Source organism: Streptomyces sp. NPDC059957 (assembly GCF_042730015.1).
Classification (GTDB): domain Bacteria; phylum Actinomycetota; class Actinomycetes; order Streptomycetales; family Streptomycetaceae; genus Streptomyces.
Window position 1 is genome coordinate 88,729 of the sequence record NZ_JBHWMB010000013.1, and the last position, 52,837, is coordinate 141,565.

The 52,837-nt window shown below is 71.2% G+C and carries 68 protein-coding genes and 2 pseudogenes (1 of these 70 cut by a window edge); 32 read left to right on the forward strand and 38 right to left on the reverse strand.

Features of this window, described 5'->3' with window-relative positions; translation table 11 throughout:
* The 5 genes from ACFWBW_RS11630 to ACFWBW_RS11650 form a co-directional block, all read right to left on the reverse strand.
* Nucleotides 1-257, reverse strand: partial view of a hypothetical protein gene (locus ACFWBW_RS11630; protein WP_385370682.1) — the 5' end (the start) only. It extends 1,015 nt beyond the left edge of the window; only the first 257 of its 1,272 coding nucleotides appear in the window; its start codon is at nucleotides 255-257; its stop codon lies off the left edge, out of view.
* Nucleotides 258-369: 112 nt separating this feature from the next.
* Nucleotides 370-879 (reverse strand): SigE family RNA polymerase sigma factor, encoded by a 510-nt coding sequence (locus tag ACFWBW_RS11635; RefSeq protein WP_385370684.1) that lies wholly within the window; start codon nucleotides 877-879, stop codon nucleotides 370-372.
* 65 nt (nucleotides 880-944) lie between these two features.
* Nucleotides 945-1,490 (reverse strand): GNAT family N-acetyltransferase, encoded by a 546-nt coding sequence (locus tag ACFWBW_RS11640; RefSeq protein WP_385370686.1) that lies wholly within the window; start codon nucleotides 1,488-1,490, stop codon nucleotides 945-947.
* 189 nt (nucleotides 1,491-1,679) lie between these two features.
* Nucleotides 1,680-2,843 (reverse strand): serine hydrolase domain-containing protein, encoded by a 1,164-nt coding sequence (locus tag ACFWBW_RS11645; protein ID WP_385370814.1) that lies wholly within the window; start codon nucleotides 2,841-2,843, stop codon nucleotides 1,680-1,682.
* A 112-nt stretch (nucleotides 2,844-2,955) separates the two neighbouring features.
* A complete protein-coding gene (locus tag ACFWBW_RS11650) occupies nucleotides 2,956-3,609 on the reverse strand; it encodes a TetR/AcrR family transcriptional regulator (RefSeq protein WP_385370688.1) in 654 nt (217 codons plus the stop codon).
* A 114-nt stretch (nucleotides 3,610-3,723) separates the two neighbouring features.
* Between ACFWBW_RS11650 and ACFWBW_RS11655 the strand changes: the two genes are divergently transcribed.
* Together ACFWBW_RS11655 and ACFWBW_RS11660 are read left to right on the forward strand one after the other, a co-directional pair.
* Nucleotides 3,724-4,368, forward strand: a complete 645-nt coding sequence (locus ACFWBW_RS11655; protein WP_385370690.1) for an NADPH-dependent FMN reductase — start codon at nucleotides 3,724-3,726, stop codon at nucleotides 4,366-4,368.
* A gap of 14 nt (nucleotides 4,369-4,382) precedes the next feature.
* On the forward strand, nucleotides 4,383-5,894 hold the full coding sequence (locus tag ACFWBW_RS11660; protein ID WP_385370691.1) for a DHA2 family efflux MFS transporter permease subunit: 1,512 nt from the start codon (nucleotides 4,383-4,385) through the stop codon (nucleotides 5,892-5,894).
* Nucleotides 5,895-5,962: 68 nt separating this feature from the next.
* Here the strand turns inward: ACFWBW_RS11660 and ACFWBW_RS11665 are convergent, their stop codons facing one another.
* From ACFWBW_RS11665 to ACFWBW_RS11740, 16 genes are all read right to left on the reverse strand, one after another.
* Nucleotides 5,963-6,919, reverse strand: a complete 957-nt coding sequence (locus ACFWBW_RS11665; protein ID WP_385370693.1) for a sensor histidine kinase — start codon at nucleotides 6,917-6,919, stop codon at nucleotides 5,963-5,965.
* 152 nt (nucleotides 6,920-7,071) lie between these two features.
* A complete protein-coding gene (locus ACFWBW_RS11670) occupies nucleotides 7,072-7,755 on the reverse strand; it encodes a response regulator (protein WP_385370695.1) in 684 nt (227 codons plus the stop codon).
* A gap of 23 nt (nucleotides 7,756-7,778) precedes the next feature.
* Entirely contained in the window at nucleotides 7,779-10,466 is a 2,688-nt protein-coding gene (locus tag ACFWBW_RS11675) for a M16 family metallopeptidase (protein WP_385370697.1), read from the reverse strand.
* Entirely contained in the window at nucleotides 10,456-11,097 is a 642-nt protein-coding gene (locus ACFWBW_RS11680) for a GPP34 family phosphoprotein (RefSeq protein ID WP_385370699.1), read from the reverse strand. The genes ACFWBW_RS11675 and ACFWBW_RS11680 overlap by 11 nt, the downstream gene beginning before the upstream one ends.
* Complete coding sequence (locus tag ACFWBW_RS11685) at nucleotides 11,042-12,022, reverse strand: phosphotransferase family protein (protein ID WP_385370701.1); 981 nt, start codon at nucleotides 12,020-12,022, stop codon at nucleotides 11,042-11,044. The genes ACFWBW_RS11680 and ACFWBW_RS11685 overlap by 56 nt, the downstream gene beginning before the upstream one ends.
* On the reverse strand, nucleotides 12,019-12,681 hold the full coding sequence (locus ACFWBW_RS11690; RefSeq protein WP_385370703.1) for a flavoprotein: 663 nt from the start codon (nucleotides 12,679-12,681) through the stop codon (nucleotides 12,019-12,021). Before ACFWBW_RS11690 ends, ACFWBW_RS11685 begins: the two co-directional genes overlap by 4 nt.
* On the reverse strand, nucleotides 12,678-13,697 hold the full coding sequence (locus ACFWBW_RS11695; RefSeq protein ID WP_385370705.1) for an LLM class flavin-dependent oxidoreductase: 1,020 nt from the start codon (nucleotides 13,695-13,697) through the stop codon (nucleotides 12,678-12,680). The genes ACFWBW_RS11690 and ACFWBW_RS11695 overlap by 4 nt, the downstream gene beginning before the upstream one ends.
* The gene (locus tag ACFWBW_RS11700) at nucleotides 13,694-15,487 is read right to left on the reverse strand and encodes an ABC transporter ATP-binding protein (RefSeq protein WP_385370707.1); all 1,794 of its coding nucleotides are present in this window, start codon (nucleotides 15,485-15,487) and stop codon (nucleotides 13,694-13,696) included. Before ACFWBW_RS11700 ends, ACFWBW_RS11695 begins: the two co-directional genes overlap by 4 nt.
* Nucleotides 15,484-16,779 carry an ABC transporter permease gene (locus tag ACFWBW_RS11705; RefSeq protein ID WP_385370708.1) on the reverse strand — a complete coding sequence of 432 codons (1,296 nt, stop codon included), beginning with the start codon at nucleotides 16,777-16,779 and terminating at the stop codon, nucleotides 15,484-15,486. The genes ACFWBW_RS11700 and ACFWBW_RS11705 overlap by 4 nt, the downstream gene beginning before the upstream one ends.
* Nucleotides 16,776-17,675, reverse strand: coding sequence for an ABC transporter ATP-binding protein (locus ACFWBW_RS11710; protein WP_385370710.1), 900 nt, complete (start codon nucleotides 17,673-17,675; stop codon nucleotides 16,776-16,778). Before ACFWBW_RS11710 ends, ACFWBW_RS11705 begins: the two co-directional genes overlap by 4 nt.
* Entirely contained in the window at nucleotides 17,668-18,690 is a 1,023-nt protein-coding gene (locus ACFWBW_RS11715; RefSeq protein WP_385370712.1) for a methyltransferase, read from the reverse strand. The genes ACFWBW_RS11710 and ACFWBW_RS11715 overlap by 8 nt, the downstream gene beginning before the upstream one ends.
* A gap of 120 nt (nucleotides 18,691-18,810) precedes the next feature.
* On the reverse strand, nucleotides 18,811-18,978 hold the full coding sequence (locus tag ACFWBW_RS11720) for a hypothetical protein (RefSeq protein WP_327681803.1): 168 nt from the start codon (nucleotides 18,976-18,978) through the stop codon (nucleotides 18,811-18,813).
* Nucleotides 18,979-19,044: 66 nt separating this feature from the next.
* Entirely contained in the window at nucleotides 19,045-19,248 is a 204-nt protein-coding gene (locus ACFWBW_RS11725) for an LxmA leader domain family RiPP (protein ID WP_385370714.1), read from the reverse strand.
* A 73-nt stretch (nucleotides 19,249-19,321) separates the two neighbouring features.
* Nucleotides 19,322-20,362, reverse strand: coding sequence for a T3SS effector HopA1 family protein (locus tag ACFWBW_RS11730; RefSeq protein WP_385370716.1), 1,041 nt, complete (start codon nucleotides 20,360-20,362; stop codon nucleotides 19,322-19,324).
* On the reverse strand, nucleotides 20,359-21,498 hold the full coding sequence (lxmK, locus tag ACFWBW_RS11735) for a class V lanthionine synthetase subunit LxmK (RefSeq protein WP_385370717.1): 1,140 nt from the start codon (nucleotides 21,496-21,498) through the stop codon (nucleotides 20,359-20,361). Before lxmK ends, ACFWBW_RS11730 begins: the two co-directional genes overlap by 4 nt.
* A 105-nt stretch (nucleotides 21,499-21,603) precedes the next feature.
* A complete protein-coding gene (locus ACFWBW_RS11740; RefSeq protein WP_385370719.1) occupies nucleotides 21,604-22,239 on the reverse strand; it encodes a LuxR C-terminal-related transcriptional regulator in 636 nt (211 codons plus the stop codon).
* 363 nt (nucleotides 22,240-22,602) lie between these two features.
* Here ACFWBW_RS11740 and ACFWBW_RS11745 point away from each other — a divergent pair, with 363 nt between their 5' ends.
* The 6 genes from ACFWBW_RS11745 (at nucleotide 22,603) to ACFWBW_RS11770 (ending at nucleotide 26,213) form a co-directional block, all read left to right on the forward strand.
* Nucleotides 22,603-23,067, forward strand: a complete 465-nt coding sequence (locus ACFWBW_RS11745; protein ID WP_385370720.1) for a hypothetical protein — start codon at nucleotides 22,603-22,605, stop codon at nucleotides 23,065-23,067.
* 7 nt (nucleotides 23,068-23,074) lie between these two features.
* Nucleotides 23,075-23,311, forward strand: a complete 237-nt coding sequence (locus ACFWBW_RS11750; RefSeq protein ID WP_385370722.1) for a hypothetical protein — start codon at nucleotides 23,075-23,077, stop codon at nucleotides 23,309-23,311.
* Nucleotides 23,312-23,802: 491 nt separating this feature from the next.
* Nucleotides 23,803-24,072: a pentapeptide repeat-containing protein gene (locus ACFWBW_RS11755; protein ID WP_385370724.1), complete on the forward strand. Its 270-nt coding sequence runs from the start codon at nucleotides 23,803-23,805 to the stop codon at nucleotides 24,070-24,072.
* On the forward strand, nucleotides 24,072-24,398 hold the full coding sequence (locus tag ACFWBW_RS11760) for a hypothetical protein (protein ID WP_385370726.1): 327 nt from the start codon (nucleotides 24,072-24,074) through the stop codon (nucleotides 24,396-24,398). The genes ACFWBW_RS11755 and ACFWBW_RS11760 overlap by 1 nt, the downstream gene beginning before the upstream one ends.
* 10 nt (nucleotides 24,399-24,408) lie before the next feature.
* A complete protein-coding gene (locus tag ACFWBW_RS11765; protein ID WP_385370728.1) occupies nucleotides 24,409-25,299 on the forward strand; it encodes a hypothetical protein in 891 nt (296 codons plus the stop codon).
* Nucleotides 25,296-26,213, forward strand: coding sequence for a hypothetical protein (locus ACFWBW_RS11770; protein WP_385370730.1), 918 nt, complete (start codon nucleotides 25,296-25,298; stop codon nucleotides 26,211-26,213). Before ACFWBW_RS11765 ends, ACFWBW_RS11770 begins: the two co-directional genes overlap by 4 nt.
* A 233-nt stretch (nucleotides 26,214-26,446) precedes the next feature.
* On the opposite strand, the pseudogene ACFWBW_RS11775 reads toward ACFWBW_RS11770, so the two are convergent.
* Nucleotides 26,447-26,803: pseudogene (locus ACFWBW_RS11775) on the reverse strand (NUDIX domain-containing protein); the annotation flags it as partial.
* Between the two features lie 4 nt (nucleotides 26,804-26,807).
* On the opposite strand from ACFWBW_RS11775, the pseudogene ACFWBW_RS11780 reads away from it, so the two are divergent.
* The 7 genes and pseudogenes from ACFWBW_RS11780 to ACFWBW_RS11810 all read left to right on the forward strand — a co-directional run.
* Nucleotides 26,808-27,185 (forward strand): annotated as a pseudogene (locus ACFWBW_RS11780) (tyrosine-type recombinase/integrase); the annotation flags it as partial.
* A gap of 332 nt (nucleotides 27,186-27,517) precedes the next feature.
* Entirely contained in the window at nucleotides 27,518-27,793 is a 276-nt protein-coding gene (locus tag ACFWBW_RS11785) for a hypothetical protein (protein ID WP_385370732.1), read from the forward strand.
* 14 nt (nucleotides 27,794-27,807) lie between these two features.
* Nucleotides 27,808-28,155, forward strand: coding sequence for a DUF6907 domain-containing protein (locus ACFWBW_RS11790; protein WP_385370734.1), 348 nt, complete (start codon nucleotides 27,808-27,810; stop codon nucleotides 28,153-28,155).
* Nucleotides 28,152-28,427 carry a hypothetical protein gene (locus ACFWBW_RS11795; RefSeq protein WP_385370736.1) on the forward strand — a complete coding sequence of 92 codons (276 nt, stop codon included), beginning with the start codon at nucleotides 28,152-28,154 and terminating at the stop codon, nucleotides 28,425-28,427. The genes ACFWBW_RS11790 and ACFWBW_RS11795 overlap by 4 nt, the downstream gene beginning before the upstream one ends.
* A 2-nt stretch (nucleotides 28,428-28,429) precedes the next feature.
* Nucleotides 28,430-28,600, forward strand: a complete 171-nt coding sequence (locus ACFWBW_RS11800) for a hypothetical protein (protein WP_385370738.1) — start codon at nucleotides 28,430-28,432, stop codon at nucleotides 28,598-28,600.
* Entirely contained in the window at nucleotides 28,597-29,112 is a 516-nt protein-coding gene (locus ACFWBW_RS11805; RefSeq protein ID WP_385370740.1) for a hypothetical protein, read from the forward strand. The genes ACFWBW_RS11800 and ACFWBW_RS11805 overlap by 4 nt, the downstream gene beginning before the upstream one ends.
* Complete coding sequence (locus ACFWBW_RS11810; RefSeq protein WP_385370742.1) at nucleotides 29,109-29,486, forward strand: hypothetical protein; 378 nt, start codon at nucleotides 29,109-29,111, stop codon at nucleotides 29,484-29,486. The genes ACFWBW_RS11805 and ACFWBW_RS11810 overlap by 4 nt, the downstream gene beginning before the upstream one ends.
* 194 nt (nucleotides 29,487-29,680) lie before the next feature.
* Here the strand turns inward: ACFWBW_RS11810 and ACFWBW_RS11815 are convergent, their stop codons facing one another.
* The 14 genes from ACFWBW_RS11815 to ACFWBW_RS11880 all read right to left on the reverse strand — a co-directional run bounded on the left by ACFWBW_RS11815 (nucleotide 29,681) and on the right by ACFWBW_RS11880 (nucleotide 37,443).
* On the reverse strand, nucleotides 29,681-29,842 hold the full coding sequence (locus ACFWBW_RS11815) for a hypothetical protein (RefSeq protein ID WP_385370744.1): 162 nt from the start codon (nucleotides 29,840-29,842) through the stop codon (nucleotides 29,681-29,683).
* 498 nt (nucleotides 29,843-30,340) lie between these two features.
* Complete coding sequence (locus ACFWBW_RS11820) at nucleotides 30,341-31,183, reverse strand: helix-turn-helix domain-containing protein (protein ID WP_385370746.1); 843 nt, start codon at nucleotides 31,181-31,183, stop codon at nucleotides 30,341-30,343.
* Nucleotides 31,180-31,716, reverse strand: coding sequence for a DUF6879 family protein (locus ACFWBW_RS11825; RefSeq protein WP_385370748.1), 537 nt, complete (start codon nucleotides 31,714-31,716; stop codon nucleotides 31,180-31,182). The genes ACFWBW_RS11820 and ACFWBW_RS11825 overlap by 4 nt, the downstream gene beginning before the upstream one ends.
* 2 nt (nucleotides 31,717-31,718) lie before the next feature.
* Nucleotides 31,719-31,922 (reverse strand): hypothetical protein, encoded by a 204-nt coding sequence (locus ACFWBW_RS11830; RefSeq protein ID WP_385370750.1) that lies wholly within the window; start codon nucleotides 31,920-31,922, stop codon nucleotides 31,719-31,721.
* Between the two features lie 167 nt (nucleotides 31,923-32,089).
* Nucleotides 32,090-32,839, reverse strand: coding sequence for a hypothetical protein (locus tag ACFWBW_RS11835; RefSeq protein WP_385370752.1), 750 nt, complete (start codon nucleotides 32,837-32,839; stop codon nucleotides 32,090-32,092).
* The gene (locus tag ACFWBW_RS11840) at nucleotides 32,839-33,078 is read right to left on the reverse strand and encodes a hypothetical protein (RefSeq protein WP_385370754.1); all 240 of its coding nucleotides are present in this window, start codon (nucleotides 33,076-33,078) and stop codon (nucleotides 32,839-32,841) included. Before ACFWBW_RS11840 ends, ACFWBW_RS11835 begins: the two co-directional genes overlap by 1 nt.
* Entirely contained in the window at nucleotides 33,047-33,397 is a 351-nt protein-coding gene (locus ACFWBW_RS11845; RefSeq protein ID WP_385370816.1) for a helix-turn-helix domain-containing protein, read from the reverse strand. Before ACFWBW_RS11845 ends, ACFWBW_RS11840 begins: the two co-directional genes overlap by 32 nt.
* Before the next feature lie 73 nt (nucleotides 33,398-33,470).
* On the reverse strand, nucleotides 33,471-33,782 hold the full coding sequence (locus ACFWBW_RS11850) for a hypothetical protein (RefSeq protein WP_385370756.1): 312 nt from the start codon (nucleotides 33,780-33,782) through the stop codon (nucleotides 33,471-33,473).
* Nucleotides 33,783-33,904: 122 nt separating this feature from the next.
* Nucleotides 33,905-34,159: a hypothetical protein gene (locus tag ACFWBW_RS11855; protein WP_385370758.1), complete on the reverse strand. Its 255-nt coding sequence runs from the start codon at nucleotides 34,157-34,159 to the stop codon at nucleotides 33,905-33,907.
* A gap of 209 nt (nucleotides 34,160-34,368) precedes the next feature.
* Nucleotides 34,369-35,460 carry an AAA family ATPase gene (locus ACFWBW_RS11860; RefSeq protein WP_385370759.1) on the reverse strand — a complete coding sequence of 364 codons (1,092 nt, stop codon included), beginning with the start codon at nucleotides 35,458-35,460 and terminating at the stop codon, nucleotides 34,369-34,371.
* Nucleotides 35,457-36,305, reverse strand: a complete 849-nt coding sequence (locus ACFWBW_RS11865; RefSeq protein WP_385370761.1) for a toprim domain-containing protein — start codon at nucleotides 36,303-36,305, stop codon at nucleotides 35,457-35,459. Before ACFWBW_RS11865 ends, ACFWBW_RS11860 begins: the two co-directional genes overlap by 4 nt.
* Entirely contained in the window at nucleotides 36,302-36,580 is a 279-nt protein-coding gene (locus ACFWBW_RS11870) for a hypothetical protein (RefSeq protein WP_385370762.1), read from the reverse strand. Before ACFWBW_RS11870 ends, ACFWBW_RS11865 begins: the two co-directional genes overlap by 4 nt.
* Nucleotides 36,577-37,122, reverse strand: a complete 546-nt coding sequence (locus tag ACFWBW_RS11875; RefSeq protein ID WP_385370763.1) for a hypothetical protein — start codon at nucleotides 37,120-37,122, stop codon at nucleotides 36,577-36,579. Before ACFWBW_RS11875 ends, ACFWBW_RS11870 begins: the two co-directional genes overlap by 4 nt.
* 60 nt (nucleotides 37,123-37,182) lie before the next feature.
* Complete coding sequence (locus tag ACFWBW_RS11880) at nucleotides 37,183-37,443, reverse strand: helix-turn-helix domain-containing protein (RefSeq protein ID WP_385370765.1); 261 nt, start codon at nucleotides 37,441-37,443, stop codon at nucleotides 37,183-37,185.
* 168 nt (nucleotides 37,444-37,611) lie between these two features.
* On the opposite strand from ACFWBW_RS11880, the gene ACFWBW_RS11885 reads away from it, so the two are divergent.
* Nucleotides 37,612-38,262 (forward strand): hypothetical protein, encoded by a 651-nt coding sequence (locus ACFWBW_RS11885; protein WP_385370767.1) that lies wholly within the window; start codon nucleotides 37,612-37,614, stop codon nucleotides 38,260-38,262.
* Nucleotides 38,259-39,572, forward strand: coding sequence for a tyrosine-type recombinase/integrase (locus ACFWBW_RS11890; protein WP_385370769.1), 1,314 nt, complete (start codon nucleotides 38,259-38,261; stop codon nucleotides 39,570-39,572). Before ACFWBW_RS11885 ends, ACFWBW_RS11890 begins: the two co-directional genes overlap by 4 nt.
* A gap of 760 nt (nucleotides 39,573-40,332) precedes the next feature.
* Here the strand turns inward: ACFWBW_RS11890 and ACFWBW_RS11895 are convergent.
* Nucleotides 40,333-40,743, reverse strand: a complete 411-nt coding sequence (locus ACFWBW_RS11895) for a hypothetical protein (protein WP_385370771.1) — start codon at nucleotides 40,741-40,743, stop codon at nucleotides 40,333-40,335.
* A 233-nt stretch (nucleotides 40,744-40,976) separates the two neighbouring features.
* On the opposite strand from ACFWBW_RS11895, the gene ACFWBW_RS11900 reads away from it, so the two are divergent.
* From ACFWBW_RS11900 to ACFWBW_RS11960, 13 genes are all read left to right on the forward strand, one after another.
* Complete coding sequence (locus ACFWBW_RS11900) at nucleotides 40,977-41,246, forward strand: hypothetical protein (RefSeq protein ID WP_385370773.1); 270 nt, start codon at nucleotides 40,977-40,979, stop codon at nucleotides 41,244-41,246.
* Nucleotides 41,247-41,299: 53 nt separating this feature from the next.
* Nucleotides 41,300-42,319, forward strand: coding sequence for a DNA cytosine methyltransferase (locus ACFWBW_RS11905; RefSeq protein WP_385370775.1), 1,020 nt, complete (start codon nucleotides 41,300-41,302; stop codon nucleotides 42,317-42,319).
* A 156-nt stretch (nucleotides 42,320-42,475) separates the two neighbouring features.
* Nucleotides 42,476-43,288 carry a hypothetical protein gene (locus tag ACFWBW_RS11910; protein WP_385370777.1) on the forward strand — a complete coding sequence of 271 codons (813 nt, stop codon included), beginning with the start codon at nucleotides 42,476-42,478 and terminating at the stop codon, nucleotides 43,286-43,288.
* Nucleotides 43,285-44,106: a hypothetical protein gene (locus ACFWBW_RS11915; protein ID WP_385370779.1), complete on the forward strand. Its 822-nt coding sequence runs from the start codon at nucleotides 43,285-43,287 to the stop codon at nucleotides 44,104-44,106. The genes ACFWBW_RS11910 and ACFWBW_RS11915 overlap by 4 nt, the downstream gene beginning before the upstream one ends.
* Nucleotides 44,103-44,393, forward strand: coding sequence for a hypothetical protein (locus tag ACFWBW_RS11920; protein WP_385370781.1), 291 nt, complete (start codon nucleotides 44,103-44,105; stop codon nucleotides 44,391-44,393). The genes ACFWBW_RS11915 and ACFWBW_RS11920 overlap by 4 nt, the downstream gene beginning before the upstream one ends.
* Nucleotides 44,390-44,575: a hypothetical protein gene (locus ACFWBW_RS11925; protein WP_385370783.1), complete on the forward strand. Its 186-nt coding sequence runs from the start codon at nucleotides 44,390-44,392 to the stop codon at nucleotides 44,573-44,575. The genes ACFWBW_RS11920 and ACFWBW_RS11925 overlap by 4 nt, the downstream gene beginning before the upstream one ends.
* The gene (locus ACFWBW_RS11930; RefSeq protein WP_385370785.1) at nucleotides 44,572-44,907 is read left to right on the forward strand and encodes a hypothetical protein; all 336 of its coding nucleotides are present in this window, start codon (nucleotides 44,572-44,574) and stop codon (nucleotides 44,905-44,907) included. The genes ACFWBW_RS11925 and ACFWBW_RS11930 overlap by 4 nt, the downstream gene beginning before the upstream one ends.
* Nucleotides 44,904-45,680, forward strand: a complete 777-nt coding sequence (locus tag ACFWBW_RS11935) for a hypothetical protein (protein WP_385370787.1) — start codon at nucleotides 44,904-44,906, stop codon at nucleotides 45,678-45,680. Before ACFWBW_RS11930 ends, ACFWBW_RS11935 begins: the two co-directional genes overlap by 4 nt.
* Before the next feature lie 205 nt (nucleotides 45,681-45,885).
* Nucleotides 45,886-46,029, forward strand: a complete 144-nt coding sequence (locus tag ACFWBW_RS11940; protein WP_385370789.1) for a hypothetical protein — start codon at nucleotides 45,886-45,888, stop codon at nucleotides 46,027-46,029.
* Between the two features lie 166 nt (nucleotides 46,030-46,195).
* Nucleotides 46,196-46,639: a helix-turn-helix domain-containing protein gene (locus ACFWBW_RS11945; RefSeq protein WP_385370791.1), complete on the forward strand. Its 444-nt coding sequence runs from the start codon at nucleotides 46,196-46,198 to the stop codon at nucleotides 46,637-46,639.
* Nucleotides 46,639-47,868, forward strand: a complete 1,230-nt coding sequence (locus ACFWBW_RS11950) for a PBSX family phage terminase large subunit (RefSeq protein ID WP_385370818.1) — start codon at nucleotides 46,639-46,641, stop codon at nucleotides 47,866-47,868. The genes ACFWBW_RS11945 and ACFWBW_RS11950 overlap by 1 nt, the downstream gene beginning before the upstream one ends.
* A 64-nt stretch (nucleotides 47,869-47,932) precedes the next feature.
* On the forward strand, nucleotides 47,933-48,364 hold the full coding sequence (locus ACFWBW_RS11955; protein ID WP_385370792.1) for an HNH endonuclease signature motif containing protein: 432 nt from the start codon (nucleotides 47,933-47,935) through the stop codon (nucleotides 48,362-48,364).
* Entirely contained in the window at nucleotides 48,351-49,829 is a 1,479-nt protein-coding gene (locus tag ACFWBW_RS11960) for a phage capsid protein (RefSeq protein ID WP_385370794.1), read from the forward strand. Before ACFWBW_RS11955 ends, ACFWBW_RS11960 begins: the two co-directional genes overlap by 14 nt.
* Here ACFWBW_RS11960 and ACFWBW_RS11965 read toward each other — a convergent pair whose 3' ends face one another.
* On the reverse strand, nucleotides 49,830-49,976 hold the full coding sequence (locus tag ACFWBW_RS11965; protein WP_385370796.1) for a hypothetical protein: 147 nt from the start codon (nucleotides 49,974-49,976) through the stop codon (nucleotides 49,830-49,832).
* 223 nt (nucleotides 49,977-50,199) lie between these two features.
* Here ACFWBW_RS11965 and ACFWBW_RS11970 point away from each other — a divergent pair, with 223 nt between their 5' ends.
* Nucleotides 50,200-52,452 (forward strand): phage minor capsid protein, encoded by a 2,253-nt coding sequence (locus ACFWBW_RS11970; protein ID WP_385370798.1) that lies wholly within the window; start codon nucleotides 50,200-50,202, stop codon nucleotides 52,450-52,452.
* Between the two features lie 12 nt (nucleotides 52,453-52,464).
* Entirely contained in the window at nucleotides 52,465-52,620 is a 156-nt protein-coding gene (locus ACFWBW_RS11975; RefSeq protein ID WP_385370800.1) for an Rmf/CrpP family protein, read from the forward strand.
* Nucleotides 52,621-52,837 lie beyond the last annotated feature (217 nt).

Here is a 52,837-nt window from a genome sequence, read left to right on the forward strand (position 1 = left end):
GCGGGCGGCTCCGGCGAGTTCGCGACGACTTCGCCCCGGTCGCCTCCGCCGCCCGGGCCGAACAGCCCGTTCGCGTAGGCCCCGAAGGAGCCGATCAGGGCCAGGGCGAGCGCCGAGCCGCCGGCCACGGCGGCCCGGCGACGGGCCACCATCCGCCGCCCGCGCCGCTCCCCGGCGTCCACGAGGTCGCGGCCCTCGGCCGTGAAGCCTTCACCCGTACGCCGGAGGGCTTCGCCGAGCTCATCGTCAAAGGGCATGCGGAATCAAGCCTTCCGTTCACAGTGATCGTGGAATGAGGAGAAGCAGAGAGAAAGGAGAGAGAGGAGGGAGAGGAGAGAAGGAAGAGGGGCGTACACGCGGGCGAGGGGCTCAGCGCCCCGCGAACTCCGCCAGCGAGCCGCCCAGTTGCTCCCGCAGCCGGGTCAGTGCTCGCGAACTGCGGGTCCGTACCGCCGCCGAGCTGACGTTCATCGCGTCGGCGGTCTCCTCAACGCTGCGGTCCTCCCAGTACCGCAGCACCAGGACCGCCCGGTCCTTCGGTGCCAGCCGCCCCAGCGCCTCCAGCAGCGTGAGCCGCAGCGCGGGATCACCGCCGGCCGGCGCGCCCGTGTCGGGGAACTCCCCGACCGGACGCTCCCCCGCCGACCGGCGGCGCTGGTGCGTCAGGAAGGTGCGCACCAGCACGGTTTGCGCGTAGGCCGCCGGATTGTCTATCCGGGCGACGTGCCCCCAGAGCAGGTACATCCGCCCGAGGGTCTCCTGGACGAGATCCTCCGCGAGGTGGGTGTCACCGCTCGTCAGCAGACAGGCCGACCGGTACAAATGCGCCGATCTGCCCATCGCGAACTCACGGAACCCATCTCTGCGTCCGTACCCCATCCGCTCCCCCTCGCGTCCGTCTCACCCCAATGACGCGACGGAGGCCGGGAATGTTTCAGTCGATCTCAAACTGATGCGGACCCGGTCTCCGCCCCGCTCGCGGACCCGGTCTCGGAGAGGTCGTGGAAGTACATGTGGAACTCCTCCCGGACGAACCCCTCCGCCTCGTACAGCCCCTGCGCGACGAGGTTGTCGTACGCCGTCTCCAGCTGCACGCCCGAGACCCCGGCCTCCCGCGCCCTGCGCAGCACCTCGCGCAGCAGCGCGCGGCCCGCGCCCGTACGACGGCCGGCGGGGGCCACGTACAGGTCGTTCAGCAGCCACGCGGGCTTCATGGCCAGCGAGGAGATCATCGAGTAGACCTGGGTGAAGCCGACCGTGCCCTCGCCGGGGACCTCGGCGAGCAGGACGAAGGAATCCCCGGCTGCCAGCCGCTCCGCCAGGAAGGCGCGCGGACGCTCCGGGTCCACGATCTCCACCTCGTAGAACTCCAGGTAGCCGCGGAACAGCTCGGCGGCGGTGTCCAGATCCGCCTCGCCCGCCTCCCGCAGGACCACCTTGCCCGGCTCTCCCGCCCCCAGGACTTCGCCCTGCGTCGTCCGACCGTTCATACAGCTCTCCCTCGTCCACTCCCGCGCGCCGATGCCATTGTGCGCGGGGGCTCCCCGTCCACCTGCGTCGCCCTACGCTACGGCCGGCCCGGCAGGGGACCGGCCCCGGCTGCCGGCACGGGACGAGGCCGCCGGCCGACCGTGTGGTCAGCGGCCAGCGGTCAGTGGTCAGTGGTCAGTGGTCAGTGGTCAGTGGTCATCGTCCCCGGTGACGGGCTGGGCCGGCAGGGTGTAGACGTGCTGCGGGGTCACGACCTTGGTGATGGCCTCGCCGAACAGCGTGCTCGGCTCCTCCCCCTCGGCCGAGATGTCGGTGTTGAGCAGCACCACCAGGGTGGCCTTCGACTGCGCGTCGTAGACGGCGAGGGTCTGGTAGCCCGGGATGGAGCCGTTGTGCCCGATCCACCCCTGGACGTTGAAGATCCCCAGTCCGTAGCCGGTGCCCGGCAGGGCCGGTACGACATCGAGGCGCTCGGCCTGGGTGGCGGGGGTGAGCAGCTCGCCCGTGGCCAGCACCTTGGCCCATCTCCGCAGGTCCGGGAGGTCGGAGATCATCGCTCCGGCGGCCCAGCCCCAGGAGGGGTTCCAGTCGGCCGCGTCCTCGGTCTTCCCCGAGGCCGTCTGGTCCGTGTAGCCCTGGGCGTGCGGGGCCGGGAACTCGGCGCCGGTCGGGAAGAGGGTGTTCTTCAGCCCGGCGGGCTCGATGACCTCCTCGGTGATGTAGTCGGCGAGGGTCTGCCCGCTGATCTTCTCCACGACGAGCCCGATGAGGATCAGGTTGGTGTTGCAGTAGGAGAACTCGGCGTTCGGCTCGAAGAGGACCGGGTGCTTGAAGGAGTAGTCGAGCAGTTCCTGCGGGGTGAAGGGCCGCTGGGGATCGCTGGTCAGCGCCTTGAAGAAGTCCTCGTCGGCCGAGTAGTTGAACAGTCCGCTGCGCATGCCCGCCAGCTCGCGCAGCGTGATGCGGTCGCCGTTGGGGACGCCCTCGATGTACTTGCCGATGGGGTCGTCCAGCCCGATCTTGCCCTCGTCGACCAGCTTCAGCATCGCGGTCACGGTGAAGGTCTTGGTCTCGCTGCCGATCCGCATGTTGAGGCCGTCGGTCATGGACTCCCCGGTGGCCTTGTCCGCCACGCCGAAGGCCCGTACGTACTCGCCCTTGCCCGGCGCCGACAGGGCCACTTGGACCCCGGGCACCTTGGCCTCGTCCATCACCTTCCGGATGGCGTCGTCCAACTGCCGCGCCACGGCGGGGGTGAGCTGCGGAAAATCGTCGGTGACGGCCGGACTGCTCGCCGCCGTTGGTGTCGGTGCGTCCACCGCGTACCCGACACCGGCCCCCACGGGCACCATCAGGAGCCCCACTGCGGCCGCTCCCACAGCCGCCCTGCGCAACCGTGTCGTGCTCACCCGTCCAACGTAGCCCCGGGCTGGGGGCCGGGCGACCGGAAGGGCCGGTACGGGCTCAATGGGCCCGGTAGGCCCGCAGGAAGGCGCCCACACCGCCCGCGATCAGGCGGTCGGTCTGCTCCTCGGGCAGGGGCACGACCCCGTAGTGCGACAGCTGCCAGATGGTGTGCGAGGTCAGCGCCATGAAGTGGGCGCCGGCCAGCATCGCGTCGCCGCGCACGTCGATCAGCCCGGCGGCCTCGAGGCCCTCCAGCGCGTCCGCGAGCGCGCGGGACACCGGGCCGGGACCGGCGTTCACCCAGGCTTCCAGCACCTCGGACGGCACGTGGTCGGCCTCGGCGTGGATGTGGCGGACGAGCGCGAAGTGGTCGGCGTAGTCGGTGAGGAGCCCGATGACCCGGTGGGCGAAGTCGACGAGGTCCCGCTCCAGGTCCTCGGGGCGGGGCGGGCGTTCGGGGTTCAGGACGGCTTCGATCTGGGCGATCTGGGCGTCGCGCACCTGTCCCGCGGTCCAGGTGACGGTGGCGGCGAAGAGCGTCGCCTTGCCGCCCGGGAAGTGGTTGTAGAGCGTGCGGGTCGAGACGCCGGCCGCGGCGGCGAGCCCGTCGACCGTGGCCCGGGCGTAGCCCTCGCGGCCGAAGACCCCGCAGGACGCGCTCGCGATGGCGAGCTGCTTCTCCAGCTTCCTGGCGGTGGTTCCGGTGCTCACTTCGCCTCCACAGAGAAAGTACAACGATCGTTGCATTTCTTACAACGCTCGTTGTACTTTACCGGAGGAGCGGCCGTACCGAACGGCCGCCCCGCCAACGAGGGGGACCCTGCCATGCCCGACACCACTTCCGACACCACTTCCGACACCGCTTCCTCCACCGCTCACGAGGACGCACCGCTGCGCGTCGCCGTCATCCTCGGCAGCGTGCGCGAGGGCCGTCAGGGCCCCGCCGTCGCCGACTGGTTCCTCGGGGTCGCGAGCACCCTCGGCGGCCTCGACCTCGACCTCATCGACCTCGCCGACGTCGACCTGCCGCTGGTCATGCCCGGCTGGGGCGGCACCCCGGACGCGAGGGCGGCCGCCGCCCTCGCGGAGGTCAGCCCGCGGCTGGCCGCCGCCGAGGCCTTCGTCGTCGTGACCCCCGAGTACAACCACAGCTTCCCGGCCGTGCTGAAGAACCTCATCGACTGGCACCGCGAGGAATGGCACGCCAAGCCCGCCGGCTTCGTCTCCTACGGCGGTCTCGGCGGCGGCCTGCGCGCCGTCGAGCAGCTCCGGCTGGTCTTCGCCGAGCTGCACGCCGTGACCGTCCGCGACTCCGTCAGCCTGCACGGGCCCTGGTCCGGGCTCGGCCCGGACGGCGTCCCGCGCGACACCGCCGTGGCCGAGGGCGCGGTCAAGGGCATGGTCGGCCAGCTGGCCTGGTGGGGCCGCGCGCTGCGCGACGCCCGCGCGAGCCGCCCGTACCAGGGCTGAGGGGCGGCAGGAGGATGCGTACGGCTCAGGAATCCGGCGGACCCGACCGGCCCGCGGCACCCGCGGTACCCGCTGCACCCGCTGCACCCGCTGCACCCGCTGCACCCGCTGCACCCGCGACACTCGCGGACCTCCCGACCACCACCGACTCCCCCACCTCGGAATCCGCGCGCCGGCTCCGGCGCACCGCGGGGGTCGTCATCGTCGGCTCGGTCATGGCGGTGCTCGACATGACCATCGTCAACGTCGCCCTGCACCGACTCTCCGAAGCCTTCCACGCACCCCTGGCGACGATCCAGTGGGCCGCCAGCGCGTACACGCTCGCGCTCGCCGCCGTCATCCCGGCCTCGGCCTGGGCCATGGGCCGCTTCGGGGCCAAGCGGACCTACCTGGGCGCCCTCACCCTCTTCTCGCTCGGATCACTGCTCGCCGCGTGCTCCTGGAGCGCCGGCAGCCTGATCGCCTTCCGCGCGGTACAGGGTCTCGGCGGCGGGCTGCTCATGCCCGTCGGCATGGCCATGGTGATGCGCACGGCGGACCCGGCCCGGCTCGGGCGGGTGATGGCCCTGCTCGGGCTGCCCATCATCGTCGGGCCGGTGGCCGGCCCGGTGCTGGGCGGCTGGCTGGTCGACTCGGCCTCCTGGCAGTGGATCTTCCTGGTCAACCTGCCCGTCGGGGCGGTCGCCCTGTTCCTCGCCGCGAAACTGCTGCGCCCCGACGCGCCGAGCACCCCGGCCTCCCCGCCCCGGCTGGACGTACCCGGCCTGCTGATGCTGTCCCCGGGCCTCGCCCTGCTCCTCTACGGCCTGGCCCGCGGCGGGGAGGGCGGCACCTTCACCGCACCCGACGCCCTGCTCCCCACCCTGGCCGGGGCCGCGCTCGTCGCCGCCTTCGCCCGCCGGGCCCTGACCGCCCGCGAGCCGCTCCTCGACCTGAAGCTCCTCGGCGACCGCACCTTCCGGGCGGGCATCGCCACGCTCGCCCTCTTCACCTGCGGCTACTTCGGATCCATGCTGCTCTCACCGATGTACTGGCAGCAGGGCCGCGGCATGAGCGCGACGGCGGCCGGGCTCCTGGGCGCGCCGACCGGGCTCGCCGTCGGGCTGGTCATGCAGATCGCCTCCCGCCGCGTCGACAAGGTCTCCCCGCGCCGGCTGATCCGGGCCGGGATCGCGGTGGGCGCCCTGGGCATGGCCCTGACCGCCCTCCAGGCGGGCTCGCCGGATGCGGCGCCCTGGCGGTTCGTCACCGCTTCGGCCGTCATGGGCATAGGCGCCGGGATGGTCATGATGCCGACGATGACCACCGCGAGCCGGAACCTCCCCAGGGCCCGCCTGACCGCGGCGAGCACGATCCTCAGCATCAACTCCCAGATCGGCGCCTCGATCGGCACGGCCCTCCTCTCGGTCACCCTGAGCGGCGCGGGCACGACCCCGTCGGGCTTCCGCACCACCTACGCGATCGCGGCGGTCCTCCTCGCCCTGGCCCTCGTACCGGCCTCCCGACTGCCCACCCGCCACCCCTGACGGGCCGGCGCGGCGCCGCGTTCGCGGACCGGGTCAGCGCCGCGTTCGCGAGCCGGGGCGGCAGCCGTTCACGGCCCGGCGCCCGTCGGGAGGCAGGCGCTGACCAGGAATCCGCCGTCCTGCGTCGGGCGGGCCTCGAAGGCGCCGCCCAGGAGTTGGGCACGCTCGCGCAGGCCGACCAGGCCGTGTCCGCCGTGGGGGAGGTGCGGGGGCGCGGCCGTGGGGTCGGGTGGACCGCTGCGGACCTCCACGCGCAGCCCGCCGGCCTCCTGGCGGACGGCTATCCGCACCGAGGCGCCCGGCGCGTGCTTGCGTACGTTGGTCAGCGTCTCCTGCACCGTGCGGAACGCGGCACGCTCCACGGACTCCGGGAACCGGCCCATGAGCCCGTCGGTGACGTCCCACTCGACGCTGAGCCCGCTGTCCTCGATCAGCCGGGGAATGTCGGAGAGGCGGGGCTGCGGGCCGAGCTGTTCGCAGTTCCCGCCCGCCGCACGCAGTACGCCCACCATCTGGCGCAATTCGTTCAGGGTCCGGACGGACAGCTCGCGGATCGTCGCCGCGGCGTCCCGGGCCGCCGGGTCGCGGGCCACCACCGTGAGGCCGCCCGCCTGGAGACTGATCAGGGAGACCTGGTGGGCGACCACGTCGTGCATCTCGCGGGCCAGCCGGACCCGTTCCGTGGCCAGGACCCGCTCGGCCAGCAGCCGGTCCTCGCGGCCCCGGGTGCGGGTGAGCTCGGCCAGGCGGGCCGCGAGTTCCCGGCGGGTGGTGACGAAGAGGCCCAGGACGATGGGCCCCCCGGCGGTCACGAACGCGTCGATGATCTGCAGCGCGACCTCCCGGGACGGGGAGAGCACCGGGTTGCCGATGGGGTAGGGCAGGAAATGGGCGGCGGCGACCAGCACCGCGCACCCCGCCAGGAGCCGGCGGTCTCCGCGCCGGCAGGCGACGGTGTAGAGGGCGAAGAGCGAAGCGAAAACGGTGTAGCCGATGTACAGCCCCGGCAGCGTGGCCAACAGCACCGTCAGCGGGAAGCGGTGGCGCAGCAGCAGACCCGCGGCGGCGAACAGCGACAGCCCCAGCGCGGGACTGGGCGAGACCCCGTTGACCAGCAGCGCTTCGACGGCGGCCGCCGCGACCGGGCCGAACCTCTTCAGCCACGGCGCAAGGGTGCTCAGCTCGAGGCTCCGAGGCCGGGGTGCGGGCCGTCCACGAGCCCGGCACGGTCGGCGACCACGGCGGCCTGGACCCGGTTGATTCCGCCGAGCTTGGCGAGCACGACGCTGACGTGGTCCTTGATCGTGCTGCTCGCGAGTTCCAGACGCTCGGCCGTCTGCAGGTTCGACAGGCCCTCGCCGAGGAGCGCCAGCACCTCCCGTTCGCGCGCCGTGAGCGTCTGCACCGCCTTCACGGCCTGCTGATCCGAGTCCGTCGCGGGATCCGGGTAGTGGTCGATGACCGTACGGACGACACCGGGAGCCAGCACGCTGCTCCCGGTGGCCAGTACGCGTACGGACTGGACCAGCAGCTCCGGGTCCGTGTCCTTGAGCAGGAACCCTGTCGCACCGAGCCGCAGGGCGGGCCCGAGGTACTCCTGCGCGTCGAACGTGGTCAGCATCGCGACGGCGGGAAGCTGCCCGGCCAGGGCGGCCCGCAGCCCGCGCAGCACGCTCAGGCCGTCCACCTCCGGCATCCGGATGTCCAGCAGCACCACATCGGGCCGGTGCGCGACGACGGTGGCCACCGCCTGCCCTCCGCCGCAGTCGGCGACGACCTCGATGTCGCTCGCGGAGGACAGGATGAGACGCAGCACGGAGCGGACCAGCTGCTCGTCGTCCACCACGACAACGCGGATCACGGTCTCTCCTCCGTCAGGGCACTTCAGCGCCTCACTGTACGGAGTTCCGTTTCGTCCACCGGCCCCGGGCCCGTTCTCCCCACGAGCACTCCGGCCAGCGGTCGCGCCCCGAACAACTCGCCGCCGACGCGGGCGACGTCCGCCGTGCTCGCTTCGCGCATCAGACGCGGCAACCGGGCGGCCCAGGTGGGCGCCTGACCATAGGCGACCGTCCGGCACAGGACGTCCGCCACCCCTGCCTGCGAGTCGAAGACGGACAGCAGCTGCCCCGCGCAGAAGTCACGGGCCGCGGACACCTCGGCGGTTCCCGGCGGATCCGTGGCCATGGCCAGGGCCTCTGCCCGCAGTTCCCCGAGGGCCTCCGGTACCCATGCTTCCGGCAGCCATGCCCGTACGTACGCGCGCGGCCGGTCCCCGAGGACGTCACGCCCGGCGAGCGCCACGTAGGCCGACGTGCCGCGGCGGGCGAGGCGGGCGGCGAGACGGGACCCGAAGTACCCGCCGAAGACCGCCGTCGCGACATAGCGCGCCGCCTCGTCCGGACCGTCCATCGAGGCGGGCGCGTGGAGCGTGAGGTGGGCGCCCGGGTAGTGGTCCTGGCGCACCACGAGCAGGTCCGCGCCGTCGTGCGGCCGGGAACGTACCTCCGGGGCCTCCTCGGCACCGGCCGAGGTCCACCCGGCGAGCAGCTGTTCCGCGCGCGCCACCAGCCGGGCGCCGTCCAGCGCGCCGACGGCGATCAGGGTCGCGCCCGCTGGGTCCATGACCGAGCGGTGCAGCGCGGCCGGATCGTCGGGGGCGGCCGTGGGCCGGTCCGCCAGCCGACGGCGCAGGGCGTCGTCGGCCACGCGGTCCGCGGGGCGCGGGAGCGGCGGGCCGTGCGGCGCCGGCGGGGCGGCCGGTGTCCGCGGCCGCGCGCCCTCACGGGCCGCCGGCTGCGGGGCGGAGGCGAGATCGGCCAGGACGGACAGCCAGGTGTCCACGTCCGACGGCGCGACGTGACCGGTCGCCTCCAGCCACTGGCCGTCGGTGGACCACTGGATGTCGCCCCGTACGGATGCGGCTCGCCACGCCGTACGGGCCCGCTGGTTGAGCAGGCGCAGCAGCGCGTCCACCGCGTCGGGCCGGGTCCAGCCCAGCACACCGAGGGGTCTGCGCAGACGCAGCTCGACCACCGGGGTCCGGGTGTGGACGGCCACCAGCCGCAGGCCGTTGCCCAAAACGGCGTCCGCGCCGACCGCGAGGGCCGGGTCCTTGGCGGGGCGCGGCTCGGGCACGGGCACGCACCGCGGTCCGGCCGGGCTGCTGCCCAGCTGCACGGCGGTACGGTGCGGCCGGTCCGCCGTCGCGGGGGCCGCGGCGGGGGCCATCGCCTGGGACACGGCGGAAGCCGTCGCCGGGGACACGGCGGAGTCCGTCGCCGGGGACGCGCCGAAGGCCGCGGGCGCGGTGCGTACCGCGGGCGCCGGGCGGGTGCGTACCGGGCCGGGTTCGATCACCAGAACGGCCTTGTGCGCGCGCAGCAGCCCGCGCGCGGCCCCGGCCACCTGGGACGGGCCGATCTCCGCGAGCCGCAGCGGGATCTCGTCGAGGAGTTCGGCGCGACCGAAGAGCGTTTCCAGGCGGCCCAGCGCGCGCGTGCGGACCTGGAGGTCGTCGTGGTCGCGGTGGTGTTCCAGGACCAGTGCGCCGACGGCCCGTGCCACGGCGTCATCGCGGCCCTCGCCCTCGGCCCACGCGCCCCACTGCCCCTCGATGCGTGCCAGCAGGTCCTGCGGCGAACTCCCCTGCGCCAGACGGCCGGTGAGGACCAGAGTGTCGGGACTCCGAGCGTCCAGGGGGCCGAAGAAGCCGCAGCTGCTGTCGACGTCCACCTCGCCGGCCAGCAGCCTGGCCAGCACCCGGTGCGCGAGATGGCCGGGCAGGTCACGGCCCGGGTCGGGGAGGCGGTAGCCGACGGCGACGGCGGTCGCGGAGACCCCTGCCTCGGTGCACACGCTCCACCGGTCGGCCGCCGGCGCCGGCTCGTCCAGCTCCGGTCGGGGCGGCACCGGGCGGTCGGGGATGTCCGCGAAGTGGCGCTCGACGAGTTCGAGCCCGGCCCGGAGGTCGAAGCCGCCGCCCACGGTGAGCACCGCGTTGGACGGGGCGTAGTGGGTGTCGAAGAACTCGGCGCACTGGTCGGGTGTGGTGTGCCGCAGCTCGGCGATGTCCCCGTAGCCGTCGTGGGCGTTGGCGTGCGACGCGTAGAGCAGGCCGGGCAGCAGCGGCCAGGGGAATCCGCCGTAGGGCCGGGCCACGGTCGCCTGGTGGATCTCCTGGGCGACCCCGTCGAGCTGCTCGGCGAGGCTGTCCGGGGTGAACCGGGGTGCCCGCATCCGGTCCGCCTCGCTGAACAGTGCCTGCTCCAGCGCCTCGGCCGGTACGGCCTGGTAGTAGTCCGTGTAGTCCTGGTGGGTGGTGCCGTTGGCCTCACCGCCCGAGGTGTGCACGTGGTCGTAGAACGCGCCGTTCGGCAGGCTCTCGCTGCCCCGGAACATCAGGTGCTCGAAGAGGTGGGCGAAACCCTCCCGGGAGGGGGGTTCGGAACGGAACCCGACCCCGTAGTGCACGCACACCGTCACGCGCGGGGCGCCGGGGTCGGGTGCCAGCAGCACCCGGAGCCCGTTGGCCAGGGTCACCCGGTGCAGCGGCGGGCGCTCACCCCGCATGGGCGATCTCCACCGTCTCGCGGAGTTCCGGGAGGATGCTGCGCAGCGCCTCGAAGGCCGGGCCGCCGCGGCCGGCCAGCGCCGCGAGCCGCTGCCGGTGCGCCGTGGTCTGCGCCTCGCTGATGACGGTACGCAGGCCGCCCGCCGCGGCCAGCGTGACCAGAGCGGCGTCACGGTCGGACACCGCGTCGGCCGGCTCCTCGCCGCGCAGCGCCCGGACGGCCTGGCTCCGCAGGATGTCGGCGACTTCGGTGGACCGCAGGTTCACGGTCGTGACGGGGACCAGGCCGCCGAGGCGGTGGGCGTCGAGGCTCAGGAAGCCCGCCTCCGCGAGCTGTTCCCGCACGGCGGTGAGGGTGGGCTTCACGCCCTGGTTGATCCATCCCTTCCAGGCCAGGGGCCTGGAGCGGGCGATGAGCCCGAGCAGATCGTCGAGCGCCGGCTCTCCCGTCGGCGCTCCCTCGGCCGCGGCGGGCCTGCCGTCGGCGTCGGTGAGCAGCCCGCGCAGGGCGAGCTCGGCGAGCGCCCCGGCCCGCACCACGTGGCCGATGGTGTCGGTGCTGGTGAGCTTCTGCTTATCCGTGTTCCACGCCAGCAGGTACAGGCCGGACGGGAGTGAAAGCTGATGCATGAGAGCCCTCCTGGGGACGAACAGGAACGAGGTCGATGAGAAAGGTGAGGAAAGCGGCGAACCGCTCGAACTCGGCCGGGTGCCAGCCGACGTACGCGATGTAGTCGTGCAGATGGAGGGCGACCCGGACGGCCGCGTGCCGGGGCCACGTGGAGCCCAGCCGCCGTCCGTAGCCCTCCTGCAGCGCGTCGCTGAGGCGCTGCCACTGCCGGGCATCACCGCCCAGCTGCCAGGAGAGCTCGACGATCTCGCCGAGCGCCCAGCCCAGATCGGCGTGCCAGGGGCCCAGGCACAGGTCCTCGCCGACGAGGAGTTCCGCGCGGCCCGAGGAGGGATCGACGACGAGGGATCCCAGTCCGGGGGCGCCATGGGTCACGACCAGCGGCCCGGTCTCGCCGCAGGGGTCGGCCCCGTCCGCGTACGCCGGCACGCACCAGCCGCGCAGCATCGCCCAGCGGGCGGGCCCGAGCCGGTCCTTCAGCATGGCCCCCGCCTGGGCGGCCCACACCTGCGGCGCGCGGCCGCTCAGCCAGCGCTCCAGCCGGACCCCTCCGCGCGACGGGGCGACGAGCCGCGGTCCGGTCACGGGGGACGGGACGGCGTGCAGGGCGGCGAGCAAGCTGCCCAGCTCGCGCACCGCGGGCTCCAGACCGGCGTGCGCGCCGTCCCGCAGCAGGCAGCCGGCGACGGATTCGCCACCGCCGAGGTCGTACGTACGCTCGTGCTGCCCGCCGCCCGGCCGGCCCGGCACCAGCCGGGCACCACCCGGGGTTTCGAGGACCGCGAGCGTGCTGTCCAGGGCGCCGTTCACCGGGGAGAAGGGCGCGGGGGCCAGCCCACCGGGGGACCTGGTCCAGCGGTGTCCGCCGCCGTCGCGGCGGGTGATCGTGGTCCGGAGCAGTCCGGTGGCGAACTCGGTCGTCATACCGTGCTCCCCTCCGCCAGCAGCGCGGCCGTCGGCGGCAGGGGCGCCGCCGCACCGGCCCGCTCGGCGAGTTCGGCCCTGCGCCGCTCCAGCAGCTCGATGACGTCCGGCAGCAGCGCGGGCACCCACGCGTCGGGCCGCCCGGTGGTCGCGCTCACCCCCGACCGGGGCGGCGCGACCACGACGTTGCGCCGTGCGGTCAGCGCGGTCCAGTGCGCCTGGTAGGCGGCGCTGTCCAGGCCACCGGGCGGCAGCGCGGGCGCCACCGCGACGGGCGCGGCCGTGCACTGCGCGGCGAGGAGCGCGGGGGTGTCGGCCAGACCGAGCGCGAGACGGGCGACGAAGTGCAGCGTCGCCGGATGGACGACCACCGCTTCGGCCCACTCCGCCCATGCGACGTGCCGGGCGTGTGCGGTGTCCTCGGGCCAGGCGTCCGTGAAGACGTCACCCCCGGTCCGCGCCGCCAACGAGGCCCGGCTCACGAACCGTTCGGCGCTCCGGGTGATCACCGTCTTGATCTCCAGACGGGGGTAGGAAGCACGGAGCCACTCCGCCCAGAACGGCAGGTCCGAGACCGAGACCGACCCGGTTCCGACCAGGAGCAGGCGCGAGACGCCGAAGTCCGGGACACCGCCGGCGGCGGGCGCCGACCGGTTCACAGCGCACCCCCGCGCGAGGCCGAGGCGAAGCGGCCGGCGTCGCCCGCCGCGGCACCCCGCGGGAACGCGCCGAGGAGGGTCTCCAGTTCAGCGAGAGCCGTGGGCAGTCCGTAGCGCCGGCACAGTCCGGTGACGTTCAGCACGATCTCGTCCACGCCGGCCTCCCGGTACTCGTCGAGCACGGCCGTGATCTCGTCGGCGTCACCGCTGACGAAGGCGCGCCCGGCGATCACCGCCTTGGCCGACCCGGCCAGGTCGTCCGGATCGACGTCGATCCCCGACCGGCGCAGCATGTCCTGGTAGTGCGGCAGTTTCAGATGCCCGGCGTTGCCCGCGAGCAGCAGTTCCACCGGATCGCGGTCGGCCGCGCCCAGCGCCAGGGGAACCATCGCCACCAGCCGCGGCACCGGACGCCCGGCCGCCCGCGCACCCTCGCGCAGGGCGGGCGCGATGACTTCCCGCAGATAGCGGGGCGGGGTCATCCACGTGATGGCGACATCGGCGACCTCCCCCGCGACCCGGGCCATCCTGGGCCGCAGCACCCCGAGTCCGACCTCCACGGGAGGACCGGGCTCCGGCACCAACTCGACATGACAGGTGAAGTACTCGCCGTCGTGCTCGACCCGGCGGCCCGCCAGCAGCCCGCCGACGATGCTCAGGTACTCGCGTACCGCGGTGAGCGGGCTGGCATAGGGGGCGCCGAGCACGCTGCGCTGCAGTACGGGCGCGCCCGGACCGTACCCGGCCACCATCGGGTGGCCGGTCGCGAGGGCCAGCGAGCGCGCCTGCAGCGCGGCCTCGTAGGGGTGCCGGAACGGCATGAGGGTCACGCCCGTGCCCATGGGCACCCGGAAGCCGGAGGCGGCCAGGTGGCTGAAGGTCTGGTGAGGTTCGACGACCAGCGCCTGCCCCTGCCACAGCCGGTACGCCGCGCTGTGCTGCACGAGGGCCGCCAGCGGCAGGGCCTGCTCCGACCTGGTCGGCATGAACGGCAGCAGGACGGAGATGGTGCTCATGCGGTCTCCAGGGTGCTGAGGAGCTGGCCGGCGACCAGTTCGGTGTACGCGGGGCAGCTGCCGAGCAGACCGGTGTGCGTGCCCTGGGCGATGACCTGACCCTGGTCCATGACGATCACCTGGTCGGCGTGCTGCACGGTGGAGATGCGGTGGGCGACGACCAGGACGGCACGGTCGCCCGCGAGGTCGTCCACGACGCGGCGCAGCTTCTGCTCGTTGACGCTGTCGAGCTGAGAGGACGGCTCGTCCAGCAGCACGAGCCGGGCGTCGGTGAGGGCCACCCGCGCGAGGGCCAGCCGCTGGCGCTGGCCGCCGGACAGGTCGTCGCCGCCGCCCAGCACGGTGTCGAGGCCGGCCGGGAGCCGCCGGATCTCCTCCTCCAGGCCGACCCTGGCGAGCGCCTCCATGAGCGCCCGGTCCGGCAGGGCGTCCTCGCGACCGAGGTTCAGATTCATCCGGATCGAGTCGCGGACCAGGGTGAAGCCCTGGTCCACGTACGCGAGTTGCCCACGCAGATCACCGAGCGGCAGATGCCGCAGGTCGTGGCCGAAGACCTCGACCCGCCCGGAGTGCGGGGTCATGAAGTGCTCGATGAGGCCCAGCACGGTGGACTTGCCCGCTCCCGAGAGCCCGACGACGGCGGTGAGTCCGGCGGCGGGCACGGTGAGGTCCACCTCGTGCAGCACGGGCTGGTCGCCGTAGCCGAAGCTGACCCGGTCGAACCGCACCGCGGGCGCTCCGGGCCGGGCCGGAGCGAGCGGCGCCCCACGGCCGGCGGGCGCGGTCTCCACGCTCTCCACGGGCAGGGCGAAGACGCTCTTGAACCGCTCCTTGGCCACCATCCCGGCCTGAAGGGTGGAGGCGCCCGAGGCCGCCATGATCAGCGGCGCGGTGAGCTGCAGCAGGTAGAGCAGGAAGGCGACGAAGTCGGCCAGGGCCAGGTCTCCGGAGACCAGCCGGGCCCCACCGCCGACGAGAACGGTGAGCAGCGCGATCTGCTGGCCCAGGTTGATCACCGGGACCACGAGGGACTCGAGCCTGGCCACCTCGGTGCCGAGCCGGGAGAGGCTCTGCGCCCTGTCCGCCAGGACCCGCGCGACCTGGCGCTCCGCCCGGTACGCCTTGATGACGGTCAGCGCGTCGAGCGTGGTCACGAACTGCTGGGTGAGGGAACCGAGTTCCTCCTGGACGGCGCCGTACTTCCGGCGCAGGCCCACGACCACGACGGCCACGATCGCCACCGCCGTGACGAAGCCCGCCATGGTGATCAGCAGGAGCATCCAGTCCAGGATGCCCATGATGACGAGCGTCCCGACCAGCGTGATGCACGCCATCGGCAGCTGGATCGGCCCGATGTCGATGGCGCCCTTGAGCTGCATCGCGTCCGCGGTCAACCGCGACGCCAGGTTGCCGCTGCCCTCGCGGCGCGCGTCGGCCATCCGCAGTCCGAGGCCGTGGCGCATGGTGCGGATGCGGAGCCGGCAGATCAGGCTCTCGCCCAACTGGGAGAGCAGATACGCGGCCAGTGCCCCGGCCGCCGCGGCGCCCACCCCGACTCCGGCCATCGCGGCGGTCGTCCAGGTGAGGCCCTCGCCCTCCTGGACCTCCCGCACCAGGGTTCCGACCACCATCGGCAGCGCGAGGGTCGCCGCCGCCGAAAGCAGCGAGAGGACGGCGATGGCCGCCACCTTCAGGCCGTTGCCCGCGGTCAGTTCGTGCAGGATCCGCAGCTCCGCGGAGTCCGCGCGCGCCCCTTCACCTTCACCGGCCGCCGTGCCGTCGGTGCTCATGAGCCGGCTCCTTCACGGGCGCGCCGCAGCGCTTCCCGGGTCTTGATGATTCCGCCGTGCTGGAGGATCGCCGCCATATAGATGCGGCCGCCGACGCGCAGCAGTACGCCGATCGCCACGGCCATGAGGAGCGCCGCCGCCACGATGTCCCACCAGGACACCGGGTCCGCGGCCATCCGTACGGGCATCACGGCCCACGAGCTGCCGGGGACGATGGAGAAGATCCGGGTGAGGGTCGGGCTGAAATCGATGAACGGGAGCAGCGCGGCGGTGAAGCCGATCGTCTGCAGGAAGCTGACCGGACCGGCCGCGTGCTGGATGTCCTCCTGCCGGGAGACCATGGCCCCGGCCAGGGCCCAGAGCGTGGCGAAGAGGAAGTAGCCGGGGACGAACCAGGCGATGACCAGCAGCCCGGTGCCGATGGCGTCGGCAGGAGCGTCGAGCAGCCCGGTGACCAGCGCGAAGCCGATTCCGCACACCATGATCGCGGTGATCTGGGCGAGCGCGACGACCCCGATGCCCAGCACCTTCCCGGTGAGCAGGTGCCAGGACCTGACCTTGGCGAGCAGGATCTCCACGATCCGGCTCGACTTCTCCTCCAGCACGCCCTGTGCGATCCCCTGTCCGAACATCAGCATCATGAAGAACAGGAGCATCACGCCGATTCCGGCGGTCATCGTCCGCTGGAAGTCGCGTTCCACGTCCGGGTCGAGGGCCGTCACCTGAAGCGGCTGCACGGTCAGCGCCTCGGTGATCTGGCCGTCCTGCAGGCCGCGGTCCCTCAGGCGGTCCACGGTGACGCTCGTACGGTGAGCCTCCTGTACCGCCGCGCCCAGCTCCTCGGGAAGCTTCTCCTGGACGACGATCTGCCCGTCGCCGACGAGCGCGGCCTCGGCCTTGCCCTCGTGGACCGCCTTGCGTGCGGCGTCCGCGTCGGCGTACCGGACGATCTCGACTCCGGGGCCGCCGGCGGCACTCTGCGCCGTCAGGGCGTCCGTGAACCCGCGCTGCTGTCCGACGACTCCCACGGTGGACTTCTCGTCGCCGAAATCGAAGGCGGTCTGCAGGCCGAGCGACCCGCAGAACACCACGATCATGATGACCAGCGAGACCCACATCTCCTTGCGCCGGAACTGGGTGGATATCTCGCGCTGGGCGACCATCCACACCAGCGTGCCGCTGCCCAGCCGGTCGGCCCGGTACGTCTTCGCCTGTGGCTGCTCCGGCTCCGGCTCCGCCGCCTGGGCCTGTGCCTGCGCCTTCACCTGCACCTGTCGCTCCGTGGTCGTCATGACGCCACCGCGTCCCGGAAGATCTCGGCCAGGGTCGGCTCGCGCCGTGAGAAGTGCACGAGTTCGCCGAGGCTCTGGGCCGCGGCCAGTACGTCCCGTACCGGCACGTCCTGCTCGACCTCCACGGTGACGGCCCCCTCGTCGCCCGTTTCCCGGGACACGATCCGCGCGCCGGGCAGCTCGTCCGCCCAGCCCCGCGGTGCGCCGGTCAGGGCTATCCGTATCTGCCGGCTGCCGGTGCCGCGACGCAGCTCGGCCACGGTGCCCTCCGCGACGACGGTTCCGTCGCGGATGATCCCCACCCGGTCGCAGAGCCGCTCCACGAGTTCGAGCTGGTGGCTGGAGAAGACCACGGGGACGCCCTTGCCGCTGAACTCGACCAGGGCGTCGGCCATCGCGTCGGTCGCGACCGGGTCCAGGCCGGAGAAGGGCTCGTCCAGGATCAGCACTTCGGGGTCGTGGATCACCGCGGCGATCAGCTGGACCTTCTGCTGGTTGCCGAGCGAGAGCTTCTCCAACGTGTCCTTGGGACCCATCTTCACTCCGAGCCGTTCGATCCACTCGTCGGCCCGCCGCTTGGCGACCGCGGTGGTGATCCCGCTGAGGCGGGCGAAGTAGACGAGCTGCTCACGCGGGCGCATCGTCGCGTACAGACCGCGTTCCTCCGGCATGTAGCCGATGCGGCGGCGGATCTCGGCATCCACCGGGAGGCCGTTCCAGCGGACTTCCCCGGCATCGGGGGACAGCAGGCCGAGCGCGATGCGCATCGCGGTGGTCTTGCCCGCCCCGTTCGCCCCGCAGAAGCCGAAGAGCTCGCCCGGACGGACCTCGAAGCTCAGCTCGCGCAGTACGTGCTTGGCCGCGAAGCTCTTGGTGAGCCGGTCGAACTCAAGCACCTGTGCCACCCGCCCCGAATTCGAGCAGCGAGCGGACGTGCGTGCCCGGCCCCTCCCAGGTGAGGGTCAGCCCCGCGGCGGCGCCCAGTTCCTTCAGCCTGCCGACGGTGCGCGACGGTGTCGGTACGGTCGCCGAGACCCAGAGGTCGGTGGCCGCGGCGCTCTGGCCGGAGCTGTCCATGTCCAGGTTGATCTCGGCGAGGAGCACCTTCCCCTCGCGGCCGGCCGCCTCGCCGCAGCGGCCGAGGATCTCCACCGCGCGCTCGTCGCTCCAGTCGGCGAGGACTCCGGAGATCAGGTAGACATCGGCTCCGGTGGGGAGCGGGTCGAAGAAGCTGCCCGCAACCGCCTCGCCCCGGTCGCTCAGGCCGGCTTCGGCGATCCTGCGGGCGGCGATCTTGGAGACGCCCGGCAGGTCGAGGACGGCTCCGGTCAGATGCGGGTGCCTGCCCAGCAGTTCCATGAGGAGCGTGCCGTTGTTGCCGCCGACGTCGATGACGCGGCGCACGCCGCTCCAGTCGTAGGCGTCGACGATGAGGTCCGCGTCGAAGGCGATCCGGGTCGGGCCTTCCTTGTCCAGCGCCTCGGCGAACGCCGGGTTCGCGTTGATGTCGTCCCAGTACTCGCGGCCGAACGCGGCGGCATAGCTCGACCCGCCGGTCCGTACGGTGTGCAGGAGGCCCACGAGTCCCAGGTCCGCGCGGCCGAACAGCCCTTCGGCGCTGAGGAACTGGCCCAGGCTCTGCGCACTGTCCCGGCGCAGTGGCTCGCCCAGTTCGGTCAGTTCGAAGGAGCATTCGCCGTCCAGGCGAAGGAGTCCGAGTTCGACCAGGTAGCGCAGCAGCTTGGTGAGCATCACGGGGTTCGCACCGGTGCGCTCCGCGAGCGTCCGTGCGGTCAGGGGCCCGTGAGCCAGATGGTCGGCGAGCTGGAGTGCCGCGGCGGCGCGGATCGCGTTGGGCCGCAGCAGGTCGGCCATGTCCAGGAGAGTCGCGGCATGTGATCTTGTGTTCACGATTCTTGCTTCCTCATGGCCGTGACAGCCAACTCGTCTCGTCGGTACGCTGTGTGCTTCGAGCCGACGGTGGCCCCGCAATTAGCGTTTGCGGGGCCACCGTTGCTACGAGAGGGCGATCTAGCCGGGACCATTGGTCGTGATGTAGCTGATCGCAAAGCTCGCGGCGGCGCCACAGAAGGGGGTCGTCGCCGGAGCGTCGACCATGGCGGTCACGTTGAGCTCATCGGTCTCGGCGTACGACGTGTAGCCCGTGACCATCTCTTCGATGAGAAACTTCTCGTTCATTGAATTCACCTCCTCTTTTTCTGACATACGTGTGTGCGGGAGGGGCTGCTCAGCCGTGCGGCTGGATCAGCAACCCACCTTGTACGTGGCACCGCCGGCGGCGCTGACCGCGGCGGAGACGAGCCACTTGCCGGCGGCGGCACCGGTGACGGCGGCACAGACGGGGGTGGTGGCCGGCGCGTCGACGGCGGCCTGGGTGTTGAGCTCGCCCGCGCTCGCGTACGCGTCGTAGCCGGCGATGAGCTCCATCATCGAGGCGTTGTCGCCCATGATTTTTCTCCCTGTTTCAGTAACTGGCTGATGCGAAAACAGGAAATGCGTGCACTCATTCCCTGCAACCGCCTCAGAAGAGCCGGGGCGACGTGGAATTGCGCGCCGGATCGGCGGGGTCGATATCGGCCTCCGCGAACTGGGAAAGCAGCTCGCGCTCCACGGAGTTTCCGGACTTCCTGCTGTCGAGTACGGCCTTGGCCACCGCGCTCGCGCGGTGCTGGCCAAAGCTCAGGCCTTGCATCGGCTGACGCCGGTCCTCCGGTTCCCAGGCCAGTGCGACGCCGGGCCCGAGCCGATGGGTGAACACCGAGGTCTCCTCCCCCACCCCGGGGCTTCCCGCGATGGCCTCGGCCAGCCCCGTGACGGCAGCCCGGGCGTCCTCGTCGAGATAGACCACCAGGGCGTCGCGCCGGGGATACAGCAGCCTCGAGGAGAGCACCTTGGCCCGGTAGGGCACCTTCCGCTCCTCCAGGTGGCTCAGGACCCGGCCCCATACGGAGACGGCGCTCCGCGAGTCGGTGAGGTGGACGTAGAGCCGGACCGTCGCCCCACCGGAGCCGCTCCCGGGAGTGGATCCGTCGACCAGGAAGAACCCGGGCGAGAGCGCGGGGCGCGCGGCCGGCACCCGCAGCGCGATCCGGTCACCGGGAACCCAGTCCACGGCCGTGCCGAAGGTCGCGTCGGCGGTCTCACCAGCCACCCCCTCCACGGACTCCCGGGCGATTGCGATACGGATACGCACCCCGTCCCGCTGCACGACGGCCTCCGTCACGCCCGCGGCGGACCTCTCCGGGGCGGCGTGCACGAGCACGCCGACCGAGGTGTGCCCGTGCGGCACGGCCCCGCCGAGCGCCTGCTCGAACTCCGCGTCCCTCAGCTGCCGCGGGAGGTTCTCCGCGCCTTCGCGGCGGCCCGCGTGCCAGGTCTCGTAGAGCGCCCCGGCGAGCAGGGACTCCAGGGCACGCGGATCGTCGGCGCTGAGTTCTTGTCCGTCCACGGTCGCGGACATCCCGTCCTCCGCGACCGATATGCCACCGACCGCCGACCGCAGCGCCGCGGACAGTCCGACCACGACCTCGGGGGCCTCAAGGGCCTCGTTCACACCACTCATGCCGTTTCCCCCAGTCCGAGCGTGACGGCGAACCGCTCGGGGTTCAGCAATATCCCTCGTCCGATGCCGGCGGCCGCACGTTCGATCCCGGAAATCCGGCCGCGTTGCGGACTTCCCGCGATCATGCGGTCCAGCAGGTGCCAGCCGGCGAAAGCGGTGGCCCGCACGGCGAGTTCCACACGTTCCGCATCGGCCCGTCCGACGCTCCCGCAATACCCTTCCCAGAAATTCCGGATACGTGGCCGCAGCCGCTCGATCTTCTCCGCACCCCGCCGCAGGACCGAGTCGTGCGTGAGGTCGGCATCCACGAAAACCGTATCCCCGCGGGAGGTCGCGATGTCCAGGATGGAACGGTAGAGCCATTCACCGGCGAATCCGCCGACATCGCGTGCCGGGTCGGCCAGCCGGAATTCTTCCCAGTCCGCGACATAGAACGCATCGTCCGTGACCAGCAATTGATCCACCCGCAGATCGCAGTGGGCCGGCACGGGAGACGCCTTCACCTCCCTGGCCCGCAGGTCCGTCACCGCCGCGATCAGCGCGGGGTCGCCCTGCATGAGCCGCCAGGTCTGCAGCTCACCGAAGCTCAGGTTGTCGAACATCCGCTCCGGAATCGCCTGCAGCAGCGCCGGCGAGGGCAGTTCCGGTGCGGAACCGTCCAGGTCACCAGGGTTTCGCACCGGGCTGGCGTGCAGCAGGCCGATGGCCCCGCCGACCGCGTGGGCCAGCGCGTCGTCGAACGTCTCGTCGACCATCAACTCCGCGCCGCTCCGCGCGTCTTCGAGATACTCGAAGGCGACGATCCGCGCCTCCTCGTCACAGCCCAGGAATTCCGGACCGCGCAGGGCGCTGGAGGAGAGCTCCGCGGAGAACCGCTCGAAGGACAACAGGCGCCGCATTCTTGCGCGGACATCGTCGCCCCCGCCGACCAGACGCTTGACGAACACCTTGCGTCCGCCGGCCGTGTCGCCCGCCCACACTTCATTGCGGCCTACCGGTGCGACGAGTGATTCCCGGTCGAACGGACCGAGCCCCAGCCGTTCCAGAAGTGCGTCGACTTCGGGCACCTTCTCCAGATCGACCGGCGCGAATCCCGGCCGTCTCGTGGAGACGCGCTCCCCTATCAGATTCCCCATAGCCATTCCCCCCGTCCGGCTGCCTGCAGGTCTCACTCTGTCCCAACCATTTGGCGATTCCAACCCCCCTTCCGGGGGGATGGAATACACATCGGAGATCGGCGATCAGAGGTGCGCGAGCTCGCACTTGGCCGCCACCACGGCCGCCTGAATGCGGTTGGCGACCCGCATCTTCCCGAGGATGCGGCTCACGTGCTCCTTGACCGTCTCCGGGCTGAGGAAGAGCCGTTGACCCACTTCGCCGTTCGACAGCCCCTCGGCGACGAGGGACAGCACTTGCCGCTCCCGCTCGGTGAGCGAGGCGATCCGCTCCCGCGGCGACGCGGGGCCGATCACCGACATCGGTCCCCCCGGCACGAGCCGGGCCATCGCGGCGGAGACGGCCCAGCAGCCCGAGGCGACCAGTTGGAGCGCCCGGACGAGGTCGATGGGCTCCATGTCCCTCGTCAGCACGCCCTGGGCACCGGACCGCAGCGCCAGATCCACGTCGGCGGCGGCCCCCGTCGCCAGCAGTGCGACCTTGGGCGAGTCGGGCACCGCCCGCAGGTGCTCCACCACCGTGCGCAGCTCTGCCGAGGGGATGTCCGCGGTGTCGATCAGAACCAGGTCGATCCGGTCACGCCCGGACCTCTCCAACGCCCGGTAGCCGGCCCGCTCCCCCACGACCTCGAGATCGTCGACCTGGTCGACGGCCTCCCGGATGCTGCGCCTCAGTGGAAGGGAGTCAGATATGACAATCAATGAACTCTTGTACACTATGCCCCGTTTTGTCGCGCTCAAGCAAAGGTCGTGGCGCATGGTCAGTTGCGCCACACGAGCGAGCCTAGGCAGCGGCAGGGAGCACCACATCCCCTGCCCGAACGATCCGACCCCCGCCGCCCGGCGGGTTTACGTACATTGCGTTCACACCCACCGAAGGCCAGGCCGAGTACCCACGCAGAGACGTCGCGCATGCAGAAACCAGCACCCGAGGGCGTCGGTTACGGGGTGTCAGCATGCCAATCTTTTGATCACTCATCGTAGTGGACCGCCCCTCGGGGCAGAACTCCGAGTCGACGACAAGCGTTCCCTTCCGACAGACACACTCCGTCTGAAGGGACACCGATGGGCAAGCTCTTAGCAGCCCGGATCCTCGCCACTCTCGCCACGACGGTCGGACTGGCCCTCTCACCTCCCGCCAAAGCGCACGCCGGGGCGATCGGCTCGACACCCGTCACCGGCTTCGACTATCAAGTCGGCGGCGTCACCATGAAGGTTCCGACGGGCTGCATGTTCACTCACATCGTCCGCGGCGAAGGCAAGAAGATCACGTACCAGAATGCCGGCGTCGACTGCGGTTTCGTAGGGGCCCTGAACGCAGGCTTCTGCAACTGGCGCATCGACTTCACCTACGCGGACACCGACAACAAGATCTACCGCACGTCACGAGGCAAGACGCACACGGAGTGCGAGATTCACCCGATGCGTGACAACTCGCCTCAGACACTGCCTCGTTACGGCAAGACGTGCGCTCACATCAGCGTCAACGGTGTGCGCCGGGTCAGTCAGTGCCACCACATCACGAAGTGAGCCGAACATGACCCCCCAGCCCCCACCCGACGATGCCACCTGGGAAGCCAAGCGCCGCCGCACCGGCCTGGCCGCCTTCCTGGTCGCCACAGCACTGTCCTTCGCGTTCTTCGCCTTCTTCCCAGGCCTCCCCCACGTCATCGACTGGGGCGCGATCGTCACCTCGCTCGCCGTGGGCGGCCTGGCCCGCTGGGCATGGCAGTCCCACCTGTCGAGGAGGCACGCCCCTCACCCGCGGAGCTGACCCCACCAGCGCCCGCTCCCGCACTGTTCCCGGGCATGAAAAAGCCCCAGGTCACGGCGAGTGAGTCCTGGGGCTAATCCGAGCCGCCTTCGGGATTCGAACCCGAGACCTACGCATTGCGAGTTGTCCGATCTTGGTCCGCGGACGTCCACTGGCATACGGCTCACGCCTTCCGCCCCTGGTCAGCGCGGGTTCTGGACGCTGACGGACACCGGCGCTCAACTACGGATCTCGCCTCAACCGAGCCCGCAACTGAGACCGGACCGGCCAACGACCGAGGGTCCGGCCCGGCTGCCCTGCAGCCGCAAAGGACCAGGCACGACCGGGGCCGCGACGTCTCCCTCACGGGGCGCCGCGGCCCCCGCGCTCTGCGCTGCGCTCCGATTGGCGGGCCCACCGACCGGGGGTGACGATAGAAATATGAAGTTCCCTCAAAGGAGAACGAGATGGGGCCCGACCAAGCGGTTGACAGCGCAACATTGACACCGAATATGTATGTCACCAACGCGGATGTCCGGCAGAGCACCTGGCACGAGAGCGCATTCCTCGGCTCGCTGTTCGCGGAGTCCTCTTTGGATGACTCCCAGTTCCTCTACGGCAAAGCCCAGCGCACCACGTTCGCCGGCACCGTCCTGGACGGCAGCCGCCTCGTGGGCTGCTCGCTGCGCGACGTGGTCATCGAAAATTGCGACCTCAGGGGTCTGATCATCGACGGCGTGCGCATCGGGGACCTGATCGCACCGGGGGAAGGTGCTCACTGATGTCCACACCCACACCCATGATCTTCATCCACCCCGAGCTGCGTCCGGATCTCGCCAGTACCCACGACGTCGAACCGGTCGGCATCGAGGAGGCCATCCGCGCCGCGGTGGCCCGCGGGGAGCAGGTCGGGGACAAGCAGGACGGCGTGGAACGCCGCTTCCTGGCCGGCGGCCTCGACAAGTCACAGGACTGCACCGGCAAGGAGCAGAGCGAAGGGACCGGCAAGGAGACCTCCGACACGGGCAAGGAAGCAAGCGACCTCCAGTCCAGGGTCGTGTACGGCTCCATGCCAGCCGTGCAGGCCTTCATCCGTCCGATCATGTAGCCCGACGCGGATGATCCTGCTACTGGGGGCCGACCCGGACGATCCCGCGGTGGACTCGTTCGACGGCTATCTGGCACGCCGGTCGATCGCGCATGCGGTCTGCCGCGACCCCGGCCGACTCGCGTTCGCTGTGCGCATGGAGGCCGACGGCCGGACGCGGGTCCGACTGCGTCTGCCCGGGCACGGCACGCTGCACGGCGACGAGGTGGCGGTGTTCGTCCGGAACCCGTGTGCGCTCGTGCCGGCCGGCCGGGACGGCCCGGACGCCCGCTTCGCCGCCGACGAGTACCGCGCCGCACTGTGGTCCCTGTGCGCCTTCCTCCCGAACGTCGTCAACCGACCGGGCCCGCAGGCATGGCCCGACGACCCCGAGCTGCGTCGCCGTCTCGAACCGTCGATGGTGCTCCGGGAGTGCTGGACGACCGACTGCCGAAAGCTGCTCGACGGGTGGGCACGCCGCGCGTCACCCGAGCTCCACGTGGAGGACCTGCTGACTCACGAGCGGCGGGCCGTCACCGAAGCTGGCGCTCTCGGCCCGGGAAGCACCGGGGGCCCGGGGACCACCGCACATCTCCGCGCCTTGTTCGCACCGTCCAGTGAGTACGTCATCGAGTTGTGCGTGGGGCACCGGTCCTTCACCGTCCTCAATGAGCCTTGTGTGGACGTGGGCGCCGAGCCGTACCGGAAGCTCATAAGCGACCTCACCGCTGCCCTGCACGAACAGGGCACCCGCTTCTTCGCCGTCGCCCTGGTCGCCGACGAACGGCACCAGCTCTCCGTGAGCCGCATCCTGCCCGTCCCGCCGTTCGCGTGGTACCGGGACATCTCCGACGCAGTGCACGAGCAGCTCTGCGCCGAACTCGGCCACGGTCCGGAGGCGGAGACGGAGGACGTCCGATGACCGTTCTCATCATCGGTTCACCCCATGACCGCACGATCGTGCACACCGTCCGCAGCGCACGGCACCAGGGCGTCCCCTGCCTCTTCTTCGACAGCGTCATGTTCATGCGCTCTGGCACGTACTGGTGGGACGCCCGGAGCCGATGCGGACGCTTGAGCAACGGAGCGCTGACCGTGGACCTGCCCGACGCCGGGATCACCGGGATCTACGCTCGGCTGATCGATGCCGTCGACAGTTTCGACGGTCCGGACCGTGCGCCCGCCGCAGCACGCCTCAGGGCGCTCACGGAGGTCCTCGCGTCCGTGGACACGCTCGTCGTCAATCGCCCCGGCTCCGACATGAGCAACTGGGCGAAGGCGTACCACCTCGGTCTGCTCAGCCGGTGCGGCTTCCGGGTGCCGGCGTCGCTGCTCACCAACGACGAGGGGGAGGCGCATGCATTCCTGCGTGCGCTGCCGGAGGCCGTTTACAAGGGCGCCAGCGGTGAGAAGACGGTGGCGTCGGCCTTCGAACCCGGCCAGGTCGCGGAGCTGGGGCTGCTGCCCCACAGCCCGGTGCTGTTCCAGGAGCGCGTGCGTGGTGCGGATGTCCGTACCCACCTGGTCGGCACTGAGCACATATCCGAGCGGATCGAATGCGAGGGCGTCAACTACCAGTACTGCCAGGGCGTCAAGACGTTCACCCCGGCCCGGGTGTCCGACGACATCGCCGAACACTGCCTGGCATACCGGGATTTGAGCGGTCTGGCCTTCGTCGGGTTCGACTTCATGGTGGGGGACGACGGCGTCTACACGGTCCTGGAAGCCAACCCGATGCCAGGCTACGACGGGTACGACCGGCGCTTGGGGTTGCGCATCTCCCACGCACTGCTCGACCTGTTGCAGAGTCGGGACGGCGCTGAGGCCGCTGGCTGACGAAGCCCCCGGCTGGGCTGGGGGCTTAGGCCGTCGCTTCCGGACCTTGGCCCGGCACCGCACCTCGCCGCGTTGTCGGGCCCGCCCAGTACGTCCAGTAACCGGGCGACCCTCCGCCTTGTGATGCACTCGACATCCGGAGGAAGGCTCGAAGAGCCGAGACGGAGTGAGCGCAGCGAACACAGTGGCACCGTACGAAGCGGGCTTAACCGGCGAGATACGAAAGAGACGGCCTAGCTCGGGGCGACCTCCAGGCCGTGTTCCAGGTAGCTGACCCGCCCCTCGGCGCGAGCTACCGCCGCAGCCCTGATGCGCCGGGCCAGACGCGGAATCGTCAGCTCGTCCACCGCGTCGATGGAGTGGTAGGCGTACGCCTTGATCTCGGCGGTCTCCAGCGTGATCGTCTTCTCAAGCTCCGCGCTCAGAGTGCCGCCATCAAAGATGTAGAGCACCTTGTCGCCCTCCGCCTGACTCGGGGCCCAGTCCACGGCGAGCAGGCGGCCGATGGCCGGCGCGATGCCCAGCTCTTCCCGCACCTCTCATGCGCACGCCTGGAGCGGGGACTCGCCGGTCTCGACGTAGCCACCGGGGTAGCTGTGGGAGGAGTGCGGAGACGTGTTCACCCGGGCCGACGGCCGGCCGCTCGATCCACCGGCCGACAGGGAGGAGTTCAAGGAGCTGCTGGAGGAGGCGGGCATCAGCGACCGCCGCCAGCACGACGGGAGCCGTCACACGGCCGGGACGATCCTCAACGAGTTGGGCATCGACATGCCCACCATCATGGAGATCCTTCGGCACACGCAGATCAGCCAGACGAGGCGGTACGTGAAGGGCCGCTCCGAGCTCTCGCGGGAGGCGATGCGCCGGATGGGAGAGGCGTTCATGCCCGGCCCCGATCCGGTGTCTGAGACCAGAACTGAGACCGACAACACCCGGGCCGCCCGCGCACGGCGGCGGCGCAAGATCCGGTAAAAAGCAAAACCCCCAGGTCACGGCGAGTGAGTCCTGGGGGTTCTACAGAGCCGCCTTCGGGATTCGAACCCGAGACCTACGCATTACGAGTTTCCGTACTGTACGGCCGCATAGGGTCGCCATGGGTCGTATCCGCTGGTCACGTCACCTACGGACCCTCCACGACCGCCCCTGATCCGGGGCGAACTGCAACCACGAATGCAACGGCACTGCCACGCGGTCCGCCGCACTCCGCCCAGTCCACACCCCGTGGATACGGCGGCGCCGCCCGGTGTCTCACCACCGAACGGCGCCTTGATCCGAACTTCCTTCTGATCAAGGAGTCCAGACCCATGCATGACCGTACCGCCCTGCCCGACGCCGATACCCGCGTCCTCCTCCAGCAGATCGCCGCTCGCCTCCTCGCCGAGCGCCCCGCCCATCCGATGCGGGAGAGCATCCGTACCGCCCTCGCCCTCAGCTTCGCGACCCGGCGCCACGGGTACGGCACCGACCGCGCCGCCCGCGCGGAGGAGCTCCTCCTCGCCTTCGCGCCGCCGGTCGAGGCGGGCACCACCCGCAAGCAGTACGCCGCCGAGCTCCGCCAGGCCGCGGGCGGTGACCAGTGACCGGGGCCCGCACCGTGACGGTGCAGACCCTGGACCACGGGCCGGTCACCGTGCCCGAGCCGGAGTGGTGCACCGGGCACCCGGACGGCGTGCCGGCGGAGTACCGAGACGACGTCCACCACACCGGCCCCGAGCACGTCATCGACTACGGTGCGCAGGCCGTCCTGTCCGCCGAGCTCGTCGAGTACCCCTTCGGCCTCCGCCCGGTCCCGCCCAGCGTCCACGTCGAGATCCTCATCCCGGCCGCCACGCTGGACCCGGCCGCCCTCGACGGGCTCGCCGTGATCCTGGCCGAGCAGGCGGCCGAGCTCCGCCGGCTGGCCTGGCGCCTGGCCGCACTCCGTGCCGGGGGTGCCTGGTGACCACTCCACCGAAGGCCGGCGGGCGCATGTCCGTCCGCGTCGATGACACCCTGTCCGACGACCTCGCGATCGTCATGCGGACCGGTATGACGGCGTCCGACGCGGTCCGCTACGCGGTCGCGTTCCTCGCGCACGGGTACGCGTGGGTGTGGCAGTCCGGGCTCTACCCGGACGGCGTCGCACCTGCGCGTATGGCGGTCCGCGTGCCCGCGTATGACGGCGATCCGACGGCCCCGGCCGCGCGTATGACGGACAGCCCCGGAGCGGCGTAGCCGTGCTCCTCGTCGCGTTCTTCGCGGCGGCAGCGGTCGGTGGGTTCGCGGGGCTCTGCCTCGCGGGCCCGCCCCGCGCCCGCGACACCTACGCCCTGCCGGTGCTCGGCACCGCCGTGTTCATCCTCCTGCTCGCCGCGTTCGGCGCGGCCCTCCTCTGGGGACCCTCGTGAACCTGCCCGTGTACTCCGTCGTGTCGCTCGGCGGCGTGACCGTCGGCCTGTCCCTGCTCGGCTGGGAGCTCACCCGCTGGTGGCCCGGCTCCAAGCAGGCCTTGAAGCCCAAGCACCTCCTCAAGCTCGTCCCGTTCTTCACGGTGTGGCTGTACGGGATGCTGCTCATCCTGTCCGCCGGCGGCCTCCTCGGCGGCGGCGCGGACTGGTCCCTGTGGGGCTCCTCGGCGATCGGTAACGCGGCCCTGGCGTACGGCGTCGGTGGCGGCACCCCGAACGTGACCCGCGGCTCGAACCTGATCCTCACCGACGGCGGACACGCGGTCGTCGTCATCGCGACCGTGGTCCTGATCGCCGTGTGGACGAAGCGCCGCGGCTTCAACTGGATGGTGCTCCGCGCCCTCGTCTCGGGAATCAGCCTCGGCCTCGCCTCCGGCGTCGCCGGGATCGCCGGGTACGTCCTGTCTCCGCTCGTCTCCACCCTCGGCGACGCCGTGGTCGGGCTCCTGTGAAGGGCGAGCGGGCGGCCGCGCTCGGCCGGCGCCTGGCGCACGGCAACGGCCTGCTCCTGGAGTCCCCGTCCCGCTGGTTCGACGTGCCCACCCTCGGCGCCCTGACGGTACGGATCGCGGCCCCGGCCGTGACGCTCGTCTTCTACGGACTCCTCCTCGGCCGAGCCCCGCAGTTCATCTACGCCGTGCCCGTCGCGTGGCTCGGGGCGGTGTGGTGGATGTCCGATTCGTCGGCCACTCCCCCACCCCTCTCCGAAACCCCTCTCGGCGACGTCTACGCAGGTGAAGTGCTGCGCGTGGATCGCGTCGAGAGGGGCCCGGAAGGGGTTATGTGCACGGTCCATGTGGTTCGGGAGGAGGTGAACCACCCATGATCCGGGCCCTGCTGAGTCTCATCGGCGCCGAGTACTGCGAGCCGTGCGGCTGGTGGTCGAAACCCTTCTGTGGCCACTGACCCGCCGTTCTGCAACTAGGTGCACAAAGGGCCCCCGACGCGTGCGGATCGCGTCGGGGGCCCAGTGCTGCCCGGCCGGCCGTGGTCCGCCGTGACCGCGGACGCGCCGGGAGCTCAGTGGAGGTCGGGCGGGTCCGCCTCCGTGATGCGGCGGCACTTCGGATCGCCCTGGCGGTGCGCGTACTGGTCGGGGCGCACGGCGGAGGCAGAGTGCACGGGGATGGTCTCGTAGTCGGTGGCGCGGATCGTCCGGTCACAGCGGCAGCAGATACGCATCAGGTCTCCTCAGGTTCGGGGCAGCACCACACTTCGACGTCCAGCACGTGTGCCCCGTGCCGGCCGCGTAAGTGGCCGCGGGAGACGGCGCCGACCGTGAGGGGCTTGCCGCAGGCGACGCAGGCCCGGCCGGAGGACCGCTCCCAAGGGAGGCCGTACACCTCGGGGAGCGGTGCGGTGGTGCACGTAGGGGCCGTCACGGGTGGTCCCGGGGCGGGAGAGGCGCGAGCCTCCAGCGGGGCTGCAAGCCGCGTTGCTCGCGGCAGGGGGCGCAGGCGTAGAGGACCACTGGGGGCCCGGACGAGCGGCCCGCGAACTGGACCGGCCGCGCGGTCTCAGATGATCCAACGTGCCAGTGGCACCACTGCACGGGGCTGGTCTCGGCGCCCGTGGCGCCCGCGTCTGTCGCCATGACCAGCACCGTAGGAAGCCGTGGGACAGGCCGTCCGACCGATTGCGCCGGATTGCGCGGACTGTCTGCGCGTTGGCGCCAGTTGCTCACACTGGCGCGAGCAGGTGCCGTGCGCGGGCGATGAGCCGGTGAGCCTGCGGCCCGTACGCGGCGGCCTCGTTGAGCGCGTCCCACACCCGTCCGTAGAGGGCGAGGTCGTCGGGGGAGTCGAAGGACAGCTCGGTGTTGATGGTCTCGACGATGACGCGCTCCTCGTCGAAGATCCAGAACCCGTGCTTCGGGGTGAGCTCCAGGGGTGCACCGAGCGGGACGATGCCGAGCTCGACGGTGCTCATGCCGATCAGCCCGACGAGGCGGTCGAGCTGGCCGACCATGGTCTCGCGCGGGCACACGAGCGCGTGGAGGGCTCCCTCCCACACCAAGACCCGGAACAGCTTGCCCGCCTCGTACAGCACCTCCTGCCGGCGCATGCGGGCGCCAACGGCGGCCTCGGTGTCGCGCGGGGACTGCATGAGGAGGGCGTTCTTCGTGAACAGGTGCCGGGCGTAGTCCGGGGTCTGGAACAGCCCTGGAATCACGGTGGCTTCGTAGCCTCGCATCGTCGCGGTCTGCTGGTACTCGACGACGTACCGGTCCTGCACGGGCCGGTTGCCCGCGGCGAGCTGGCGGCGCCATGACCGCTGCTGGGACTCCAGGCCCCGGAGACGGCTAGCGAGGTCTCCGGCCTGGTCGGGCGACCCGGCCGCGGCAGCCCATGCGACGAGGTCGTCAGCGGTGGCGGTCTGCTTGCCGTTCTCCAGCCGGGACACCTTCGAGGTCTGCCAACCGAGGCGGGCGGCGAAGTCCTTCCCGTTCACGCCGGCCTCGGCGCGCAGCTCCCGAAGGCGCGCGCCGAGGGCCACCCTCGCGCTCTGAAAGTCCGTGCTCACACGGACGAACGTACCTGCGCCCACACCTCGGCAGTAGGGGCAGCGACGGGCCAGGCCCGGTCACGGGCCCGGCACGCGGCGAGCACCTCGGCCGGGTCGTCGATGACCTCCACCCCGGTCGTGACGTCCTGCTCGTCGATGTGCAGGCGCACCAGGGTCCGGGAGTCGAAGAGCCACAGGTCGTAGTCGGGCAGCTCCAGCCGTACGGCCTCGGACCGAGGCAGTACCCGGATGTCCTCGCCCGCGGCCTCGTTCGCGGCGGCGGCCGCCATCAGGAACCGCTGCCCGTCGGTCGGCGGCTCGTCGATGATCCGGACGCGGGAGAACCGCGCACCCTGCTCGGCCCTCTCGCGGACGTTCACGTTCCACGGGTGCTCGGGTTGCGGCTCGGGCGCGCTGCCGCGCATGAACGCCTGGAAGCGGGCGCCGGCCCGGTCGGTGGCGTACCCGCGGCGGGTCTCCAGCCGGAACGCGGTGTGCTGGAACTCGGCGAAGAGATGGGCGATGTCCTCGAAGGGCACCAGGGCGGGCACGGTCACTCCTTCGGGGCGAAGCGGGTGAGGAGGTCGCGCGGGATGACGACGAACGTCTCATGCTCGCCGACGTCGCGAAGCTGCGAGAGGTGCTCCGGGTCGGTGAGGATGTCGCCCTGGACGACGATGTCGCCGGTTTCGACGACCTCATACAGCGTCGGACAGTTGCCGTACTCGGACGTGGTGCCGATGAATCGCAAGGTCATGGCGGGCTCCGTTCAGGCTGGATGGGAGACCAGCATGCGGCGAAGGCCACTGCTCCGGGGGCCGGTTGCGTGAGATTGCGCCGACGCCGGCCCGGTGGCCCCGTTGCGCGCAACGCAGATGCGCCCGGCCCCTCTGCACGAGGGGCCGGGCGCGTGTTGCTCGGTGATCAGCCCTCAGCCGACTGCCGCAGTGCGTCAGCCAGGCCCGGGACGTCCGCTTGCAGTCGCTCGATGACGTGCTCGAAGGGGGCGTTGAAGACCTCCCGCGCCTCGGCAGCCAGAGACCGGTCACCGTTCAGGGCCAGCGCCAGGACGGCGGCAGCCATGCGGCCAGGCCGGACGGCGGCAGCGGTGCCCTCGCCCAGGACAGTGACGTGGGCGGGGTACGCCTGCCCACGAAAGCCGTAGGCACCCGACGGCCACGCGTCTTCCGCAGTGGTCCGGATCGGGACACCACGGCCCTGCGCCAGCTCGGCCTGGCCTGCGGCCGCAACCGCGGCCCTGGCCACGCTCTTCATCTCGTCATTGATCTGGACGGCCTGCTCGGCCACCTCGTGGATCCGCGCGGTGCGGGTGGAGGTGACGTCGACGAGGTGCTTCAGCGCCTCCACGGCGGCCTTGGCAGCGTCGTGCAGGGGCTGCATGTCGTCCGTTGAGATCAGCTTGCGGGCGGCGGCCGCGATGGCCTTCGCGCGGGCGTCGCGGTCGGTGTTCTCGGCGGCGACGAGTTTGCGTTCCGCGGCCTCGACCCGGAGGCCGGCGAGCTCGGCGAGCTGCCGTTGGGCGAGGATCTGCTCCCCGGTGACCTTCTCGTCGCCCTCACGGACGCGCTCGGCCAGGGCGGCGACGAGGGTACGGGCCTGCTGGGCCTCGGTACGGGCGGTGGCCAGGGCGGTGCGGGCTTCAGCGGGGGTCATCACGCCGCCTCCGGTCCAGTGCCCTGCGCGGCCACGTGGTGTGCCACGCGGGCCTTCCGCATTGGTGAGAGGGAGTCCCACCCCGGGGTGCCGTACAGCGCGGCGTCACGCTCCAGGCCGGCGGTGTACTGCTCGCGCTCGGGGGCTTCCTTGGCTTCTGCGGCGGCCTGCTGCTCGGCAAGGAGTCCGCCGATCGCGCCCAGCAGATCAGGCCGGCGGTGTTGGTCCTGGCTTCCCATGTTCTTGCCTTCCGTACCGGTGATCGTCGAGGGCGGCGGCCTCGACGACCCAGCCGCCCGAGAGGCGCTGAGCGGGGAGTGCTCCAGAGCGGCAGAGGCGGCGGAAGTAGCTGCGGGTACACCCGAGCAACTTCGCTGCCTCTGCCGCGCCAAGGAGGTGCCCATGCCTCTCGTGGTCCACGGTGCGGGAGTCGGCAGATGGGGTTCCGGATGCGGTACCAGGGCCCTGGGCGCCCGCGTTCAGCGCCCGCAGCAGCGCCCGGGCCTCCGGGGACAGTGCGCCCCCGCTCTTCTGTGTCTGGTCCGCGATGTAGTGCATCAGAGCGGTGAACGTGGTGGCCGTGAGTCGGGCCGGTACGACGACCGAGCCGTCGGGCAAGACCCGCGGCCCGTCAGGCGCTGGCACGGCCGGTCCGGGCGGCGACCTGGGCTTTGAAGCGCTCCATCTGCGCTGCGTGGCGCGCGTACGCGGCCTGATTGCGGGGTGACTGCTCCTCGGCCTTGGCGGCGGTGTCAGCGATCCGGTTGAGGGTGTCGACGGCCTCGGCGAGGAGGGCGCCGAGGGTGTCCTCGACGGCCGTGCGGTCGTCGCCGATGTGCCGTTGGGCCTCGCGGCCGAGGCGGGCGAACTGGTGGCGCATGCGGGCGTTCGCGGTGTCGAGTTCGGGCCGGCGGGGGTAGGGCGGGGTCTTGGGGGTGGGCATGTCGGGGGTCCGTTCCGTGTGTGTAGACGTACATGCGAAGAGCGTGGTGAACCGGATCGGCGCGGCCGGGCCTCGCGCGCACGCGCGAGACGGAAGCCGCCGCGATCGGACGTGGTCGTCGGTCAGCTCGGGCACCAGTCGCCATTTCCGGGGTCGTGGTTGGGGCGGTAGACGATGTGTCGGCGCCACTCCTTGAAGCTCTCGGGGGTGAGGAGGATGGGCGGTTGGTGCATGCCGCCGTTGACGTACGGCAGGAGGATGAGGTCGCCGTTGTGGTCGGTGCTGGCGTACCAGGCGATGACGGGGTCGAGGCCGATTTCGTGGTCAACGGTTTCGTGGACGTACCAGCCGGGGGCGGCGGGGATGAGGTCGGTCATGTGGGTCTCCTGATGTCTGCGGTCCCTGGGCTGTCCCCTGTCCCCTCCCTAGACAGAGGGGGGGAGGGGACAGGTGCCAGGAACCGCCGGGGGAACAGGCGGGTACAGCAGGGAGGACAGGTTTGACCTGTGGCTTTATCCAGTTCGGGGACAGGTTGGGACAGGTGTTAGGACAGGCCCGATAGTCGATTCGGAAGGGGACAGCTTTTCTAGGACAACTCGGACTCTTGTCGTGCTGCCTTGACGCGCTTCACCACCTCGGCCATCGGAGTGCTTCCGCCAGGTAGTGGGATCTGGTGGCGGTCCGCCCACCTCTTGAGTGCCTCGCGGCCGAGACCTCCGGGGACGCCGGCGGTCAGGAGGTGGTCTACGTAGCTCTGGATCACCTGGTCCTGCTGCCGGACGGCCCCGGGGTCCGCGGGCTCATGTCGGGTCTGGCCTGGGAGCCAGAAGCCCTCAGGGCCCTTCCGGCCGCGCCGGATGATGCTCATGAGGTCGCGGCCGATGCCGGTGCGGGTGTGGGTTCGCTTCATCCGAATCGACGTCGCCATGGTCTCGATGCCGTTCTCGGTGCTGGAGGTCTCGTCGGTGCGGGTCATCTCCCATACGTGGTCCACGTCTTGGGACTTCGCCGATGAGCCGCGGCTTCCCTTCTCTGCGTCCTTGCCCATGTGGTCGAGGCGGACGCCGGCGATCCCGCGGTCCTTCAGCGGGGCGTGGACGCGCCGGTAGAGGCTGAGCCAGGTGTCGGAGTCGTTCTCCTTGCCCTCGATGAACCGCGAGACGGTGTCGAGGACGACGATGTCGGGGTTGCTTTCGTCCACGATGGCCATGAGTTCGGCGACCGCGAGCGGTGCGGTGTCGAGCCCGCCGGAGAACTTGGGGAACCGGCGGTAGTCGAAGCGTTCTTGCAGCTCGACCGGCTTCGCACCGAAGGCTTCCATGCGGGTGACGATGTCCCGGAGGCTGTTCTCCCGGTCGAAGTACAGGACCCGGAGCGGCTCTCGGCGTTCGTCCCCCAGAAACGTCCGGCCGGTAACGCACCGCCAGAGCCAGTCGTGCAGGAAGAGCGTCTTGCCGACCTTGCCGTCCCCGACCACGGCGACCTGCTGGCCGCGTTCCATGAACCGGCCGGGGAGGTAGTCGATCTGACTGAAGTCGGTGGCGAACGCCTCGTACCAGTCGAGCCGCGGAGAGCGCTCCTGTGCCCCTGTCGTGGTGGCGGGTTCACCGTTGGGCAGGATGAGCCCGCTGGGCTGCTCGTTGCCGACGTGGGGAAGCCACAGGGGCCCGTTGCTCATGCGTTCACCGCCGATCCAGCTGTGAAGGGAATCGGGGCCCAGACCTCGACGAACTCGGGGTCCTTGTGGCCGGCGGCGAAGTGGTCGTGGGCGTCCTTGCCCGTGCGGGCCTGAACGACGTAGACAGACCGTGCAATGCCCCGCAGGGTCTCGACGACGGCCTTCGCGTGCTGCTCGCCCTTGTCGTCCCGGTCGGCGACGATCGTGACGTCGGCTCCGTGGAGGTAGGCGGCGTGCTCGGCCGTCCACTTTCCGGCGCCCGCCGCGTTGCAGGTGGCGGCGAGACCGTGTTCCACGAGCGCGTGGACGTCCTTCTCGCCCTCGGCGATCCAGACGACCCGGTCCTCCTCCTTGGCCGCGAGGAGCTCGGGGAGGCGGTACGGGACGAGCGGCACCAGCCTGTTGCCGTGCTCGTCGTTCAGGGACCAGCGGCGCCCGGACCGGGTGGAGGGATCGGGGCGCCACTGCGCGAAGTCCTTGTGGTCGCATCGGGTGACGCCGTGGACAACGGTCCCATTGGTCGCCCGATACAGGTACTGGGCGACCCGCTGGTGTCCGTGCCGGGCACACGGAAGCCAGGTGTCGTCGGCCGGCCGCTCGCCCTCGGGGAGGGGCTCGTCGAAGAGGTCCGCCTCCGTCCAGCCGATGGAGGCTAGGAAGTCGGCATTGCCCTGGCACTTATGGCACCAGACGACGACGCCGCCGTTGTCGCCGCGCCGGATGGCGACGGTGTGGTCGGAGTCGCCCTCGTGACAGCGACCGCGGGTTCGTAGTGCCCCACCCTGGTAGCGCGCGGGTTCGCCGATGTCGCGGAGGCGGTCCGCCAATCGGTTGAAAGCGATCACGTGCGGGGCTCCTGCTTGCTCTGTACGACGTCCTCGCCGAGGGCGGTGATGTCGGAGGCCCACTTGCGCGCGGCCGCGCGTACGGCGCGGGCGGAGGGCTGTTCTTCGAGGTGGGCTCGGATTGATCCGAGGGTGAGTTCGCGGCGCGCGCGTTCGGCGCGAGCACGGATCAGGAACTCGTCGGTGTACGGGGCCGGTGGCCAGTCGCCGCCGGGCACGCCCGAAGGCCCCGCCACATCTGCGGCGGGGCGATCGGTCGTGCGGGTGGTCGTCACCGGCCGGTCTCTGCGGTGGCCACGAGGGCCTCGACGTGGTCGAGGTGGGCGCGGAGCTCGGCGATCCGTAGGCGGGCCTCGTCCGGGGTGAGGTCGAGGTCGAGGAGGCCGACGGTCACTGTGCCGGAGAAGTCGATCAGCCCGAAGGGGAGGACCGGGTTGCCGTAGTGGTCCGGGCTAGGGGCCGCAATGTGCTCCGAGAAGTGCTCGAAGTGGTCGCCGGTTTCCGTGCACCAGACGTAGCGGGTGCACGGCTCCTTCGAGGCCCGCACCTCTGCGAGCGCCGCCTGGACCTCGGCGAGGACGGCGGGCGAGTCGCCGGCCGCCCGGATCCTCTCCGCGATGAGGTCGAGGAAGGCGACGTAGTTCCCATCCTGGCCTTCCGCGGCCTCCTCGATACCGTCCAGGACGCGGGCGGCACGGGCAGTCAGGGGCGGCGTGACCGGGGGGAGCTCGGCGAGGAGGGGGTGCGCCTTGCCGGTCGGCGCGGTGGCCGCGGCGAGCGCACTGGCGATGTTGGTGGTGGACGTGGCAGTCTTCATTTGAAGCCCTTCCACGGCCGCGCGGGATTCGGAGTCCCACATGCGCGGCCGTTTGGCTGTTCAGGACTGGACGGTGAGGTGCGCTTCGACAGGCGGCGTCGGGACGGGAATCCCGGCGCCGTCGCCGTTCTGCTCGGCGTCGAGACGCTGCACGAACTCGTGAAGCGCCTCCGCTGGAACACGGCGCGAGTGGCCGATCTTGATGCTGCGCAACTGGCCGGAGCCGATGAGCGCCTTAGCAGTGGTGAGGCCAACGCCGAGCTGCTGCGCTACCTCGTCGGTCGGATACAGGATTCGAGCAGGGACCCGAGTCGGGGTCATGCGATCTCCATGCGCTTTGGCTGGCCAGCACCTCACACCAACCACTTTGGTTGGGCGGCTGACCAGGCTGCACATTCTCAAGGTAGCGCGGTCGCGGGCAGTCGTGCAAGGCCGGGTTGGGCTGCCTGGCTAATTGCGCAACCAGCTACCCACTGGCACTATGAGTGCATGGAGGAGACGAATGAGTGGCGCCTAATCTGCGCTCCCGGTGGCTGGGTACGCGCCACCGATCAGGACATGAAGGTCTACATGCGCCTGAGGGAAACCGGCTCCGGCCCCGCCCCCCGGCTGAACGTGCACACGGTCGTCATGGAGAGCGAGACGCCCATCAGCACGGCCGTGTGGCGGCAGGTCCCCTTCGAGGACATTGAGCGCTTCGCCAACGACCCGCGCGGCATCCTCAACGACCAACCAGGCGGCTGGAATCCTCCCCGCACAGCACTGTTGACTCCCACCGATGTCGAGCCCGTCGCCATCGAGGACCTTGAGCGCCACTTCGGGACCGCTGAGGAGTTGGCGCAACATGACGCGGCGAGCAATCCCGTACCCCACCCCAACGGGCTCTTCCTGACCGACTGGAAGCCGGCCGACCCCGGGGAGCGGCCTGAGCGCCTCGCCCGGCCCGTCGGACGCATCACCGATGACTTCCTGGCCGACCTCGCCCGCTCGTACCAGTGGCTCGTGGCCAAGGGATACACGTCACCCTCGACGATGCTGGGCGAGGAGATGCAGACCTCCGTGGGCAACGTGCGCCGCTGGGTCTCGACGGCGCGAAAGAAGGGACTGCTGCCCCCCGGGCGTCCGGGGCGCGCAGGGTGAGCGGCCGGCGGAGCAACGGCGAGAGCAGCGTCTACTTCTCCGAGGCTGACGGCCGGTGGCATGGCTGGGTCACGGTCGGCACGAAGCCCAACGGGGCTCCGGACCGGCGCCACCGGCAGGGCTCCGAGGAGGCCGACGTGCGCCGCAAGGTGAAGGAGCTGGAAAAGCTCCGCGACGCGGGCAAGACCCGGAAGGCTGGCAAGGCGCCGATGGTTGAGCAGTGGCTCACCACGTGGATGGACACGGCCTGCGCCCGCAAGGTGGCCGACGGCACGATGGCCCCGCGGACCCTGGACGACTACCGGTCGAAGTGCCGCCTGTACCTGTTCCCGGGGATCGGGAAGCACCGCGTCGACAAGCTCGCGGCCGAGCACCTGGACGCGATGTACCTCGACTTGCTCCGCCGCGGACTGGCCAGCGGAACCGTACTCAAGGTCCACCGGATCATCTCCCGCGCCCTCAAGGTCGCCATGCAGCGCGACATCGTCCACCGAAACGTGGCGACGCTCGTCGAGCCGCCCCAGCCGTCCGAGGTGGAGATCGAGCCGTACGGCCAGGCCGAGGCTCGGGCCCTACTCACCGAAGCGGGGGGCCGTCGCAACGGCGCGCGATGGTCCGTCGCCCTGGCGATCGGCCTGCGGCAGGGCGAGGCGCTGGGCCTGCGGTGGAAGTACCTGGACCTGGACACCGGCGCGATGAAGGTCTGGTGGCAGCTCCAGCGCCTCACGTGGCAGCACGGATGCGAGGACGCACACGCCTGCGGCGCCAAGCACCACCGGAAGGGCTGCAAGGCCACCTGCCAGCAGCACAAGCGCCTGAAGAACGGCTGCCCGAAGCCGTGCCCGAAGGGCTGCACAGCGCACGCCAAGACCTGCCCGGAACGCACGGGCGGGGGGCTGGTGTTCCGGGAGCCGAAGGGCAAGAACAAGCGCATCGTGACGATCCCGCCGCCCCTGATTCCGGTACTCCGAGCGCAGCGCAAGGCGCAGCTTGAGGAGCGCTTGGCGGCGGGCCAGCTGTGGGAGGAGAACGACTTGGTGTTCTGCCAGGAGAACGGGCGGCCGATCGACCCGCGGCAGGACTGGGACGAGTTCAAGGACATCCTTGCGGCGGCCGGCCTGCGCGACGCCCGAGTCCACGACGGCCGGCACACGGCGGGCACGCTCATGATCGAGTCCGGCATCAGCCCGCGCGTCGTCATGGAGGTGTTGGGCCACTCCTCGATGCGAATGATGGTCCGCTACACCCACGTTGGATCGCCGCTCGCGCAGGACGCGGCGAAGCGGATGGGAGACACCTTGTGGGGGTGAACATCCGTTCTATCGCAACGGGAACTGCAACCAGACCGAATCAAGATCGTCTACCGCTCGACCTAAACGACCTTGGAAAAAGCAAAACCCCCAGGTCACGGCGAGTGAGTCCTGGGGGTTCTACAGAGCCGCCTTCGGGATTCGAACCCGAGACCTACGCATTACGAGCCCCAGACGGTTCCTGTCGGATAGGTTCACGAAGTGCCGTCGTGGGACGGTTTCCGCAGGTCAACGCCCTGTGACGGCGCTTCTCCGTGTCAACCCGTGACGACCGGTTCAGAGCAGTTCGGGCACGCGATGGGCACGCATTGGGCACGCGTTGGGCACTCACCGAATGGGCCCTGACCTGCACAAACGTCACCCTCGAAGCCACACGTTACACCGGACCCCCGGCGCACAAAAGGGGCCGCACGGCTTGCGCCGCGCGGCCCCTCCTCACTTCCTCAGTCCTGCGCCGCCCCGCTCGCGTCGGGCTGCGGGGGACACTTCGAGGCTCGTTCCTGACCGCCCATGGGGGGAAGGGCGTTCAGGACGGCCTCAAGGGCTATGGCCCCGGTGTCCGTGATGTGTCTGTCGTCGAGCAGGATGTCGCGCTTATCAGCGGTGGCACGCCCTGCTGCTGGTGCGGTGTCGTCGAGTCGGGTACGGCGGACGCGGTACAAGATGCCCCCCTCGTGGCATGGCCGAGTACCTTGCTCGAACACATGTCCGAGGCAAGGCCCGATCCACATTAGCGCCCATATCGCCGCAGGTCACGCGACTACGACGCTCCGTGAGACTCCTCAGTGACCGTGATCGTTGCGTCTTCGAGGTCAAGATTCTTGAGCGCCTCTTTAACCAACGGAAGATCTTCGGGCCTTGTTCCAGGCTGGTACGCAACGACGATGGAAACCTTGGGCGTTGACATGCCGAGGATGTCGCCGGCCGTCAGCCCCACCCATTCGGCCGCCGCCGCCTTGCGCACCTCGACGGGATCGAGCCCGGTCGCCGCCGCCACGGCGCCGACGATCCACTTGTCGTGCCGGTAACTCTCGCCGTTCTTGATCTTCGCGAGGGTCGTCCACTGGAGCTTCTTGCCCGTCTCGGGGTCGACTGCCCGCTCGGCCACGCTTCGCAGGGTCGCGCCGGGGACGGCCAGCGCCTCGCGAACCATGTCGGTGAAGGGCGTCAAGCTCTCGCCACCTATGGAGGACACGGGGGTTCTCATCTCCGTTCTTGTCGCAGAACGCGAACGATCTTATCTAAGCAGCCACTACCCCGAAATGCACACCCCGGAACTGCGTTGACGTGCAGATTCAGCCATGACTACGGTTGTTCTTGTTCGAGAACAGCAACAGACAAACAGTCTGTACCGGGCAGCTTGTGCCCGTTGCTGTTCCTGTCCGAGAACACATGGGGGATCTTGTGTCTGTCACCTTCACCGGGCCGCCGCCGCGCAGCCGGAACACCAAGCACGCTCTGATCGCGATGGAGCTCGCCGACCGTCCGGGCGAGTGGGCGATCGTGCAGCGGCTCGCGTCGATCACCCGGGCATCATCGGCCGCGCAGGCCATCCGCAGCGGTCGACTGGCCGCCTACCCCGACGGCGCGTTCGAGGCTGTCGCCCGGTCTGTCGTCGAGCAGGGACGGGTCGAGCACCGGGTCTACGCCCGCTTCGTCGGCGCCGAGCAGTGAGCGCCGCCGGTCCCCGGATCGGCAGTCTCTGCTCGGGGTACGGCGGTCTCGACATGGCCGTGCAGCAGGTGCTCGGCGGATCGGTGGCCTGGCACGTCGAGAACGACGCCAACGCCGCGGCGATCCTCGCGCACCACTGGCCCGAGGTGCCGAACCTCGGCGATCTGACCGCCGCAGACTTCGCCCTGGTCGAGCCCGTCGACATCCTCACCGCCGGGTTTCCGTGCCAGGACGTGAGCGAGGCCGGCCTCGGCGCCGGCATCGCCGCCGGTACGCGGTCCGGCCTGTGGCTGCACGTCGCCCGCGCTATCCAGTCCCTACGCCCTTCCCTGGTGGTGATCGAGAATGTCCGCGGACTCCTCTCCGCGCCGGCCCATAGCGACATGGAACGCTGCGCGTGGTGCGTGGGAGACGGAAGCGGTAAGCCTGCTGTGCGCGCACTCGGCGCTGTACTCGCAGACCTGGCCCGCCTCGGGTTCGATGCGGAGTGGGCGTGCGTACGCGCATCGGAGATCGGCGCTCCCCACCGCCGAGAGCGCGTGTTCGTCGTCGCGTGGCCCGCTGCTGAAGACCCCGACCTCGAACCTTGCTTCGAACGGGGGCTCGCAGCATCCGGACAAGCGGCGCGCGGGTGGTCATGGGCCGACGCTCGCCGACGAGGTCGAGCACCTGCTGCCGACACCCTCGGCATCGGGCCACGACGACGGGAAGGCCCCGGAAGTCTGGCGGGCGCGGCGGGAACGGATGCGGGCGAAGCACCGGAACGGCATCGGGGCCCCTCCCCTGCCGCTGCTGGTGACGATGCTCCCCTCGACTGGGGGATCTACCGCGGCGCCGTCGAGCGGTGGGAACGCCTCACCCGCTCCGCTCCCCGGGCAGTTGACGATCGCCGTCGCCTCGACCCGCCGTTCGTCGAGTGGATGCACGGACTCGACGCCGGACACGTGACCGGCGTTCCGGGCCTCGGCCGCAACGCGCAGTTGCGCGCCCTGGGGAACGGCGTCGTCGTCCGGCAGGCCGAGGCAGCGCTGCGCCTGCTCCTCGACCGCGCAGGTCTGGCGCCTGCCGCATGATCTGCGGTTTCTGGGACGGCGCCGCCCGTTCCTACTGCCGCGCCACAGGTACCCGCCGCTACGTCGTCGGCGACCGCTGCCCGCTTCACACACCTGCCGCCCTTGCCGGGCGCCCCGAACCGCCCGGCGACCCAAATCCCGTAAGGAGACGAACCCTTGAGCCTCGCCGCAACGGATTGGGTATGGACCCGGTCCCGCGCCCGAGGCGCCGCTCGTCTGGTCCTGCTCGCCGTAGCTGACCGCGCCGGCGCCGACGGCGTCGCCTACGCCGGTACGGCCGCGCTCATGCAGCGGACCCGGGCCGCCCGCTCCACCGTCCGCCATGCGGTCGACGCCCTGCTCGCCTCGGGTGAGCTCGCCGTCGTCGAGGGCCGGACCGGGCCCGGCGGAGAGACGGTCTACCGTCTGCCGCTCCTCGATGAGAGGGGGGCCGAGGATCGCCCCGGACCGGATTTCGACCCGGGCCGGGAATCGGCCCCCGGGGGGCCGGTGAGCGGCCCCGGGGAGGGCCGGACATCGGCCCCGGGGGGACCGGCCACCGGCCCTGGGGAGGGCCGCAGGCCGGCCCCCGGGGGGCCGGATATCGGCCCCCAGAACGTACTACCTACTTACTCACCACAAGAGCAGCAGCCGCGCGCGAGCTCGGCGGCGCTCATTCCCGAATTGCGCCCGCTCGACGATGCCCTCGCCGCGGCCTCGGTCACCGTCAGGTGGTCGCTCGGCCTCGGGGAGCAGCGCGACGTCTACCGGCTGACGCAGCAGCACGGCGTCGAGGCTCTGGTCGACCTCGCCGCCCGCCGCACCGTCCCGGGCGAGGCCCCGAAAGCGGCCCGCTACTGGCTCAAGGTCTGGTCCGACCTCGACCGCCCGTCGAGCAGCCCGTCGAGGGCATCGTCGACCGCCGCCTACGCCGACAACTTGGCCGCCGGCCTCGCCCTGATCACCGCACAGAAGGAGCGCACCCCATGAACGAGCAGCAGATCGCCGCCCTGTTGGCGTTCGCCGGCACGCTCGATTCCCGCGTGCGCCGTGCCCTCGCCGATCCGCAGCAGTCCGCCCGCACCATCTCGGAGTGGACCGCCGCCGTCGCCGACGTCCCGGCAGCCATGCCGGACGTGGCATGGGACGCCGCCCGCGCGACCCGCCGCTACTACGAACAGCGCGGCGGCGACCGCTCGGCGCAGTACCGCCCAATCGAGCCGCACGACCTGCTCGCCGCATGGGGACCGTTCCGGACCGAGCTCATGAACCGGCACACCGACCCCGTTCCGAACGTCGACCCCGACGACCCGAAGGCTTGGCGGGCCGAATTGCTCGGAACCCGGGCCGCGGTGGCGACCGGACATACCGCCCCTTCGCACCACCGTCCCGAGATCGACCCCGCCGGGCAGAAACGTCTCGCCGCGCTCATGTCCGGGGTGGGCACGGGCCCGCGCCGGTACATGCCCGCGCATGTCGCCGCCGAGCTGCGCCCGTTCCGGAAGGCTCGGGCCCACCGCGAGCAGCTCGTCGCCGAGGGCATCCCCGACCCGCTCGGGGTGAAGTGCCCCTACTGTCTCGCCGCCATCGACGAGCAGTGCCGGAGCAGCTTCCGCAACAGGGGCAAGGGCCGGCGCCCGTTGACCGGCGTCCACCCCTCCCGCGTCGATGCGCTGGTCGCTCACCTCGGGGTCGACGAGCAGGGCGAGGCCGAGCAGATCAGGCTCGCACGGATCATGTGCCAACCGCCCGCACCTCGACGGGACGGCCGGGCCCGGCACACCAGCGGCGGGGGCGAGGTCCGATGATCCCCGCCGCCGCCCGAGCTGTGATCGCCGCGCACCTGACCGACGAGCTCGACGTGCAGCCGCACCTCGCGACCGCCGTCGTTGCCGCACTCGCCGACCGCCTCGCCATCGAGGGATGGCACATGACCGACCAATTCCCACTGGTTCGAGGTGTTCACGATGTCCATCAACAGCACCTCGAAGGCGCGCGACCGGTCGCGCCTCGCGCGCGGGAGACCCCGCGCGCTCGGCGCTCCCTCGACCGGTTGCTCGGCCGTGCCCGAACAAACGAGGGGAACACCCCATGACCTCGGCGCTGCTCGCCCTCGCCGTCGTGCTCGCCCTCGCGCTCGGCTCGTCCCTGGCCTACATGGTCCGGATCGACGACCGCCTCGACCGCGAGCTGCGCCGCCTCGGCCGCACCACCTGCTCGACCACCTGTACCGCCTGCTCGACGACCCGCCGAGCCGAGAACGGAGAGACCTCATGAACGACACCACCCGTACCCGGTCCCGGCGGGGCCGGACCGCCGCCCGAGAGGGCGTGCGCGAGCAGCGGCGGGCGGCGCTGCGGCTGTTGCTCGCTCGCGCCGACCGAGGCGCTCTCACCCCGGGGGACGCGGCCCAACTCCGCGCCCTGGCCGAGGCCGAGATCGCCGAGTGCGAGCGCTTCCGGCAGTCCGCCGGCGGGCAGCAGACGGCGGCGCTCAAGCTGCGCCACCGCATCGACGCCGCCGAACAAGCCATGCAGGAGATCGAGGCCGAGCGCGACCAGTACGCCGCCGAGGCCGATGCGCTGCGCACCACCAAGGGGGACCAGTGAGTTACGCACAGGCTGTGGGCGAGACCGTGCGCGCCCTGCGGGTGATCCGGGGCCGGTGGGCCGACCTGCTGCTCGCGATCGGGACACCGCCGGCGGATCACTGGCCGCCGCGGCAGCTCGCGCACACCATGCGCGACGACGACGAGCTGCTCGTCGAGGACCGGGCGCCGCTCGTGCTGCGCGAGCACCCCGCCCCGCTCAACCTCGGCGCGCTCGACGCCGGGCGGGCCGTCGAGCGCCTGATCTTCGATCTCGCCGACACCCTCGCCGCCGCCGTCCAGCGCACCGAGCAGGGCGACCCTCGGGCGTGGCTGAGTACGGACCCGGGCGCACCCGACAGCCACCGTGCGGCGGGCAGCAGGCGGCACGGGCTGCACTTCGCGTGCGTGTGGGTCGAGGGCCGGGTGCTCGATGAGGACACCGCCCCCGAGGCCGAGCTCGACGGAGCGATCAGCGCCCCGCCGTACGAGGTGCTGCCGCTCTACCTGCTGCACGAAGCGCGGCGTACCGCTCGGATCGCCGAGGCCCGGGTGCTGCGCGCACTTGGCCTCGACCGGCGCGAGACCCCGCTGCCCGAGCCGTGCCCGTGGTGCGAGGGCGAGCTCATCCTGCACAGTGCGCCCGACGGGCCGCCGAGCGTCACCTGCTCGGGCGCGCGGGACTGCTCGGCCCCCGTCCCCCTCGACGGCGCCGAGCGGGCGCGGGTGTGGGAGTGGGACGACCTCCCCGAGCTGATCGCCGCGCTCGGGGTGGACATCGCCGCCACGGCGTAGCGGTTGGTGGGGGCCGGCTCACCCGGCCCCCACCATCACGACTTGATAACGCCGCGTGCAAACCTGCCCCACCGCCCCCCAGTTGGCGCGACAGTTCACCACATAGCGGGATCTCTTGGCCTCGCTCGGCCTCATTTTACTTAGTTTAGCTAAGTAAATATTTAGGTCTGCACTCGTGCACTGAACTTCCCGGAAGGATTAAGTAATGAGGAATCGTTATTGGGGGCGGGTAATTCGCGAGGCGCTGCAAAGCGGCGACGGCACCCTGCGGCTTGTCTTCCTGCTGGGCTTTACCGCGGCATCGGCCGCGGCGCTGCTGTTCGCGGCGCGCGTCGTCGGGCTCCTGTAGCCGGACCCGGGCGGGATGATGCACCACCTGCACTGAGGTTGCATTGTTATCCGTTCGTGACCTAGTGTGGGGAGCGCCCCCGGCGTGCCCGGAAACAAGCACTGCACTCACGCCCCGCCACCATCCCCCCGGTGGCGGGGCGTTGGCATGTCCGGGAGGTGATCCCGTGGCCGAGCCGATCACGGACGCCGACCGCAAGGCGGTGCGCCGACTGCACTCCGAAGGCAAGTCCCGCAACGCCATCGCCCGAGAAACCGGGCGCAGCGCCGCCACCGTCTCGAAGATCGCCGCTGAGCAGGGCCTCGCGTTCAGCGGCGGGGCCCGGGTGGCCGCCGCCACGCAGGCCCGTACCGCCGACTCCGCCGCCCGGCGCGAGCGCCTCGCCGACGACGCCCTCGACGGCGCTCTCGCTCAGGTCGAGCGGGTCGTCGAGGCGGAGTCCGCCCGGGACGCACGCGACTACGCCACGGCCGCGCGGGCGCTCACCGAGGTACACGCCAAGGTCGCCGAGCTCGCCCGCCACACCAGCGGCGGCAGCGCCGGCGGGATGCTCGACCGCCTCGCCGACGCCCTGCTCGGCCCGCCGGGCGGTGACACCGACGGGGGGTGATCCCCTCGGCCGGCCACCTCTCCGACAAGCAACTCGCCTCGCTCCGCGACTCGGTCGCCCGCATCAACGTGTGGCACGGCTCGGTCAGGTCCGGGAAGACGATCGCGAGCCTGCTCCGCTTCCTCTTCGCGGTGCGGCGCGCTCCGGCCTCGGGCCTGATCCTGATCGTGGGCCGGTCGCTCGCCACCATCGAGCGAAACGTGATCGAGCCGCTTCAAGACCCGCTGCTCTTCACCGACACCGCCGCCGAGGTCCACCACACCCGGGGCGCGACCACGGCCGTGATCCTCGGCAGGGTGGTGCACCTGATCGGCGCGAGCGACGCCCGGTCCGAGGGCCGGCTGCGCGGTCTGACCGCCTCCGTCGCCTACGCCGACGAGATCACGCTGCTCCCCGAAGCCTTTTTCGTGCAGCTCCTCGCCCGCCTGTCCGTACCCGGGGCGATCCTGCTCGGGACCACGAACCCGGACGGGCCGAGGCACTGGCTTAAAGCGCAGTACCTCGACCGGCAGCACGAACTCGATCTTCGCTCCTGGCACTTCCAACTCGCCGACAATCCGGCCCTGTCCCCCGAGTACGTCGCCGCCCTGGCCGCCGAGTACACCGGGCTATGGCGGCGCCGGATGATCCTCGGCGAGTGGTGCGTCGCCGAGGGCGCCGTCTACGACGCGTACGACGAGCAGCGGCACGTCGTCGACACCCTGCCCGCCATGCGCCGGTACTGGGCGGGCGTCGACTACGGCACGAGCAACCCTTTCTCGATGGTCCTGCTCGGGCTCGGCGAGGACGGGCGCCTGTACGCCGTGGGCGAGTGGCGCCACGACTCGCGCGCCGAGCGCCGGCAGATGACCGACGCCGCGTACAGCCGAGCCGTCCGTGACTGGCTCGACGAGATGGGCGTGCACCCCGAGTGGACGTTCATCGACCCGAGCGCGGCGAGCTTCTCCACTCAGCTTTGGGCCGACGGATACGCCGGGGTCGCCCGCGCGAACAACGCCGTCGGCGACGGCATCCGCAGCGTGGCGAACCTCCTCGACTCCGGCCGCCTGCTCGTCCATCGCTCGTGCGAGGGGCTCCTCGGCGAGTTCCCCTCGTACGTATGGGACGACGCCGCGGCGGCGCGTGGCGAGGACCGACCCGTTAAGGCGTCCGACCACAGCCTCGACGCGCTGCGGTACGCCGTGCACAGCACCGTGCACGAATGGCGCGGGCTGCTCGCCCCCGCTTGATCCCCTCCCCCGTTCCGAGGCGCCTCGCCGCGCCTCGGGCTTGACCTGTCGAGGGGGTGGTCGTGTGCGTTCGCTGACCGATCGGTTCCTCGCCAAGGTCGCCCCGGGCCAGCTCGGGTGCTGGGACTGGACCGCGCACGTGAAGCCCAACGGCTATGGCCAAGTGAAGGTGGACGGCCGCCCCGCGTACGCCCATCGGGTCGCCTACGAGCTGGCTCGGGGGCCGATCCCCGACGGGCTCGTGATCGACCACCTTTGCCGGCGTCGGCATTGTGTGAACCCCGACCACCTCGAACCGGTCACCCACCGGGTCAACATCCGGCGCGGGGTGTCCCCCGCCGCGCGGCGCGCTCATCAGACGCACTGCGGCCGTGGGCACGTCTTCGACGACGCGAACACGTACACCGCCCCCAACGGCACGCGGCACTGCCGCCGTTGCTCGGCGGCGCGCGCTCGCACACGACGACGTCGGGGGGTGAGCCGTGCCCCTGCCTGAGAACGGCGCCCCCTGGCCGCCGCCCGCCCTCGCTCGCCAGTACCGGCAGATCCGGATCGACGACGCTTGGTACAGCGGGCAGCACGAGCGGCTCGCCGCTGTCTACCGGAGCAGTGCGGTCCGGGGGGACGGGCGCCGCCGGCTGTGGGGGCGTGACCGCGATCAGCAGCAGGCGGTGCCCGATCAGCGCCTGCACATTCCCCTGCCCGGTGACATCGCGGGCAGCTCGGCCGACCTGCTGTTCGCCGAGCCGCCCATGCTCAGCGTGTCCGACTCGGTCACGCAGGACCGGCTCGACGAGCTCGCCGAGTCCGACGGCATCGCGAACGCGCTGCTCGAAGCGGCCGAGGTGTGCGCCGCGCTCGGCGGCGTCTATCTCCGGATCACGTGGGACCGCTCGCTTGCCGACCGCCCGCTGCTCACCAGCGTGCACCCGGACAGCGCGGTTCCCGAGGTGCGGTGGGGGCGCCTCACCGCCGTCACCTTCTGGCACGAGCTCACCTCGACCTCGGCGACCGTGTGGCGCCACCTCGAACGGCACTCCCCCGGGTGGATCGAGCACGCCCTCTACGAGGGTTCGTCCGACAGCCTCGGTACCCGGGTCCCGCTCACCGAGCACCCCGAGGTCGCCGACCTGGCCGACTCCCTCGGCCCCGAGGGCGACGCCCTGGCGACCGGGATCGACCGGCTCACCGCCGCCTACGTCCCCAACATCCGCCCCGACCGGGCCAACAGGGGAAGCGTCTTCGGCAGGAGCGACTACGGCGCTCCGCTGTACGACCTGTTCGACGCCCTCGACACCACATGGACATCATGGGTGCGCGACATCAGGCTCGCCCGCGCACGGCTGCTCGTCCCCGACGGCTACCTGCGCGACCACGGCCCCGGCCGCGGCGCGAGTTTTGATTCCGACCGGGAAATCTGGACCCTGCTCAACATCCCCCCGACCGAGCAGAGCGGCACGGGCATCACCCTGTCGCAGTTCGCCATCCGGGTTGACGAGCACGAGCGGACCTCGGCGGCGACCACACGGCAGGCTGTGCAGTCCGCCGGCTACAGCCTCGGCACGTTCGGGCTCGACGATCAGGCCGCCGTGACCGCGACCGAGATCCGGGCGCGCGACCGGCGGTCCATGACCACCCGGAAGAAGAAGGCGAGGTACTGGTCGCCCGAGCTCGGCGACATCCTGTACGCGATGCTCCTGCTCGACCGGGCATGGTTCACGCCGCGCATCGTGCCAGAGCGGCCGACCGTCGTGTTCGGCCCGGTGGTCAGTGAGGACTCGGCCTCGCTCGCGCAGACCCTTTCGCTGCTCCAGCAGGCGCAGGCCGTATCTACGCTGACCAAGGTGCAGATGCTGCACCCCGATTGGGACTCCACCGCAGTGAAGGAGGAGACCGACCGCATCCTCTCCGAGACCGGGGCCGCCGTCCCGGACCCTATGCAGGCCGGTCTCCTCGACTAGCTAGCCGGTCCGGAAGATCACGCCCAGGAGCCTTTCCGCTCGGGCCCGTACCTGCGGCTCGGGGTGCGTCATGGCGACAGCGATCAACACCGTGACGACGGCGAAGAAGGGGGAGGACACCAAGGCGATCTGCGATTCGATTCCCATGGCCGCGACCCTACAAGCGCGGCATTTAGTCACTAATTTACCCATATGCGCTCGTTTGGTTAACTTAATAGAGTCACGCTCGAAAGAACCCCTGATCAGGGGCAGTTGACCGGGGCCCCGACCACACCCTCTCCTGTTTTCGAGCGCCCGCAACCGTTCACGGCATCCGCACATTCGGAGCGGTGCGTACCTCCACCAATGGCGACATTCCGGGGGAGGTGCTGTGCCCATCCATCCCGCGATGGCCGAGGATCTCTCGGCCGCCGTCCGCGACCTGTACGCGGACGCCGAGACGCGCCTGCTCTCGCTCGTCGCGAGGCAGCTCGCCGACGGTTTCGAGGCACCCGGTTGGGCGGTCGCGAAGCTCGCCGACGTGCAGCCCCTGCGGCGCGCGGCTCAGGGCGTGGTCGATGCCCTCGCGAGCGCCACAGGACTTGAGGTGTTCTCGGCCGTCACCGAGGCGTACGACATCGGGGCGCAGGCCGGGCTCGCCGAGCTCGGCGCGCTGTCCGATGCCGACGCCCGGCGGATCGCCGAGCGCACCCCGGGCACCCGGGCAGTGGACCGGCTCGCCGCCGAGACCGTCGAGCTCGTGACGCAGACACATCGCGGCATCCTGCGAGGCGTCGAGGACGGATACCGGCAGATCATCAGCGAGGTGTCGGCGACGCCGCTGCTCGGGATCGACTCCCGCAGGCAGGCCACGCAACGCGCGATGGAGCGTTTCAGCGACGCCGGTCTGCGGACGTTCGTCGACCGCCGCGGCCGGTCGTGGCAGATGACGAGCTATGCGGAGATGGCCACCCGGACGGCGGTCGGGCGCGCCGCCGTCGAGGCGCACGGCGACCGCCTGCGGGCCGCCGGTATCCGGCTGGTGATCGTCTCCAACGCACCCCACAACTGCGAGCTTTGCGGCCCTTTCGAGGGTCGGGTGCTCGCGCTCGACGGCCCGAGCGGCGCCCGGACGATCGAGATGGAGCACGCCACCGAGGACGGCCGCACCGTGCGGGTGGACGTCGCCGGATCACTCGACGACGCCCGTCGCGCGGGACTCCAGCACCCCAACTGTCGGCACTCCACCTCGGCGTTCCTGCCCGGGGTGACCCGGGCGCCGGTCGAGCACTCCGAGGACCCGGCGGGATACGCCGCCTCACAGCGGCAGCGGGCGATCGAGCGGGCCATCAGGAAGTGGAAGAACCGCAGCGCCGCCGCCGTCACCCCCGAGGCCAAGCGCGCGGCCGACGCCCGGGTGCGGCAGTACCAAGGCCGGATGCGCGAGCACCTGGCCGCGCACCCCGAGCTCATCCGCCGCCGCGAACGGGAAGCCCCGGGCGCCGGCAATCTGCCGACCACCGCGCCGACCCCGCCGCACGACGCGGTGCAGGCGGCGCGCGTGCGAGCGGGCGACGACCGCACGCTGCCCGAGATGCGCGACGAGCAGCTCGGCGCCGCGCTGCGCCCGGGTGTGCTGGACGAACGCGACCGCGCCCGGATCGCCGCCGAGGCGGACCGCCGCGACGAGCAGGCCCTGCTCGACCGGGTCCGCCCCGGCGGCCGGATGGTCGACAGCCTCGCCGAGTTCTCCGATGACGAGCTCGCCCGCATGGCGCTGCACCTCGACGACGAGGGGATGCTGCGGGTCATGGCCGAGGCCGACCGGCGCGACCTCGACGCCGCGATGCCCTCCATACGGACCGACCTGCTCGGCATGTCCGAGCGGGACCTCGCCACCCGCGCCCGCCACGTCCCCGAGGACCGGCCGGCGATCGGCGCCGAGGTCCACCGCCGCCGGATGCTCGACGCCCTGTTCCCCGGCGGGCGCCTCTCCGCTGATCTCTCCGCCCTCGGCGACGACCTGCTCATGTGGGGCACCCGCTACGCGAGCCCCGAGGACTCGATACGGATTGCTGCCGAGATCGACCGCCGGTACCCGCCCGTCCCACCACCGCCGCCGGCGGGGGCGAGTGCCACCGCCACGATCACGGCGCACGATGCCCTCGACGCCGCCATGCACCCGATGCGCCTCGACGACCCGCCCCCGGCCGACCCCGACGAATGGGGCCCGTACGGGGCCGACATCGAGCGCGGCCCGGACGGCACCGAGCACATGTCCGCCGCCGAGCGATGGGTCTACGAGCGCGAGCTCGAAGCGAGGGCGTCGCGCGAGGCGTACAGCCGCGACGAGATCCGGTCCATGTACGACGAGCACATCTACGTGCAGTGGCTCGCCGCCGAGGACGCGACCCGGGGCCACATGCTCAACCGCCGCGCCGAGGCCGCCGGCGTCGACCCGCGAACGCTGTTCACCGGGCCCGCCCACGTGGCCTACGCCCGAGCGTCCGAGGACCTGATCAGGTTTTGGGAGGACGTCCCCAGGGTCACGCTCGCCGAGTTCACCGAGCAGGTGACCGGCGTCCGCAACGGCGCGGGCGCCACCGCCCGCAGCGCACGCGACAACCAGCGCAACAAGCAGTGAGGGGGTGACCGCTTGGCGTTCCGTAAGGACGCCGTGCGCGCCCGCGCGGACGGGCTCGCCGCCGCGCGCGCCGGACATCCGGTGACCCGCTGCCCCCGCTTCACCGACCCCCGGCTCACCGCCGCTTGGGTCCGTGGCTACGCCGCCGCCGTCCGGCCCTCGCCGTAGCCCCTTCCCTCTGTAGGGCCGCCGATCCGGTGGCCCTCTTTCATGCCCGCACGAGCCCCGGAGGGCCGCACCACCATGCCCGAGAACACCGCCGATCCCGCCGTCGAGGCCGCTCCGACGGGTGAGCAGAACCCCGCCCCGGCCGGGGCGCCGGCCGCCGATCCCGCCGCCGCGCAGCAGCTCTCCGCGGCCACCACTCAAGCCGATCAAACTGCGG

What these genes read in the sequence shown, in the direction of transcription:
- ACFWBW_RS11635 (WP_385370684.1), bottom strand. Translation starts at nt 879, where the DNA reads ATGGGGTACGGACGCAGAGATGGGTTCCGTGAGTTCGCGATGGGCAGA.
- ACFWBW_RS11640 (WP_385370686.1), bottom strand. Translation starts at nt 1,490, where the DNA reads ATGAACGGTCGGACGACGCAGGGCGAAGTCCTGGGGGCGGGAGAGCCG.
- ACFWBW_RS11645 (WP_385370814.1), bottom strand. Translation starts at nt 2,843, where the DNA reads ATGGTGCCCGTGGGGGCCGGTGTCGGGTACGCGGTGGACGCACCGACA.
- ACFWBW_RS11655 (WP_385370690.1), top strand. Translation starts at nt 3,724, where the DNA reads ATGCCCGACACCACTTCCGACACCACTTCCGACACCGCTTCCTCCACC.
- ACFWBW_RS11660 (WP_385370691.1), top strand. Translation starts at nt 4,383, where the DNA reads ATGCGTACGGCTCAGGAATCCGGCGGACCCGACCGGCCCGCGGCACCC.
- ACFWBW_RS11675 (WP_385370697.1), bottom strand. Translation starts at nt 10,466, where the DNA reads ATGCGGGGTGAGCGCCCGCCGCTGCACCGGGTGACCCTGGCCAACGGG.
- ACFWBW_RS11680 (WP_385370699.1), bottom strand. Translation starts at nt 11,097, where the DNA reads ATGCATCAGCTTTCACTCCCGTCCGGCCTGTACCTGCTGGCGTGGAAC.
- ACFWBW_RS11685 (WP_385370701.1), bottom strand. Translation starts at nt 12,022, where the DNA reads ATGACGACCGAGTTCGCCACCGGACTGCTCCGGACCACGATCACCCGC.
- ACFWBW_RS11695 (WP_385370705.1), bottom strand. Translation starts at nt 13,697, where the DNA reads ATGAGCACCATCTCCGTCCTGCTGCCGTTCATGCCGACCAGGTCGGAG.
- ACFWBW_RS11700 (WP_385370707.1), bottom strand. Translation starts at nt 15,487, where the DNA reads ATGAGCACCGACGGCACGGCGGCCGGTGAAGGTGAAGGGGCGCGCGCG.
- ACFWBW_RS11705 (WP_385370708.1), bottom strand. Translation starts at nt 16,779, where the DNA reads ATGACGACCACGGAGCGACAGGTGCAGGTGAAGGCGCAGGCACAGGCC.
- ACFWBW_RS11720 (WP_327681803.1), bottom strand. Translation starts at nt 18,978, where the DNA reads ATGAACGAGAAGTTTCTCATCGAAGAGATGGTCACGGGCTACACGTCG.
- ACFWBW_RS11725 (WP_385370714.1), bottom strand. Translation starts at nt 19,248, where the DNA reads ATGGGCGACAACGCCTCGATGATGGAGCTCATCGCCGGCTACGACGCG.
- ACFWBW_RS11730 (WP_385370716.1), bottom strand. Translation starts at nt 20,362, where the DNA reads ATGAGTGGTGTGAACGAGGCCCTTGAGGCCCCCGAGGTCGTGGTCGGA.
- lxmK (WP_385370717.1), bottom strand. Translation starts at nt 21,498, where the DNA reads ATGGGGAATCTGATAGGGGAGCGCGTCTCCACGAGACGGCCGGGATTC.
- ACFWBW_RS11745 (WP_385370720.1), top strand. Translation starts at nt 22,603, where the DNA reads ATGGGCAAGCTCTTAGCAGCCCGGATCCTCGCCACTCTCGCCACGACG.
- ACFWBW_RS11750 (WP_385370722.1), top strand. Translation starts at nt 23,075, where the DNA reads ATGACCCCCCAGCCCCCACCCGACGATGCCACCTGGGAAGCCAAGCGC.
- ACFWBW_RS11755 (WP_385370724.1), top strand. Translation starts at nt 23,803, where the DNA reads ATGTATGTCACCAACGCGGATGTCCGGCAGAGCACCTGGCACGAGAGC.
- ACFWBW_RS11760 (WP_385370726.1), top strand. Translation starts at nt 24,072, where the DNA reads ATGTCCACACCCACACCCATGATCTTCATCCACCCCGAGCTGCGTCCG.
- ACFWBW_RS11765 (WP_385370728.1), top strand. Translation starts at nt 24,409, where the DNA reads ATGATCCTGCTACTGGGGGCCGACCCGGACGATCCCGCGGTGGACTCG.
- ACFWBW_RS11770 (WP_385370730.1), top strand. Translation starts at nt 25,296, where the DNA reads ATGACCGTTCTCATCATCGGTTCACCCCATGACCGCACGATCGTGCAC.
- ACFWBW_RS11785 (WP_385370732.1), top strand. Translation starts at nt 27,518, where the DNA reads ATGCATGACCGTACCGCCCTGCCCGACGCCGATACCCGCGTCCTCCTC.
- ACFWBW_RS11815 (WP_385370744.1), bottom strand. Translation starts at nt 29,842, where the DNA reads ATGCGTATCTGCTGCCGCTGTGACCGGACGATCCGCGCCACCGACTAC.
- ACFWBW_RS11830 (WP_385370750.1), bottom strand. Translation starts at nt 31,922, where the DNA reads ATGACCTTGCGATTCATCGGCACCACGTCCGAGTACGGCAACTGTCCG.
- ACFWBW_RS11835 (WP_385370752.1), bottom strand. Translation starts at nt 32,839, where the DNA reads ATGACCCCCGCTGAAGCCCGCACCGCCCTGGCCACCGCCCGTACCGAG.
- ACFWBW_RS11840 (WP_385370754.1), bottom strand. Translation starts at nt 33,078, where the DNA reads ATGGGAAGCCAGGACCAACACCGCCGGCCTGATCTGCTGGGCGCGATC.
- ACFWBW_RS11845 (WP_385370816.1), bottom strand. Translation starts at nt 33,397, where the DNA reads ATGCACTACATCGCGGACCAGACACAGAAGAGCGGGGGCGCACTGTCC.
- ACFWBW_RS11850 (WP_385370756.1), bottom strand. Translation starts at nt 33,782, where the DNA reads ATGCCCACCCCCAAGACCCCGCCCTACCCCCGCCGGCCCGAACTCGAC.
- ACFWBW_RS11855 (WP_385370758.1), bottom strand. Translation starts at nt 34,159, where the DNA reads ATGACCGACCTCATCCCCGCCGCCCCCGGCTGGTACGTCCACGAAACC.
- ACFWBW_RS11860 (WP_385370759.1), bottom strand. Translation starts at nt 35,460, where the DNA reads ATGAGCAACGGGCCCCTGTGGCTTCCCCACGTCGGCAACGAGCAGCCC.
- ACFWBW_RS11875 (WP_385370763.1), bottom strand. Translation starts at nt 37,122, where the DNA reads ATGAAGACTGCCACGTCCACCACCAACATCGCCAGTGCGCTCGCCGCG.
- ACFWBW_RS11880 (WP_385370765.1), bottom strand. Translation starts at nt 37,443, where the DNA reads ATGACCCCGACTCGGGTCCCTGCTCGAATCCTGTATCCGACCGACGAG.
- ACFWBW_RS11885 (WP_385370767.1), top strand. Translation starts at nt 37,612, where the DNA reads ATGGAGGAGACGAATGAGTGGCGCCTAATCTGCGCTCCCGGTGGCTGG.
- ACFWBW_RS11905 (WP_385370775.1), top strand. Translation starts at nt 41,300, where the DNA reads ATGGCCGTGCAGCAGGTGCTCGGCGGATCGGTGGCCTGGCACGTCGAG.
- ACFWBW_RS11915 (WP_385370779.1), top strand. Translation starts at nt 43,285, where the DNA reads ATGAACGAGCAGCAGATCGCCGCCCTGTTGGCGTTCGCCGGCACGCTC.
- ACFWBW_RS11920 (WP_385370781.1), top strand. Translation starts at nt 44,103, where the DNA reads ATGATCCCCGCCGCCGCCCGAGCTGTGATCGCCGCGCACCTGACCGAC.
- ACFWBW_RS11925 (WP_385370783.1), top strand. Translation starts at nt 44,390, where the DNA reads ATGACCTCGGCGCTGCTCGCCCTCGCCGTCGTGCTCGCCCTCGCGCTC.
- ACFWBW_RS11930 (WP_385370785.1), top strand. Translation starts at nt 44,572, where the DNA reads ATGAACGACACCACCCGTACCCGGTCCCGGCGGGGCCGGACCGCCGCC.
- ACFWBW_RS11940 (WP_385370789.1), top strand. Translation starts at nt 45,886, where the DNA reads ATGAGGAATCGTTATTGGGGGCGGGTAATTCGCGAGGCGCTGCAAAGC.
- ACFWBW_RS11965 (WP_385370796.1), bottom strand. Translation starts at nt 49,976, where the DNA reads ATGGGAATCGAATCGCAGATCGCCTTGGTGTCCTCCCCCTTCTTCGCC.